This window comes from Frigoribacterium sp. Leaf415 (assembly GCF_001424645.1).
GTDB lineage: Bacteria > Actinomycetota > Actinomycetes > Actinomycetales > Microbacteriaceae > Frigoribacterium.
In genome coordinates this window covers 2,507,459-2,565,129 of the sequence record NZ_LMQR01000001.1, presented here as the reverse complement: position 1 = coordinate 2,565,129, position 57,671 = coordinate 2,507,459, and the positions used below count along the sequence as shown (strand labels likewise).

Genomic DNA, 57,671 nt, shown 5'->3' with positions numbered 1-57,671 from the left:
CTGCTCCCGTCCTCGGCAGCCAGCCCGCGCCTCCTTCTCGATGCACCCGGTTTCGATCGATGCACCCGGTTCCTTGTGGGTGCATCGTTCGGAACCGGGTTCATCGGCACCGACTGCGCCGACGTCACGAGCCTGAAACACGTGTGCCGTCGCGACGAAACCCGCGTTTCGTACGCTGACGACGACCACCCGGCATCCCCACGATCAGGAGTCCCGATGTCCCAGCCCTCGTCCGTCCCGGCTGCCGCCGGCGGCGCGCCCGTCGACACCGTCGAGAAGCACCCCGTCGACCGCGTCCCCCCGCTGCGGAGGCTCTTCCCGCTCGGCCTGCAGCACGTGCTCGCGATGTACGCCGGGGCGGTCGCCGTCCCGCTGATCGTCGGCGGAGCGCTGGTCGGCATGGGTCAGCTCGAGCCCGGCGACATCGCGTACCTGATCAGCGCCGACCTGTTCGTGGCCGGCATCGCGACGATCGTGCAGTCCGTGGGGTTCTGGCGCTTCGGGGTGCGGCTGCCGTTGATGCAGGGCTGCACCTTCGCCGCCGTCGGGCCGATGATCGTGATCGGCGGCGAGTACGGCATAACGGCGATCTACGGCTCCGTCATCGCGAGCGGCGTCTTCATGATGCTGCTGGCGCCGTTCTTCTCGAAGCTCGTGCGGTTCTTCCCGCCGATCGTCACCGGCACGGTCATCCTGATCATCGGCGTCTCGCTGATGGACGTCGCCGCCGGATGGGTCGGAGGAGGCACGGGTTCCGACGACTTCGGACGTCCCCTCGACATCGCCTTCGCCGCGGGCACCCTGCTGCTGATCATCCTGATCGAGCGGTTCGCGCCTCCTGCGCTCCGCCGCCTGTCGATCCTGCTGGGACTCGTCGTCGGCACCCTCGTCGCCTGGCCGTTCGGGCTGACCGACTGGAGCGGTGTGGGCGAGAGCGCTTGGTTCGGCCTCGCTCTGCCGTTCCACTTCGGACTGCCGACGTTCCCGGTGAGCGCGATCGTGTCGATGTGCATCGTCGGCCTGGTGATCATGACCGAGACCACGGGCGACATCATCGCGGTGGGTGAGATCGTCGACCGGCCGGTGACCCCGCGTCGCCTCGCCGACGGGCTGCGGGCCGACGGACTGTCGACCGTCATCGGCGGCGTCTTCAACACGTTCCCGTACACCGCCTTCGCGCAGAACGTGGGGCTGGTCAGCATCACGGGCGTGAAGTCGCGGTACGTGGCGACGCTGGCGGGCGGCATCCTCGTGGTGCTCGGGTTGGTGCCCGCGCTCGGGGCCGTCGTCGAGGGCGTGCCGGTGGCGGTGCTCGGCGGAGCCGGGGTCGCGCTGTTCGGCATGGTGGCGGCGAGCGGCATCCGGACGCTGTCGAAGGTGCGCTTCACGAACAGCAACATCCTGATCGTCGCGGTCGCCCTGGGCGTCAGCCTGCTGCCCACGGTCAGCCCCGAGATCTACGCGCAGTTCCCGACCTGGTTCACGATCGTCTTCGACTCGGGCATCAGCGCCGGGGCGATCGTCGCCGTGCTGCTCAACCTGCTGCTCAACTCGCCTCGGGTGCAGGCGCGCGACGAGGGCGCGGACCGCGACGTGTCGGCGCACGACGCCGTGCGCGGGCCCGCGGCACCGGCCGGGGTGACCGAGCGCGAGGTCTGAGTCGGGGCCCGGGTCATACGGATCCGCTCCCGCGTCGCACCGTCGACTGAACGTCGCACCGCGCATTTCGGCGGTGCGACGTTCAGTTCGTGGTGCGACTCGTGATCCGGTACGTACCGGATCAGGGTCGGAGGGAGTGCGGTCCGACGCGGCTCAGCCCAGCGCGGCGCTGCCTGGCGCGGTTCGGCCCGGCTCGGCTCGGCTCAACCCGGCTCGGCTCAACCCAGCTCGACCCGGCCCGGCCCCGCGCGGCTCAGCGCCCGCCGGCGAGGCGCCAGAGACGGTCGCGCGACATCGGCAGCTCGTGCGGCCGCACGCCGAGCGCATCGCGGATCGCGTTCGCCAGGGCCGGGGCCACCGGGTTGTACGGCGCCTCGCTCATCGACTTGGCGCCGAGCGGGCCGAGGTCGTCGTGCGTGGTCGCGAAGTGCACCTCGGTCTCGGGTACGTCGCCGAACTTGGGCATCCGGTAGTTGCGGAACGCCGTCGTCAGCACGCGCCCCTCGTCGTCGAGCATCATCTCTTCGTAGAGCGCGGTGCCGATCGCCTGCGCCGTTCCGCCCTCGACCTGACCGCGCAACTGCTCGGGGTTCAGCACGACTCCGGCGTCCGCCGCCTGCACCGAGCGCAGCAGGCGCACCTCGCCGCTCGCCCGGTCGACGGCGACCTCGAAGCCGTGCACGTTGAACGCCACCGAGCGCGGGGTGCCGTCGTGGGCCCCGTCGGCGGCGAGCGGACCGTCGGCCAGCAGCCGCTCGCCGGACACGAGCACGGTCGCGTCGACACCGGGGCCGACCCGCACCACGACGCCGCCCGCGACCACCTCGGGGGCGGCCGCGGTGTCGACGGCGTGACCCGCGCCTCCTGCGATCGCCAGGGCACGGTCGACCATGGCCGCGCGCAGCTTGTGGGCCGCGGCGAGCAGGGCCTTGCCCGCGACGACGACGCCGGCCGAACCGTAGGCCCCGGTGTCGTAGCGGGCCACGTCGGTGTCGGACTGACGGACGACGACTCGGTCGGGCGTGGTGCCGAGTGCCGAGGCGACGAGCTGGGTGTGCACCGTCGTGGTGCCGTTGCCGAACTCGGCCGTGCCGACGCCGATGTCGTAGCGGCCGTCGGGCAGCAGCTCGATCGAGGTGTCGGCGAAGTGACCGCGCGGCGGGATCGTCGCGATCATGGCGAGGGCCATGCCTCGCCCGGTCGACCAGGTCGGGCCGACGGGGGCAGGAGGCGCGCCCTCGGGGGCAGGAGACGCCAGCGCCTGCTCGACCAGGTCGAGGCACTGGTCGAGTCCGTAACTGCCGATGAGCAGGTCGCTCTCTTCGTCGGGGTCGGTGACCACCATCGGGTCGCCGGGGACGATCACGTTGCGGCGGCGCAGCTCGAACGGGTCGATGCCGAGCTCGCGGGCCAGTTCGTCCATCGCGGACTCGACGGCGAAGACGACCTGCCCGAGCCCGTACCCGCGGAACGCCCCCGAGGGCAGGTTGTTCGTGTAGACCGACTCGGCGTCGACGCGCTTGTTCGGGCAGCGGTAGACGCTGGTCGACTCGTGCACCGAGTGGTACATGACGCCGACGCCGTGGTTGCCGTAGGCGCCCGTGTCCATCAGCTGGTCGACGTGCAGCGCGGTCAGCACCCCGTCGCTCGTCGCGCCGACCCGCACGCGGACCCGCATCGGGTGGCGGGTCGGGGCGATCGTGAACTCGTCCTCGCGGGTGAACTCGTACTGGACGGGCTGACCGGTGCGCAGCACGGCGAGGGCGACGAGGTCCTCGGTGATCAGCTCTTGCTTGCCCCCGAAACCGCCGCCCACGCGGGCGGCGAAGACCCGGACCTGCTCCTGCGACAGCCCGAAGACGTGTGCCAGCTCGTCCCGCACGAGGAACGGCACCTGGCTCGCCGTGCGGATCACGAGGCGCCCGTCGTCGTCGAGCCAGCCGCGTGAGGCGTGCGTCTCGAGGGCTCCGTGCGAGACGCGCTGTGTGCGCCAGGTGCCCTCGACCACCGCGTCCGCAGCGGCCAGTCCGGCCTCGACGTCACCGGTCTCGTCGTGCATCGCGGCCACGGTGTTGCGCTCGGGGAACGCGATGCGCGACACCTCGCTGGTCTTCTCGCCGTGCAGCAGCGGGGCCCCGGGCGTGCGCGCCGTCTCGGGGTCGAACACGGCGGGCAGGGGCTCGTACTCGACCACGATCGCGGCCAGGGCGTTCGTCGCCGTGCGGACGTCGTCGGCGACGACCGCGGCGACGCGCTGCCCGCGGAACCGCAGCACGGGGTCGAGGACGAGTCCGTCGTCGGGGTCGTCCTCGCGGTCCTCGTGGCGACCGGTCGAGAACAAGGTCGCGGGGGAGTCACGGTGCGTCAACACCAGGTGCACCCCGGGCAGCGCCTCGGCGGCGCTCGTGTCGATCGACGTGATGCGGGCGTGGGCGTGCGGGCTGCCGAGCACGGCGAGGTGCAGCAGCTTCGTCGTGCTGCGGAAGTCGAGCGTGTAGGGCTCGCCGCCTGACACCACGCGCATCGCCGCCGGAGCCTTCACCGATCGTCCGGCCGCCTCGCCGTCGGCCGGGGACACCGTGTTCGAGACGCCGCAGATCGCGTCGCCGATCGCCCGGTACCCCGTGCACCGGCAGAGGTTTCCCTTCAGGAGGCGCGGGAGGTCGTCCGCGTCGGCCTCGGTGAACGTCGAGGCCGTCACCACCATGCCGGCGGTGCAGAAGCCGCACTGGAACCCGGCTGCGTCCGCGAACGCCTGCTGCACGGGGTGGGGGTGTTCGGGTGTGCCGAGACCGGCCGCCGTCGTCACGGCCCGGCCCTCGAGCCGGTGCGCGGGATAGATGCACGAGTGCACGGGCTCGCCGTCGACCAGCACCGAGCAGGCGCCGCAGTCGCCCGCGTCGCACCCCTTCTTGACCGAGTGGACGCCGTTCTCGCGCAGCACCGTGCGCAGCACCTGACCGGGTGCGAGGTCGGCGTCGAGAGGCAGGCCGTCGACCTCGAACGTGACGTGTCTCGGGGTCATCGCGCGCCTCCGGGGGTCGTGGTGGTGGGCGGGGTCGACCTCGCTCGCGCGGTCGCGCTGCGGGGGTCGTGGGTCGCCTCGCGGTGAGGTCGTGCCCGGCCCGCCGGGACGAACACGTCGGTGGCCGGCTGCCCGAGCTCGACGCGCAGTTCGTCGGCGAAGCGGGTGCTCATCGCACGACGCCAGTCGGGATCGCCGTGGGGGTCGGAGTACCAGCAGTCGACCCGGGCGAGGGCGTCCGCCAGGGCCCGTTCGCCGGGCACCTCGTCGAAGCGCAGCTGGACCGGACGCGTCGTCCCCGCCGTGACGGTGACGACGAACTCGCCGTCGAGACCGAGCCGGGCCGTGACGAGCGTGCCCGAGCGGCCCAGGGGGCTCAGCGAGATGCGCCGGAACCCGGTGCGCGAGCGCAGCGAGTCGACCGGCACCTCGAGGGCGCGCAGCACCTCACCGGGCTCGAGGGCGTTCTGCACCACTCCGGTGACGAAGGTGGACACGGGCTGGCGGCGCTCGCCGCCGTCGGTGGTCCACACGAGGGCCGTGGCGTCGAGGGTCGCCATGAGCGAGGTCATCGCCCCGGCCGGCAGCCCGAGGGCGACGTTGCCGCCGACCGTCGCGACGTTCCAGATCTTGAACGAGGCGAGCAGCGAGTTCGCGCACTGGTCGATCAGCGGGTGGGCGACCCAGTCGTCGTCGGCGGGCAGCCGCAACAGCTCGGCGATGGTGCAGGTGGCGGCGATGCTGACGACGTCGCGGCTATCGGCGGCGCTGCCTCGTTCGACGGGCGTCCACCCGAGCGAGGTCAGGTCGACCAAGCCGGTCAGCCCGGGTTGCCGTTCGGAGAACAGCCACGTGCCGCCGCCGAGGGGGCGCTCGCCGGGTGCGAAGACGATCTCGTCTCGGCGCGACGGGGTGCGGATCTCGCGAACGGTGGTCAGGTCCATGGGAGCACCCACTCTGCACGACCGGGGTTTCGAGCATGTGTCGGCTCGCTCGGCGTCGAACGACTCGTGCCGATCCCCGTGCCCCCGCTCGGAGCCCGGGAGGCGCGGGTCGGCCAGCCGCTCCCGTCGCGTCGGGGCACCGTCGCTAGGGTGTGCGTCATGATCGACCTCGACGACGCCACCCTGCGTTCGCATCTGCTGGCCGCCCTGAACGTCGAGCGGTGGGCCGACGACGTCGCCGCGCAGTCACCGTTCGCGGACGCCGACGCCTTGATCACGGTCGCGGCCGCCGCCGCGACGCCGCTCAGTGCCGCCGAGATCGACGAGGCGATGGCGCACCACCCGCGCATCGGTGAGAAGCCGGTCGGCGACGGGGCCGCCCAGGAGTTCAGCCGACGCGAGCAGGGCTCGGCGGCCGACGCCGACGACGAGACCCTCGCGCAGCTGCTGGCCGAGGGCAACGCCGCGTACGAGCAGCGCTTCGACCGGGTGTTCCTGATCCGCGCCGCCGGTCGGAGCCGGGCCGAGATCGTGGGCGAGCTGCACCGGCGACTCGGGCTCGACGACGACACCGAGCTGCGCATCGTCGGCGCGGAGCTGCGCGACATCGCACTGTTGCGGCTGCAGACGACCTTCGCCGAGCCGGCACCCGCCGAGCCGACATCGGCCGAGCCGGCGTCCGCCGAGCCGGCGTCCACCGGCCGCACGGACCAGGCCGGCGCATGAGCCACGTCACCACGCACGTCCTCGACGCCGCGCTGGGCCGCCCGGCGGCCGACGTCCCCGTCGCGCTCTTGGACGCCCAGGGCGTCGCGCTCGCCACCGGAGTCACGAACGCCGACGGGCGCGTGCCCGAGCTCGGCCCGGACGCCCTGCCCGCCGCCGACTACCGACTCGTCTTCGAGACCGCCGCCTACTTCGCGGCGTCGCGGCGTGACACGTTCTACCCGCGTGTGACGATCGACTTCACCCTCGCCGACGAATCGAGCCACTACCACGTGCCCGTGCTGCTCAGCCCGTTCGCGTACTCGACCTATCGCGGCAGCTGACCCCCCTCGCACGGCGGCTCAGTAGTCGGTGCGGTGGTCGTGGGTCAGCCACGCCTCGAACGGCGCCGGCGCATTCGTCGGGCGCACCTCGTCGACGGGGAGGTCCCAGGTGGACCGGTCGCGCGCGAACAGCTCGTAGAACTCGAGGTCGTCGAAGCCGCCACGCGCGGCGTCGTGCCGGTCGGCGGCGTACACGACCCGGTCGACCCTCGCCCAGAGCGACGCCGAGAGGCACAGCGGGCACGGTTCGCACGAGGTGTAGAGGGTCGTGCCGGCGAGGGAGAAGTCGCCGACCGCCTGGCAGGCCGCGCGGATCGCGGTGACCTCGGCGTGCGCGGTGGGGTCGAGGTTGGCCGTCACCCGGTTCTGCCCCTCGGCCACGAGCTCGTCGCCCCGGACGATGACGGCCCCGAACGGCCCGCCCCCGTTCGCCACGTTCTCGACGGCCAACTCGATCGTGCGCGCCAGCCAGCGGGCGTCGTCGGTTCCGGTCACGGTGTCTCCTCGGGGTGTGGCGGGTGTGGGGGCGGCGGACTCGACGACGCTCATGCGAGGCCCGCGGACGCACGCCAGGCGTCGTGGGCCGGCGGCGCGTCGTCACGCAGCACGGTGGCCTCGATCAGACCGTACGGACGATCGGCGGCCCAGAAGACCTCGCCCGGGTTCTCGAGGCCGAAGGGTGAGAGGTCGTAGGCGAAGTGGTGCTTGTTGGGTGCCTTGAGGCGCACCTCGACGATCGAGGGGATCGCCTCGAGGACGGCCGTGCCCATGTGCCACAGGGTCTGCTGGAGGGCGAGCGACTGCAGGGTGGCGAACTCGCGGACCATCAAGCGCTTGACCTCGGCGTACGTGGCCTCCCAGTCGACGTCGGTCGTGCCGAAGCGCCACTTCGCGTCGAGGGCCGTCGCCATGACACGGTCGTGCGTCTCGGGCAGGGTCGTGAACTCGTCCGTCAGGAACCCGGCGAACTCGGAGCCGGTCGACTTGAGCAGGACAAGGTCTTTCAGGCCGCCCACGACGTACTCGCCGGTGCCGTCGACCGTGACGGCGGCGGTCCGGACCTCTTGCCCCGAGCGCAGCCAGGTGTGGTCGTGCTCGGTGCCGTCGACCACGGCCCGCTGCCAGTCGTACTGCTCGATCTCGATGCGGGCACCCGTCACGGGCTCGACGTCGTGCACGAAGTGGCGGGCGAGCTCGAGCCCGAAGCGCTCGACGGCCTCGACGCCCTTCGACTTCGCGAAGGCGAACGCGGTGTTCTTCTGGGTGTCGGTCGGCAGGACGGCGCTCTGGTCGCCGCGGAGGTACGCCGCGTCGAAGGGGCCGCGCAACGCCGTCGTGACGTTGACGTCGCGGATCTCGTGTCGGGGCCCGTCGCGGTAGAAGCGCACGAGTCGCGATTCCGCTTTGCCGTACTGGTTGTCGCCGAGGATGATCGCCATGCGGCGATGATCACACAACCGTGTGAACGACTTGTTTCACGATCGACGAATTGTGAACAACTCGTTTCAGAAGGCTTATCGGGACGAGGCGTCCACTCGCTACTGTGCTGGGCATGGCGATCTCCGAGGCGACCCCAGCACCCCCGTCGGGCCCCGTTCCCACGACTCCGATCCTGCAACCCCTGTCGCCGGGCGACCGTGACGGGGCCGTCCCTTACGTGCCCGCGACACCCGCCACGACCCTGTGGGGGCGCTTGCCCTGCGCCTCCGACGAGCCCGTGCTCACGATCGACCCGGGCACGGCCGTCCTCATCGACACCCTCAGTCACGAGGGCGTGCTCGACGACCAAGGGCGTGACCCCCGGGCCTTCTTCGCCCGTCACGGGGTGCCCGCCGAGCACGTGCTCGACGACGCGGTCGCCCTGGCCGCCGCGGGCGACGAGCGGCACGGCCGAGACCCCGCCGCCGACGGCCCGCACGTCGTGACCGGGCCCATCGCGATCCGCGGGGCGCAGCCCGGCGACGTCGTCACGATGACCCTGCTCGACGCGACGCCGCGGGTGCCCTACGGCGTCATCTCGAACCGTCACGGTCGCGGCGCCCTCGCCGGCGAGTTCCCGCTCGAGGCCGGCCCGGTCAGCGTCTTCGCGGCCGTCGACCACGAACCCGACGGTTCACTCGTCGGCACGCTGCCGCTCGTGCCCGGCGCCGAGCGCACCGTGCGGTTCCCCCTGCACCCGTTCCTCGGCATCATGGGCGTCGCCGTCGCGGGCGACGAGCGACCGCACTCGGTGCCGCCGGGCTCGCACGGCGGCAACGTCGACATCGCCCTGCTGACCGAGGGCGCCTCCCTCCACCTGCCCGTCCAGGTGCCCGGGGCCCTCGCCTACGTCGGCGACCCGCACTTCGCCCAGGGCGACGGCGAGGTCGCACTCACCGCGATGGAGGCCAGCCTGCGCGTCACGGTCCGGTTCGACCTGGTGCCGCGGGCCCAGGCCCTGGCTCTGTTCGGCGAGATCGCCGGGCCGCTGGCCGAGACCGCCGAGTTGCTCGTGCCGACCGGTCTCGACGAAGACCTCGACGAGGCGGTCCGCGCCTGCGTCCGGGCGGCGATCGACTTGCTCGAGGCCCGCTACGGCATGGACCGCAGCCTCGCCTACGCCTACCTCTCGGCCGCGACCGACTTCGACATCTCGCAGGTCGTCGACCTGGTCAAGGGCGTCCACGCCCGCATCCGCAAGGCGGACTTCGGTGGCTGACGCGACGCCCACCGACCTGCCCCGGCACGAGGAGGCACGGGTCGGCTCGGGCACCGTCCCCACGACCCTCGAGGGTGACCTGCCCGACGGCCTGAGCGCCGCGTTCGACGCCTACGAGCGGGCGCTCGCGGCCGACGACCAGGCCGCTCTCGCCGCGGCTTTCGAGCCGACGGCCACGGTGATGCGTGCCGACGCCGGTGGCCTGTTGGTCGGGCACGACGCCATCACGGCCTTCCGGGGCAGGCGCGGGTCGGGTCCCGTTCGTCGTGTGGTCGAGTGCCACGTGCGGGTCCTCGACGCCGACACCGCCCTGGTCGTGTCGGTCAACGCCCCGGCCTCCGGTGGGCGCGGTGTCGTCACGCAGCTCTGGCGTCGCGAGTCGGGTTCGGGGTCGCAGGGTGCTCGCCCGTGGCGGATCGCGTCGGCGCAGGTGCAGGCGTCGCCTCCGGCGATCGACCGCCGGGTCTGGCGGGTCGTGGGCGAGCCGCTCGTCTCGGGGCGGCGCGACGACGGGGTGACCGGCAGCGCGCCTCCTCCGGGCTCTCGGGCGCTCGCGGGCGAGACCGTCGCCGTGAAGGACCTGTTCGCCGTCGCAGGTCACACGATCGGAGCCGGGGTGCCTGCGCGGCTCGCCGGTGCGACGCCCGAGACCGGGCATGCGGCCGCGGTGCAGCACCTGCTCGACGCCGGAGCCGACCTGCGGGGCATCGCCCAGACCGACGAGTTCGCGTACAGCATCGCGGGCCGCAACTCGGCCTACGGCACCCCACCGAACCCCGCCGTGCCGGGGGCGATCTCGGGTGGTTCGACCAGCGGCCCGGCGGCGGCCGTGGCCCTCGGGCAGGCGAGCATCGGCCTCGGCACCGACACGGGCGGGTCGCTCCGGGTGCCCGCGTCGTACCAGGGGCTCTGGGGCCTCCGCACGACGCACGGGGCCGTCGACCGCACCGGGCTGCTCCCGCTCGCGCCGAGCTTCGACACGGTCGGCTGGTTGACCCGAGACGTCGACACCCTCCGTCGGGCGGCCGAGGCGTCGTTGCCCTCGGCGGACCAGGTGTCGGTCGAGTCGTCGTACGTCGTCGATCCGGCCCTGCTCTCGTCGGTCACGCCCGAGGTGCGGGCCGAGTTCGGGCGCGCCCTCGACGAGGCGACCGCGGCAGGGCGCGTCCCGCGTCCCGAGCAGGTCCTTTTGGGCGACGTCGCACAGCTGTTCGAGCTGTTCCGCGTGCTGCAGGCCTTCGAGGCCTGGCAGTCCGACGGCGACTGGATCACCGCGCATCCGGGCGAACTCGCCGCCGACGTGGCGGCCCGCTTCGCGTTCGGCGCGACGATCTCGCCCCGGCAGGCCGAGGAGGCGCGGGTCGCCCTCGGCCACGAACGCCACCGTCTCGAGTCCCTCCTCGACGGGCGGGTGCTGCTCCTGCCGAGTGCGTCCTCGGCCGCGCCCTCGCTCGGCGCGAGCGCTGCCGAGGTGGACGCGGTGCGTTCGGCGACGCTCGGGTTGACCTGCGTCGCCGGCGTGCTCGGTGCCCCCGCCGTCTCGGTTCCGGTCCTCGAGGTGCCGCTCGCCTCCGGGCGGCGGGCACCCGTCGGGCTGTGCCTCGTGGGGCCGCGCGGGTCAGACCTGTCTCTGCTCGACCTCGCGGCGACCTGGGCGACCTGATGCTCGCCGCTGACGAGAGCCGACGAGTTCACCTGCATGAAACACGGGTTGCGTAGGGTGGGCCGGGTGAAACGAGTCTTCCAGCCGATCGACCCGCCCGCCCGCCTGCTGATGGGCCCCGGCCCGATCAACGCCGACCCCCGGGTGCTCCGGGCCATGTCGGCGCAGCTCATCGGGCAGTACGACCCCGCCATGACCGCCTACATGGACGAGACCCAGGCGCTCTACCGTGAGGTGTTCCAGACCTCGAACGAACAGACCCTGCTCGTCGACGGCACCTCGCGCGCCGGCATCGAGGCCTCGCTCGTCTCGCTGATCGAGCCGGGCGACAAGGTGCTCGTGCCCGTCTTCGGCCGCTTCGGGCACCTGCTGCGCGAGATCGCCGAGCGCTGCGGGGCCGAGGTCCACGTCATCGAGGTGCCCTGGGGGCAGGTGTTCGCCCTCGAGACCATCGTCGAGGCGATCGAGCGCGTCCAGCCGAAACTGCTCGCGGTCGTGCACGGCGACACCTCGACGACCGTCGCCCAGCCGCTCGAGGGGCTCGGCGAGGTCTGCGCCCGCCACGGCGTGCTGTTCTACACCGACGTCACGGCGTCGATCGTCGGCAACACCTTCCGCACCGACGAGCTCGGCCTCGACGCCGTCAGCGCCGGCCTGCAGAAGTGCCTCGGCGGCCCCTCGGGGTCCTCGCCCGTCACCTACAGCGAGCGGGCCGTCGAGGTCATCCGGGCCCGCACGTCGATCGAGGCCGGCATCCGCACCGAAGGTGACACGACGAGCGCCCACCGGATCGCCTCGAACTACTTCGACCTCGCCATGATCTTCGACTACTGGGGCCCTCAGCGCCTCAACCACCACACCGAGGCGACCACGATGCTCTGGGGCGCCCGCGAGTGCGCCCGCCTCGTCGTCGACGAGGGCGTGGACGCCATGGTGGCGCGACACGAGCTGCACGGCCGCGCCATGCTCGCCGGCGTGAAGGGGCTCGGCCTCGAGACCTTCGGCGACCTCGCGCACAAGATGAACAACGTGGTCGCCGTGGTGATCCCCGACGGGGTCGACGGCGACCGGGTGCGTGGCGCCTTGCTCGCCGACTTCGGCATCGAGATCGGCACCTCGTTCGGCCCGCTGCACGGCAAGGTCTGGCGCATCGGCACGATGGGCTACAACGCACGTCGCGACACCGTGCTCACGACCCTCGCGGCGCTCGAGGCCGTGCTCCGTCGCGAGGGCGCGCCGATCGCGAGCGGCGGCGGCGTCGGGGCCGCGTACGACGTCTACCTCGACGTGGACCGCTCGTCGTCGGCCGCGACGTCCGAGGCGACCCGCGCCTCCTCGGTCGTCCCCGACCAGCAGTCGCCCGACCTCGATGCCGCGACCGCCGGAGGCGCGGCCCCGGAAGGAGGCGCGGCGTGAGTCCCGAGGCCACCACCGCCCCCGAGGGCGGTCCCCTCGACGAGGCCCGTCATGTCCTCGAACGCTGCGACGCCCTGGCCGCGGTCTCGAGCAGCCCGACCGGCATCGAGCGCGTGTACCTCTCGCCCGAGCACGCCCGGGTCAACGCGATGGCCGGCGGGTGGATGCGACAGGCCGGCATGACGACGTGGCAGGACGCGGCCGGCAACCAGCGCGGCCGCTACGAGGGCACCGAGCCCGGCCTGCCCGCCCTGCTGCTCGGCTCGCACCTCGACACGGTGCCCGACGCCGGTCGGTACGACGGCATCCTCGGCGTGCTGCTCGGCATCGCCCTGGTCGAACGGCTGTCGGCCCGGGGCAGCCGCCTGCCGTTCGCGATCGAGGTCCTCGCCTTCGGCGACGAAGAGGGCACCCGCTTCGGCACCGCCCTGCTCGGTTCCCGTGCGGTCGCCGGCACCTGGGTGCCCGAGTGGTGGTCCCTGGCCGACGCGTCCGGCACGACGCTGCGTGAGGCGTTCCTGGCCTTCGGTCTCGACCCCGACCGGGTCACCGACGCCGCCTACGAACCGACCGACGTGATCGGCTACCTCGAGACCCACATCGAGCAGGGCCCCTACCTCGAGGAAGCCGATCGGGCGCTCGCCGTCGTCTCGTCGATCGCCGGGGCGCGACGTTTCGAGCTGACCCTGACCGGCGTCGCCGGACATGCGGGCGGCGTTCCGTTCCACCGTCGGCACGACGCGCTCGCCGGGGCCAGCGAGGTCGTGCTGGCGGTCGAGCGCCTGGCCCGCGAGGCCGACTGCATCGCCACCGTCGGCCGGCTGCAGGCCTTCCCCGGCGGCGTGAACGTCATCCCGGGGCTCGTCGAGTTCAGCCTCGACCTCCGCGGCGAGCACGACGACCGACGCGATCAGGTCTGGGCCGACATCCAGGCCGTCGCCGCCGAGGTCGGCCAGCGTCGCGGCCTGACCTTCTCGGTGGACGAGACCCACCGTGCGCCGGCCGTCGTGGCCTCACCGCGCCTCCGGGGGTTCGTCCGCGAGGGCATCGCCGCCACCGGCGACGCCGACCCGATGGTGCTGTTCTCGAAGGCCGGGCACGACGCCATGGCCGTCGCCGAGCTGACCGAGTGGGCCATGCTCTTCGTCCGCTGCGGCAACGCCGGCATCAGCCACCACCCCGACGAGATCGTCACGATCGACGACGTGGCCGTCGCGCTCGACGCCTTCGAGGCCGCCGTGCACGCGGTCGCCGCGGCGCACCCGGTCGCGGCGCGGGCGTCCGCGTGAGCGGCCCCCGCGGAGACGGTGCTCACGGCGACGACACGCACGGCGATGTCGCCGCTGCCACCGCTGCCGCCGGCGCGGACGCGGCCGAGGGTGAAGGAGGCGCGGGCCCGGTCGAGGGGGCGGGCATCCGTGACCGCATCGACTCGGGCTACGGCCGCCTCTCGCCGCAGGAACAGCGAGCCGCCGACTTCATCCTCGACCACCTGGACGACCTCGCCGTCTACACCGCCACCGAGATCGCCGAGCAGAGCGGCGTCTCGAAGGCGACGGTGTCGCGGCTGTTCCGGCGGCTCGGCTTCACCGACGCGCAAGAGGTGCGCGACCAGGCGAGGGCGTCGCGCAGCCGTGGCGTCCCGGTCGGGCCGACCCGCGCCTCCGGTGGGCTCGCCGAGCACGCCGAGGCCGAACGTCACAACCTCGACGTGATGCTCTCGGGGCTCTCCGACGGCCGACTCGAGCGTGCCGCGGCGTTGGTCGCCGGGGCCGAGCGGGTCGTCGTGGCCGGGTTCCGCAACAGCTACCCGGTGGCGCTCCACCTGCGGCAGCAGCTGGTCCAGGCGCGGGACGACGTGCGCGTGGCGCCGCAGCCGGGCCAGTCCATCGGCGAAGAGCTGGTCGGGCTCGGGGCGCGCGACGTCGTCGTCCTGGTGGGGTTCCGTCGTCGGCCGGCCGGGTTCGCCGGCGTGCTGTCGTCCCTGGCTGCGCGCGGCGTGCCCGTGGTGCTCGTGGCCGATCCGTCGCTGCGTGGCGTCGACGTGACGGTGAGGCTCGACTGCCCGGTCGAGACCCCTGCCCCGTTCGACAGCTACGCGAGCGCGATGAGCCTGGCCGCCCTGCTGGCCGGGGCGGTGCTGACCGAGACCGTGCGCGCCGGCCGGCCCGAGGGTGGCCGCAGCCGCGTCGCCGAGATCACCGAGCTGTACGCCGAGCTGTCCGAGCTCGAATGAGCCTGACGTCAGCTCACGGGGCTGACCTCACGACCTCGGCTCGCGTCCAGAGTGGCCTGGGCCGGGTGGGTGGCACGCCGGGCGGCCGGGCGGCGGGGCGGCCTGCTCGGTGCCTCGCGGGTTCGCCCCGGCGCTATGTTGTCGGACGGAAACACCGGTCTCGGCTCGAGCGGTGGGGGTGACGAGAGGCGACGAGATGAACGAGATCGTGACGACGCGGCGGACGATGGGGGCATTGGTGGCCACGGCGGCGCTGACCGCCGTGTTCTGCACGTCGATCCCCGTATCCGCCCGGGCTGCGGAAAGCGACGCGGTCGTCGTCCGTGTCGCCGGCGACGACCGTTTCTCGACGGCCGTCCGCATCAGTCAGAGCGTCTTCTCGGACGACGAGACGCCCGTCGAGCCCGTCGGGCCTGCGATCGACAGGACCCGGGAGGCGCGGGTCGTCTACCTCGCCTCGGGACGCGGTTTCGCGGACGCCCTGAGTGCCGCCCCCGCGGCAGCACACCTCGGCGGGCCGTTGCTCTTGTCCGACACGACTGAGGTGCCGGCGGTCGTCCTCGCCGAGATCGCGCGGCTCGACCCCGAACGCGTCGTCGTGGTCGGTGGCGAGACGTCGCTCTCGCCCCGGGTCGTCGACCAGGTCGAGCGCGTCGTTCCCGGCGCCACCGTCGACCGTGTGTTCGGAGTGGACCGCTTCGCCACGTCGCGCGCCATCTCGATCGACGCGTTCGTGGACGACACCTGGCAGGCGCCGGCCGTCGGGAGGCCGCGAGACGTCATCTCCCTCTACGACCCCGCCGACCACACCGGCTACGACGTCAGCTTCGACGACGGAGCGCTCTTCGTCGCCACGGGTCGATCGTTCCCCGACGCCCTCGCGGCCTCGGCCGCTGCCGGCGCCCACGACATGCCACTCATCCTCGTACCCGGAGAAGCACCGTCACTCGACGAGCCGACCCGAGACCTCATCGCCGCCGTCGATCCGGGCTACCTGTATCCGGTCGGCGGTCCCGCGGTCATGAGCCAGGGCATCGTCGACGACCTGAGACGCGTCGCGCCCGTCGACGGCACGGCCCATGAAGTGGAGAGGCTGTCGGGTGGCGACCGCTACGAGACCTCGCACTGGACAGGGTCGACCGCTTTCTCGACGCACTGGGGACTGCCCTACGGCGTCGACCACTTCACCGAGACGAGCGTCTTCGTGGCGAACGGGGAGAACTTCCCCGACGCCCTGGCCGGTGCTGCCGCTGCGGGGTACCTGCGCCAACCCCTCTTCACGTCGCGCGCCGCGTGCATGCCCAGCGCGACGTACCATGCCGTGGACTTCCAGCAACCCGACGAGGTCGTGCTGCTCGGCGGTCCGTCCGCCCTCGCAGACCGGGTCGCGGACCTCAGCCGGCTCTGCTGACCGGGATCGCACGCGTCGCCATGACCGGGGCCGGCGGCCGGCACGAGCCGGACGGCCCCGTGCTGTGTCGTCAGCGGCGCAGCACCGGCCCGTGACCCGGCAGCACGACCCGCGCCCCGCGGTCGACCAGGCGGCCGTAGGTGCGGCCCGCCTCGGCGAGGTCGGAGTGGAAGATCGGGTGCAGCATCTGCACGCCGTCGAGCCGTGAGGTCGGGTGGCCGGTGACAAGGGCGTCGCCCGTGATCAGGACGTCGTCGTCGGGCAGCGCGAAGACGGTGTGACCGGGGGTGTGACCGACCGCGGCCGTCGGCATGACACGGTGACCGCTGAACGTGCGTGACGCCCCGAGGTCCAGCGGCACGACGTCGGTCACGGCCACGTCGCCCAGGCCTCCGGCGCGCACCGCGTGCAGCACCCAGCGGGCGAACCGCGGCTTGTACAGGTGCGGAAGGACGTCGCCGACGGTGACCTGGTGCAGCTGCTCGCGGGTCACGTTCGGCACCTCGGCGGGCGCCGCGAAGACCTCGAAGCCGTGCCGCCGACGCAGGGCCGAGACGGTGCCGATGTGGTCGCTGTGCCCGTGCGTCACGAGCACCGACGTGAGCCGGGCGTCACCGGCGCCCGTCGCCGACGCCACGGCCCGGAGCGACGACTCCACCAGCTCGAGGTCGGCCGGGTAGCCGGCGTCGACCAGCGTCAGGGTGCCGTCGCCAGCGAGGATCGTCCAGTTCGACGCGGGACCCTCGACGAAGTGCACGCCCGGTGCGACCTCGACGGGAGCCGCCGCCTTCGTCGGACTCACGCCGCGACCTCGGCGAAGGCGCTGGGGCTGCCCCTCACGAGGCGACCCCGGTGTCGGGACGGACGAGCAACCGCGCAGGAGGCGCGCTCGGCCCCGCCAGCCGGCCCCCCACCCACGTCGCCGCGACCTCGCCGAACAGGCGTGCGTCGTCGTACGCGGTCACGGGGTTGCGGTGCGAGAGGTCGTCGACGTCGATCGTCACGGGCGTCTCGGGGGCGAACGCGACGAGGTCGGCGTCGGCGCCGACGGAGATCCGCCCCTTCGCGGGCAGGCCGACGAGGGCCGCCGTGCCCCGGGACATCCAGCCGACGACGGCCTCGAGCGGGATGCCGCGCTGCCGGGCCCCGGTCCACACGGCACGGAAGCTCAACTCGAGACCCGAGATGCCGCCCCACGCCACGTCGAAGTCGCCGTGCGCGGCGTCGGGGCCACCGGCGAACTTGAGCTCGCGGGTCGAGGGGGAGTGGTCGCTCGCGACGACGTCGATCGTGCCGTCGACGAGCGCCTGCCAGAGCAGCTCTCGGTTGGCCTCGCCACGGATCGGCGGGCAGCACTTGAACTGCGTCGCGCCGTCACCGATGTGCTCGGCGTCGAAGGTGAGGTAGTGCGGGCAGGTCTCGACCGTGAGCCGCAGGCCCTCGGCCTTGGCGGCGCGGATGGTGTCGAGCGCCGTCGCGGACGAGAGGTGCAGGACGTGGGCACGACCACCCGTGGCGCGGAGGGCGTCGACCACGTGTTCGATCGCCGTGCGCTCGACCACGTCGGGACGCGAGCGGACGAACGCGTCGTACGCCGCGCCTCCTGCGGGTGTTTCGGCGGACGAGGCACCGGCGCCGGCACCGCCTCCGGCCTCGGCGCCGCCGGCCGCGTCATCGGCGCCGGTCGGCGAGGCCGCGGCGGCGTCGAGCCCGTCGGGGTCTTCCGCGTGCACGATCAGCAGGCCGTCGAAGTCGGCCAGCTCGGCCATCGCCCGGTGCAGCTGCTCGGTCGACAGGTGGGGGAACTCGTCGACGCCCGACGGCGACAGGAACGCCTTGAACCCGAAGACGCCGGCCTCGTGCAGCGCCCGCAGGTCGCCCGTGCCGAGGTTCGCCGGCATCGCTCCGCCCCAGAACCCGACGTCGACGACCGACTGGGGCCCGGCGGCGGCCCGCTTCTGTTCGAGCGCGTCGACCGTCGTCGTCGGCGGGATGCTGTTGAGGGGCATGTCGACGATCGTCGTGACACCCCCGGCGGCGGCGGCCCGGGTCGCGGTCGCGAAGCCCTCCCACTCGGTGCGGCCGGGCTCGTTGACGTGGACGTGGCTGTCGACGATGCCGGGCAGCAGCACCTGGTCGTCGGTCAGCGTGACCTCGACGGTGGCGTCGACCTCGTCGGTGAGGCCGGCGATGGCGACGACGCGGCCGTCACGGACGACGACGCTCGCCTCGCGCCAGTCGCCGTCGACCAACGCACGACGGGCCCGGACGACGAGGTCGTGGCGCACAGCGTCAGCCACGAGCGTCACCGTTCGCTCCGCTCGTCGCCGAGCGCGCCTCCTGGACTCCGGACGTCGCGGAGGCAGTCGGAGTCGCCGACGCCGTCGCTGCGGCCGCCTCGGCCTCGCGCGCTTCGACCTCTTTCCGCCGCTCGCGCAGCAGGTGTCCGGTCAGGGCGACGAGCAGCGTCAGCCCGCCCGCGACGCCCATGCCGACGCCGATGTGCACCTGCAGCAGCAGGGCCCCGACGCCTGCCCCGGCGAGGATGAGAACCACGGCGAGCACCCGCCGGGGGAAGTTCTTGCCCGTGCCGCCGGCGAGCTTCGACTCGGACGCGAGCCCGACGATCGTCGACGTGACCACCACGGTCGTGACGTCGGCCACGGCGATCTTGCGGGCGGCGGCGGCCTGCAGGCCCATGGCGGCGCCGAGCAGGCCGGTGATCGTGAAGGCCCACGGCGTGTTCTCTTCGGGCACGACGAAGAAGGTCGAGATGCCGAGCCCGAGCAGCACGCCGCCGGTCACCCCGAACGAGATCGTGCTGCGGCCCGACCAGCCGGCACGGCCGCCTCGCAATACACGGCCGCCGATAGCGGCTCCGAGCAGGAACGCGGCGAGGGCCACGATCGGACCGACGATCGGCAGACCGTCGGCCTGCGCGATGGCCATGCCGAGGATGACCACGTTGCCGGTCATGTTCGCGGTGAACACCCGGTCGAGGCCGAGGTAGCCGACGGCGTCGATGATGCCGGTGGTGAACGTCAGCGTCAGCATCATGACGAGGTGCATGCGCGCCTGGTTGCGGCGGAACTTCTTCACGGGGGTCCTCAGGTGCTCGGCGCCGCGGGGCACGGCGGGGCGGGCGACTACGGCGACGTCGGCGCATCGGGTCTGCCGTCGATCGTATTGTCGGGGCACCGTCGCGCGCGAACCCCGGACCGTGCCTGTGGACGGAAGGAGGCGCAGTGCGGTTGGGGAGGAGCCGTCTGACCGGCTCGTGGCCGGGAAAGCCTGCCGGACCGGCACCCGCACCCGCACCCGCACCCGGACCCGCACCCAGGCCCCGACCCGGACCCCGACCCGCACCCGGAACGCGCGTGGCGGCGGGCCGAACCCGACCTCCTCCAGGCGTCGCGGAGGGCCGAACCCGACAACGCCGCAAGGACACGCCGTCGACGGACGGATGTGAGCGGCGTGTCGCCGGCCCGGTGTCGCGATTTGCACAGAGTGCGAGGTGGGGCGAGGTGGGGCGGGGGCGGGGGGAGGAGGGGGACCGAGATGTCAGGACTTGCCGCTCACGTTCGAAGGTGAGCGGCATGTCGTGACATCTCGGCGGGGCGGGGCAGGGCAGGGCGGGCCGGTCAGCGGCGGCGGACGACGAGCGTGTCGGCGAGGCCGGCCGTGGCGTCGGCGGCGACCGTGCCGGTGCGGGCGAAGTCGGCCCAGACCTGGCGCACCTTGCGGCCGCGGCGCTCGACGTCGTCCCAGTCGGTGGTGCCGATCAGGCGGGTGTGCGCCCAGGCCTCGCGGCCGCCGAGCAGCAGCGGGAGCTCGGTGATGTGGGCCGCGCCGAAGGCCGTGCCCTCGGGCTCCCAGGTGAACTCGAACGTCGAGACGCGCCCGCCCGCGGCCCGGTGCCGGTCGGCGAAGGCCCGACCGGCCCGGTGGTAGACCGCCTTCGTCGTGGCGTCGATCATCACGCGCCGGATCGCCCGGCCGACCACGGGCAGCCCGAACAACCGTTGCAAGAAGGGGGAGAACTCGGCGAACACCGCGGTCTCGTCGGCCGTGGCACCGATCAGCAGGTCGATCTCGGGCGCGACCTCGCGCCAGGCGTCGTCGGCGGCGGACTCGGCCGGCAGCGGTGCCCTCCCGTACTGGACGCCGAAGGCCATCCCGCCGCGTAGGCCGAAGCGCTTCGCCGCCCGCTCGGCCACGGACTGCCCGGCGAGCAGCTCGTCGAGCGGGGCGTCCTTGCGGGGCGTGCCCACCGCCTCCGTCATCGCCTTCACCATGCGGCTGCGGCCGCGCGCGATGCCGAGCGGGGCGCTCTGCACGATGGCCCGGGCGAAGAGCCCCCGGGCGCCCTCGCTGATCATCAGGTGCGCGATCGCGTCGCCGCCGGCCGACTGGCCGAACAGGGTGATGCGAGACGAGTCGCCACCGAACGCCTCGATCGTGTCGTGCACCCAGCGGACCGCCGCGAGCTGGTCGAGCAGCCCGAGGTTCGCGGGCACCTCGTCGCCGACGCCGAAGAAGCCGAGCATGCCCAGCCGGTAGGTCACGGTGACGACGATCACGCGCTGCTCGGCGACGAGGGCGCGCGGGTCGTAGACGCGCAGGTCACCCGCCCCCGACACGTACGAGCCGCCGTGGATCCACACCATGACCGGCACGCGCTCGTCGGCGAGCAGGTCGGCGGGCAGGGTGATCGAGAGGCGTTGGCAGTGCTCGTCGTCGACCATGCCGACGCCGGCACCCTCGATCAGGGCGTCGAGCCCGGGTGCCGCGACCTGCGGCGAGGCAGGAGCACGGTCGAAGGCGAGCAGCGGGGACGACCAGGGCGCGACCGGACGCGGCGGCTCGAAGCGGTCGGCCTCGGCGTAGGGCACCCCGAGCACCCGCACGACCGCACCGTCGACGCGGCCCACGACGCGGCCCGAGGGGGTGTCGAACTCGCGGCGCGCAGCCCGGTCGTCGGTGTCTACGACGGGTTCGCCCGGCGTGGTCGGCGTGCTGGCGGTCGAGCGGGGAGCGTCCTGGGTCACCCGACCATCGTGCCCCTCACCGCCCGTCTAGGCTCGCGGGATGACCGCCGACACCCCGCCCGCACCCGGCTTCTACCGCCACTTCAAGGGCGGCCGTTACGAGGTGCTCGGCACCGCCCGGCACAGCGAGACCGACGAGCCGCTCGTCGTCTACCGCGCGCTCTACGGCGAGCAGGGACTCTGGGTTCGGCCGCTCGCCGCCTGGTCCGAACACGTGCGACGCGACGGGTACGACGGCCCGAGGTTCGCGCCCGAGGGCTGATCGGCCCGATCGCGGCCCGTGCCCCCGCCACGCGGCGGTCGACGACGAGCCGACGAGCCGAGGAGGCGCGGGCCGGGTCAGCGAAGTCACAGCCGCTTGATAGCCGCGCGGCCGGACACTCGGCTCATGAAGTTCTCACGTCGCTCCCAGCGCTCCCAGAGTGCAGCCACAGACGGGGGCGCCACGGACGACGCGACCCGCACCGCCGACCCCGCCGCGGCCGCCACCGTCCCGGACGACCCGGCCCGCGCCTCCTCACCCGGAGCCGCACTGCCCGCAGCCGTGCCGCCCGCAGCCGCACCGCCCGCCGCAGCACTGCCCGGCGGCGCACCGCCCACAGCCGCACTGCCCCCGGGCATGCTCGTCGCGGGCGCCTGGGCCTGGCGCCTGCTCGCGGTCGCCGCCGCGCTGGCCGTGCTCTTCTGGCTGATCGCGACGCTCGAGGAGATCGTCGTGCCGTTGCTCATCGCGATCCTCGTGTCGGCGTTCCTCGTGCCGGTCGCGGGGTTCCTGCGTCGGCACCGGTGGCCGCGCTGGCTCGCCATCGTGGCGGCGCTGCTGGCCGGGGTGGTCGTCGTGGGCGGGCTCGTGCTGCTCGCCGTGACGCAGATCCGGGCCGGATTACCGCAGATCGAGAAGCAGTCCGTGGCGCAGTACGACCAGCTGACGACCCTGCTGCAGGGGCCGCCGTTCCAGCTGACGAACGCCGACGTCGACGGCTACCTGAAGGACGCGCAGAACGCGCTGCAGACCGAGAGCAAGGCGATCCTCAGCGGCGTGCTCTCGATCGGCACCGCCGCCGGGCACCTGCTGGCCGGAGGCCTGCTGACCCTCTTCGCGACGATCTTCCTGATGATCGACGGCCGTGGGGTCTGGGCCTGGACCGTCCGCCTCTTCCCGAAGGCGGCCCGACCGGCCGTCGACGGGGCCGGCCAGGCGGGCTGGCACACGCTGACCTCGTTCGTCCGAGTGCAGATCGTCGTCGCCGCGGTCAACGCCGTCGGCATCGGCCTCATCGCCTTCGTCCTCGGGCTGCCGCTCGCCGTGCCGATCGCGATCCTGGTCTTCCTGGCGTCGTTCATCCCGGTCGTCGGTGCCATCGTGACCGGTGCCCTCGCCGTGGTCGTCGCCCTGGTCTTCGCGGGGCCGGTGCAGGCCGTCGTCATGCTGGCCGGAGTGCTCGTCGTGCACCTGCTCGAGGCCCACGTGCTGCAGCCGCTGGTCATGGGTTCGGCCGTGCGGGTGCACCCGCTCGCGGTCGTCTTCGCCGTGGCGGGCGGGTCGTACGTGGCGGGCATCCCGGGCGCGCTCTTCGCCGTGCCGACGGTGGCCGTGCTCAACGTGATGGTCAAGTACGTGGCGACGGGGTCCTGGCGTCGGTCCCGCGTCGCGGACGACGTCGTGGCGGCGCCCGGGGCGTCGTGATCGGGGGGCGCTGACCTGCCCGACCCGCGCCTCCTTCGCTCGGATGAGGAGGGCGCGGGTCGATGTCATCCGCTGGGCTGATGCGCCGGACTGCACGGTTCGACAGTGCATTGTGTGGTTCTACTCAGGAAGTCTCTGCATACTCGTCACTTCGCCCGGGCGCGTGCGCCCCTCTCGACCGAGTCCCCTCTCGACCGAGCAGCCGTGGCGGACGAGTCGAGGCCCCACGGCCTCGCGAGACCGACACCGACCTGTCACGGCCCCTCGCCCCGTCGCGTGGACACCGGCCACCCGTGAGCGCCCCGAGCGCCCGGCGTGGCTGTGCCGTGTGCGCCCCCGCCCGACCGGAGGCGCGGGTCGGCCGAGCACGAGGACCACATGACCACCGAGAACACCCCTGCCCCCGGCGAGGACTCCGTCACCGCCGGGTCGACCCCGACCGCCGAGGCTCCCGCCACGCGCCGCTCGCTCTCCGCCGGCCGCCGTCGCAGCGCTCGTCGCCGCCTGTCGCTGATCGGAGGCGTCGCCGCGGTCGCCCTCGTGGCGGGGACCGGCTTCGCGGTCACCTCGATGTCGGCCGCCGGTGCCGACACCATCTCGGCCGAGCAGCACGCCGCCGACGTCAAGCAGCAGAAGGCCGACATCGCCACCTCGCTGGCGCAGGCCAAGGCGCGCTCGACCATCCAGATCGCGAACCAGGTCGTCGCCTCGACCTCGGGCCGGACCGACGCCAGCGAGCTGCAGACCCAGGTCGCCTCGCTCGCCGACTACGAGAAGCTCGACGCCTCGACGCTGAACGACCGCGTCGAGAAGACCGCGCTCTCGGCTCAGACCGTGCAGTCCGCCGCCGCCGAGGCCGACCGCCAGGCCGCCGCTGCGGCTGCCGCCGCGCAGGCCGCAGCCGAGGCACAGGCCGCCGCCGAGGCGAAGGCCGCCGCAGAGGCCGCCGCCGCCGCCGAGGCCGCCCGCGCCGCGTCCGACAACTCGGTGGCCGGGGCCAAGGCCACGGCCCAGTCGCTCGCGTCCTCGCAGTACGGCTGGGGCAGCGACCAGTTCTCGTGCCTCGTCTCGCTCTGGACCAAGGAGTCGGGCTGGAACTACAAGGCCTACAACGCCAGCGGCGCGACCGGCATCCCGCAGGCACTGCCCGGCAGCAAGATGGCCTCGGCCGGCAGCGACTGGGCGACGAGCGCCAAGACGCAGATCACCTGGGGCCTCGGTTACATCAAGTCGGTCTACGGCACTCCGTGCGGCGCCTGGTCGCACTCGCAGTCCGTCAACTGGTACTGAGCCGGCCCTCCCGGGGCTCGGGTCGCACCGCCTTCTGAACGTCGCACCGCGCACACGCGCGGTGCGACGTTCAGTTCGTGGTGCGATGCCCGATCGACGGGGGCAGGCCGCTAGTTCTGCGGGGGGATCGTCTGCCGGTCGGTGGGCTTGTCGGTCGTGACCGGGGTGGGGCGCGCGCTGGGGCTGGTCGGGCTCGGCGACGGCGTCGGGGTGCCATCGGTGGGAGACGCGGGTGCCGGAGTCGGGCTCTCGGGAGTCGACGACGGGCTCACGCTCGGGCTGACGGTCACCACGGGGTCGTCGTCGTCACCCCCGCAGGCCGTCAGCACCCCGAGGGCGAGCGCCGCCGTCGCCACCGCGGCCCCCACACGAGCGGTCGTCGTCAGCAGCGTTCGCGTCGGTGTCGTCCCCATGTCGGGAGCCTACGCGCGGTCTGACGAAGGCCGTCGCCCCGTCGAGTTCGACCACCTGATCGCTCGCGGCGAGCACCCGCGCGTCGTGCGTTGCCACGATGACGACGGCGCCGTCGTCGGCGAGTTCGCGAAGCAGTTCGCGGACCATCTCGGCGTTCGCGTCATCGAGCGCCGCGGTGGGTTCGTCAGCGAGGACGACCCGGGGCTCGTGCAGGATGAGGCGGGCGAGAGCGACTCTCTGTTGCTCACCCCCACTCAACCGGGACACCTTCGTCGTGTCGACCCCCTCCAGGTGAACTCGTCGCAGGGCTGCGGATCGTCGCCCAGCGCGCTCCCGTGACGCGACCCTCTGGGCCATCAGGGCGACGTCGAGGTTCTTGGCGACGGTCCAGCTGTCGACGAGACCGTAGTCCTGGAAGAGGAACCCGAAGACGTCGCGATGCAGACGTCGCAGTGTCCGACCTCGCGCGCGGCGGAGTTCGGCGCCCTCGTAAGCGATCGAGCCCGATGTCGATGTGCCGAGCAGCCCCAGGCAATGGAGCAAGGTGGACTTCCCCACCCCGTTAGGGCCCACGATCGACGTCGTGGTCCCCGCGCCGAACGTCACGGTGACGTCCTTCCAGAGTTCTCGCCCTGAATGGACCTTCGACAGATCCGTGACGACCAGAGACGGGCGGGGACTGCCGGGTGACGCCGGGCGATGGGTCGTGGACAGGGCATCAGGACGCACCATGCATGTCTCCTTCGGTTGGGCGATGAGCGGTTCTCTTGTTGGTGGACGAGGCCGTCCCGCGGGGCCGACCCTCGCACCAGAGAGCCGTCGGCCAGGCCAGAAGGACGAAGGCGGCGGCGAGTGCCAGGCCGGCGGTGATCAGTCGTCCTAGGGGGATCTCTGGCATGGTCCCTGGCTGGGGGGTCACGAAGGAGGCGAACGGCGCAGCACAACCGAGTACACCGATGAGGATCGTCTTCCGGCCGTGGCGACGGAACGGACCGAGGCCGTGGACGCGCCGGACGGACAGAGAGCGGGCACGCGAGCGGACTGACGCCCAGACGAGGAGGAGGACCATCGCAGCAGCCAAGAGGGACGAGAGCCACAGCGTGACGAGGGACTGGTTCTTCCAGGCGCGCCACTGCGGCACGAGCGAACCGGTCTCGTCCCGGACCTCCGCATGGGCGAAGACGAGATCGCGGATGCCGTGCTCCTGAAGCGCTGTCTCGAGCTCGTCGTACGAACCGGTGTACAACTCGTCGCCCGTGCTCATGGCCGCCAGGTGGTAGTCCATGCTGAGGACTCGCTGGGTCGGGGGGACGACGACCACGACGGGATCGACGAGTACGTCCTCGCCCGTATCCGTGCGCGGATAGGCCGTCAACAGAGGGAGCTCGAGGGGGGAGCGATATGTCTGGACGGTGACGGCTGCGACGGGGACCTCGGCGAAGCAGTCGGCGTCGGGGCAGGTGAATCGCGTCTCGACCTCGCGTTGGAATGCTACGAACTCTCTTACACGTGACTCGAGAGCCCCGGCCTCGGGCTCCAGACCGAGGGGCACGAGGACCCGCACCCGGTCATCGGTGTCGTCGATGAACTCGTCGACCCCGCTCGTTCCCCGCGATGCCGCCTGCTGAAGGTAGGTGCGGTTGACCACCACGCAGTCGACGATCAACGAGAGACCCTGACATCCGGGGTCCAGGTAGTTCAGCAGGAGGTGGCCTGTCGCCTCCTCGCTGGCGATGAAGCGGGACCAGTCGGGTGCCTCACGCTCCACGACGGACTCCTCCGTCGCCCGCAAAGCGATGATCCGAGCCGATCGGTCGCGCCAGGACTCGTGCTTCGCCGTGGCGGCGCGGAGACCGGCGTCGGCTTCCGCGAGTGCCTCCGTCGCGGCCAGCATGGACGCCCCGATGCTCAGGAGGGTGGTGCCCGCGGCCACCCCGAGGATCGTCGTCGCTCGGCGCTCGCGAGGCCGCAGCCCCGGACGCGACCCGCCGTGGGCCGCGAGGGCCGCGAGCGCGGTGATAACGATCATGGCCCCGCCGCACAGAGCCGTGATCTGCGCCACGAGGAGACCGGTCGGGCCGATGCTCGGACTGGAGTCCCACAGGAGGGTGGCCGTCGCCAGCCAGCCGAGCCAGGTCGTCGCCCACAGGGCCCCGACGAAAGTCGCCGTCTTCACGAGGTCGCCGCCGGATACCCCGGAGCGGGAAAAGCCGTGGACGCGACGAGCCCGTCGTGAGCCGGCGGTCAGGGTCCAGGCCGCCGCCGACGTCGCGAACAGGAAGGTGGCGACGGCGAACACGAGGAGGGGCGGGATCACCGTGACGGCTTGCGCGGCAGTTGCTGCTGCATCGTTCCACACGACCTCCGCCGTGAATCCGTCGCGGCGGAGGTCGTCAGCGGAGCGTTCGATGTCGCCGTCGGAACCGAAGACGGTCCACTGGCCGTAGACCGTGTCGACGCCGGTCTCGAGGACGCGGGTCTGCGTCGACGCGAGACGAGTGCCGAAGTCGGGAACCTGCCTGCCCGGTGCCAGGGCGCCGGGCGCCCCGGGCTGGCCTGTGAATCCAGGAGAGAGGACGAGGATGCGTCGGACGCCCTCCCGGGTCGCGTCGAAGGTCACGAGAGCTGCGGCCAGGTCGTTGCCCTCGAAGTCCGCGACCACGGTCGCAGGTTCGTTCTGGCCTCCTGGGCCCGACGTGATGTGGATCTGGGCGGGAGCCGACAGGGGGAACAGTTCTTCGGTCCTCTCGGCGACGAGGTGCGCGGCAACGGCCGAGACCATCGAGACGAGGACGATGGAGGTCCGGAGGATCACGTGCATCGAGGCTTCCTGACGGGGAGGTCGGGGCGGAGGCGAGAGCGGTGGCGCGTCACGCCGGGGCAGGACGCGCCACGCAGCTCAACTCGTGATGCGGTAGTACGCGTAGTCCACTCGATTCGGGGTGGCGGTGCCGTAGGCGTACGACCACTGGCCCGGGCTCGTGTTCGCACTCTGCGTGATGCGGCCAGCGGCCGTCTTCACCGACGACCCGTGCCACCTGCTGCGGTGGAAATAGTTCGAGTACAGGCGGGGCTTCGTGCCGTAGGTCCAGGACGACTCGACCACGAAGCCTCTGCTGTGGTCGCTCGTGGTCGTCCCTGCTGTACCGGGCTGGACCGCCACTGAGCCGGACTCGACGACTGTTGATTCAGGCGCGGGCAGTGTTTCTGCGTTCGCCGCCGTCGTGCCGGTCGCCATCAGGGCCAATGCGAGAGTGCCGGTGGCGAGACGGGAGAGGATCTTCATGCGGTGCCTTTCTGGAGGGGTGAGCAGGTGCTCGACCCATCCAGAAAAGCATTAATATTTGGTCTTCTCAATGAAAAATGTCGGCCTGTGGATAACCGGGTTCGTGACGTCCGTTTCGCGCGAGTGCGGTGCGTTGTGCTCCGAGGCGGCGCGGCCGTGATGCCGGCCGGAGACTGCGAACGGCCTCGACCTCGAGGTGAACGCGTCAGACCGCGCCGACCAGCGTCCACGCCCCGCCGTCGCGACGCGTCACCCGGCCCTGCACGACGTCGGCGAGCTCGCCGACGGTGGCCTCGACGACGGCCCCGATGCGGTGCGCGGGCTCGTCGGCGGCGCACTCGTAGCGCACGACCAGCCGCGGCTCGCCTCGCACCAGCGTGACGTCGCTCGCCTCGACCGTGGTCAGCCCCGCCGCACTCGCGGCGGCCGCGGGCAGCACGGAGTCGGGCCGCACCCCGGGTCGCAGGGTGCCGACGGTGAGCGTGACGCGGTACGAGGGCATGCGTTCATCCAACCCGGCACCACCGACATCGAGCGGCGGTCCCAGCAGGGTCGCAGCCGCTTCACGGCACACCCCGAAACACGCCCGACTCACGGACGTGCCACCCTCTCGTCATGAAGCGCACCGCGTCCGCCCGGCTCGAGTTCGACGTCGACGGCCCCGCCGAGTTCGTCCTGTCGATCGCCGCCTCCCGCGCCTACGCCCCGACCGGCACAGGACCGGCGACCGGCACGGGACCGGCGGCCGGCACGGCCGACACCGCCCGCATCACCGAGGAGGCGCTGGCCGTCACCCAGCACGGCGCGCCCCTCGAGGTCCGCGAGCTGCACGACCACCACGGCACCCTCCTCCACCTGTGCGAGGTCGGGGCCGGGCGGGTCACCGTGGACTACCGGGTCGTCGTCGACGGACGCCTCGACGAACCCGCCGTCGACGACTTGGACCTCGTGCGCTACCGCCGCCCGAGCCGCTACTGCGAGTCCGACACGCTCAGCCCCACCGCCCGCGCCGAGTTCGGCGGGCTCGAAGGGCGCGAACTGCTCGCCGCGGTCGCGACGTGGGTCGGTTCGCACCTCGCCTACGTGCCCGGGGCCAGCGCACCGACCGACGGCGCCGTGCAGACCCTGCTCGACCGGCAGGGCGTCTGCCGCGACTACGCCCACCTCGTGATCGCCCTGTTGCGCGGGCTCGACGTGCCCGCGCGGCTGGTCAGCGTCTACGCCCCGGGTCTGTCGCCGATGGACTTCCACGCCGTGGCCGAGGCCTTCGTCGACGGTGCCTGGCACGTGGTCGACGCCACCGGGCTGGCCCCTCGGCAGACGTTGCTGCGCATCGCGACCGGTCGGGACGCCTCCGACACGGCGTTCCTCTCGAGCCACGGCGGACGGGTCACGGTCGCGGGGATGCAGGTCGGGGCCGTCGCCGACGTCCTGCCGCGCGACGACGTGAGCACCTTCGTCAGCCTCGGCTGACCGCCCGCCGGCACCGCGCCTCCTGCGCTCGCGCCGGCCCTGCCGGCCCTGGGTCAGCCCCACCCCGCCACGAAGTGAACAAACCGCCACACGATTGCGTGGCGCGTTGTTTACTTCGTGGCGGGTGGCGGGTGGCGGGTGGCGGGTGGCGGGTGGCGGGTGGCGGGTGGCGGGGCAGCGGGGCGGCCCGGCGGCGAGCGCCCTCCCGGCGCCGCGCCTCAGTCCTCGCGGTGCGCCAGCTTCGCACCCTCGCGGGCCCGGACGGCGGGCTCGTTCTGGTGCACGCCCGCGGGCCAGGACTCCGGCCCGGCCGACCCCGCCGGGTACTCGTCGATGGCGACCTCGCCGGACGTCCAGGCCTCGACGACGGGGGCGACGATGCGCCAGCCCTCTTCCGCCGAGTCGCCGCGCACCGAGAGCGTCGGGTCGTCGTCGAGGATGCCCTCGAGCACCTCGCCGTAAGCCGTCAGGTCGGCCGCGCCGAAGTCGGCGTGCAAGGAGGCGCGGGACAGGTCGTACGAGTCGCCCGGCCCGTTGACGTTCAGTTCGAGCGACATCTCGTCGGGCGATATCGCGATGCGGAGGCGGTCGGGGGTGCCGCCGCCGACGAACTCCTTCGGCACGTGGGTCGGCGGGCGGAAGGTGATGACGATCTCGCGGCGACGCGACGCCAGGGCCTTGCCCGACCGCAGCAGGATCGGCACGCCGGCCCAGCGCCAGTTCGCCACCTCGACGACGACCTCGGCCAGCGTCTCGGTCTCGAGCGACGGATCGACGCCGTCCTCGTCGACGTAGGCGGGCAGGGTGCGGCCGTCGACCTCGCCCTTGCCGTAACGGGCGCGGCGGGTGTTCGCGACCGCGTCGTCGTCCCAGACGTGGGTGGCGCGCAGCACCAACTCCTTCTCGTCGCGCAGGTCGGCGGGGCCGAGCGTCGCGGGGGCGTTCATCGTCAGCACGGCCATGACCTGCAGCAGGTGGCTCTGGATCATGTCGACCATGGCGCCGGCGTGGTCGTAGTAGCGGGCGCGGTTCTCGAGGCCGAGCTCTTCGTCGTAGACGATCTCGATGCTCTCGACGTGTTGGTTGTTGAGCATGGGCTCGATCAGGCGGTTCGCGAAGCGCAGACCGAGCAGGTTGAGCACGGTCGAACGGCCCAGGAAGTGGTCGACGCGGTGCACCTGGTCCTCGGGCACGAGCTTCAACACCTCCCGGTTCAACTTCTTCGCGCTGGCGAGGTCGGTGCCGAACGGCTTCTCGAGGGCGAGGGACGTGCCCTCGGGCAGGTCGACCTTACGCAGGGCCGTGCAGGCCTTCTCGGTGATGGCGGGCGGCAGGGCGAAATAGATGGACGGAGGCGCGTCGCACGCCTCGACGAGGCTGCGGAGCCCGTCGACCCCGGTCACGTCGGCCGTGATGTACCTGGTCGACTCGAGCAGCGCGTCGACCGCGGGGCCGCTCGCCTGGACGCTGTCGAACGACGTCTTCACGCGCGCCTTCCACTCGGCGTCGGTGTACTCCTCGACGCCGGCGCCGATCAGCTGCACGCGGCGCGGCGGCTCGAGTGACAAGAGGCCGCCCAGGCCGGGGATCAGGAGGCGCGCGGCGAGGTCCCCGCTCGCCCCCAGCATCAACAGGGTCGCCGGTTCGGGGGCCTTCTTCTCGCTCATGCCGTGCACGGTAGTGGGTCGGTCGCGGCCGTGCCCGGAGCAGGGCGGCGTAGCGTGCGGGCATGAGCGACCAGACCTACACCGCCCGCTTCGTCGGCCACGACGAGACCACCACCGAAGAACTCACCCTCATCGACGGCCTGCCGCAGAAGAGCGTCACCCGCCCCGGGGCCTCCGACGGCGAAGACCTCATGTGGGAGCTCGACGACGACGCCAGCGAAGGCGGCGAGTACGTCTACCGCTCCCTCGGCGTCTCGGGCCACGACTACAGCTGACCCGCCCACCCGGGTCGCCGAGATGTCACGACGTGCCGCTCACCTTCGAAGATGAGCGGCGAGTCGTGACATCTCGGTAAGGCGGGGGAGGCGCGGGTCGCCTCCCTGCCCCTAGCCTCGTCAACATGTGGTTGCTGTTGTGGCTCGTGGTGCTCGTCTTCGGTGTCGCCCTGTCGACCAACGCGACGGCGCGAGAGCTCGCCGCCGCCGGTGACCACCGGTTCCCGTGGTGGCGGCAGTCCCCGCACACCCCTGTCGGCCCCCGGTGGGGTCGCGGACTCGGCACGGGGGTGACGCTGCTCGGTGTCTTCGGCATCCGCGAGACCACCGACCTCGGCTTCTCCACCGTCGTCGTCTTCCTGGCCGTGGCCGCTGCCCAGTGCGGGCAGATCGCATGGCACAACCGCCGGGTCGCCCGACTGGCCGTCACCGGGCCAGGCGCGGCCGAGGCCCCGAGCCGCGCCTCCTGACCCGACCCGCGCCTCCTGACCCGACCCGCGCCTCCTGACCCGACCCGCGCGTCCATCGGCGTGCAATTCGCGACCACGACGCGGCGACACGCCGACATCTCGTGGCGGGGTGGCTCGTCAGGCCGCTCGAGGTCGGGTTCGGCACGAAGATCGGGCCCGGCGGCGGCCGCCGAGGTCGGGTTCGGCACGGCGCCACTGTTGCGCAACGGCTGACGAGATCCCTGGCAGGTCGCGCCCGGCAGGTCAGGCGCGGCGGGTGGGGCGCACCGAGACGACCTCGGCGGTGGCCCCGTGCGGCAGGTCGACCACGAGCCGCACGGCGTCGGCGACGGACTGCGGCTCGAGGTAGAGCGACGTGTCGTACGTGCCGCCCTCGGCCGTGACCAGCTCTCGCTGCATGTCGGTGTCGACGCGGCCCGGGTGCACCGAGCTGACCCGGACGCCGTGTGGGCGTTCCTCCTCGCGCAGGGCGTCGGTCAGCGCCCGCAGCGCGAACTTGCTCGCCGCGTAGGTGCTGCCGTTCGGCCCGGCCGTGAACCCCGAGCCGCTGTTGATCGAGACGACCGTGCCCTGCGCCGCCCGCAGTGCCGGCAGCAGCTGCCGGGTCACCTCGGCCACGGCGAACACGTTGACCTCGAACACACGACGCCAGTCGTCACGCCCGGTGTCGGCGAGGGCCCGGCCGCCGATCACGCCGGCCGCGTGGACCAGCACGTCGAGCTCGTCGAGCGACGGCGCCGTGAGCGCCGGGCCCGAGAGGTCGGCGGCCCACGCCGTCGCGGACGGGAGGTCGGCGGTGATCGCCCGCAGCGCCTCCTCGTCCCGGCCGTGGACGATCACATGGTGGGTGCGGGCGAGGTCGCGGACGACGGCGAGGCCGATGCCCCGCGAGCCCCCGGTGACGAGTGCGGTCTTCATGGGCCCAGTCTGCCGGTCGGTCCGTCCGCGCGTCAGGTCGCTGCCGGTCGGGCCTCTGCCGGTCAGGCCAGCGGGTCGTGCCCCCAGTTCATCAGCGACCAGCGCCACTTCGTGTCGGTGACGTCGCCCGAGGGCCGCTGCTTCGAGTGGCGGGCGACATAGCCGTGCACCTTCTCCATGTGCTGCCAGTCGGCGTCGGTCAGGTCGGCCTTCTTCTTCTCGAGGATGCGCACGATGTGCCGACCGCTCTCGTGCCCGACGGACTCGCCGCCGTCCTTCTGCCCCACCTCGCGCGACTCGTCCGTGTCGAGCCAGTCGCGCAGCGTCGAGGCCGTCATGTTCACGTCGTCGTGGAACTCGTCCCAGGTCTGCTGTCGGTCGTCGTCTGCCATGCGACGAGCCAAGCACGCCCCGCATCGCCGTGCCGGATCGGCGATGATGGCACGGTGCGCACCCTGACCACCGGCACCGCCGCCCTCCTGCTCGCCGCCTCGCTCGCGGTCACGCTGACCTCGTGCTCGGCGGACGGGAACAACCCGACGGTCGCGCCGCAGGCGAAGATCCCGGCAGGGCTCGCGGTCGAGGGGTACGCCATCGCCTCGCCCGACGCGACGACGGCCGCGGTCGAGGCGTTCGACCGCAGCGAGGCCGCCGTCGACACGGTGGGCGTCTCGGGCGTCGCCATCACGACCGGCGGGGCCGGCGTCGCCCCGAGCGACGAGTCCGCGAACACGCTGCGCGAGGCCGCCCAGTCGGCGGGCAAGAAGGCCGAGCTGCTGGTCGTCAACGCCGGCCAGGACGGCTTCAGCGGCGAGCTCGCGACACAGCTGTTGTCGAGCCGGGCCAACCGGGAGTTCGTCGTGTCGGGCCTCACCGGAGAAGTCGTCAACGGCGGCTGGGACGGCGTCCAGATCGACTTCGAGTCGCTCTCGGCCGCGGACGCCCCGGGGCTGGTCGACTTCGCCGCCGAGCTGCGCGACGCCCTGCCCGACGACGCCACGATCTCGATGGCCGTGCAGCCCAGCACCGACCCGGCGGGGTACGAAGACCTCGGCTACGACCTCGCCGCCCTGTCCGACTCGGTCGACCGGTTCGTGCTCATGGCCTACGACCAGCACGGCACCGGCTTCAGCGAACCCGGGCCCGTCGGAGGCCTGCCCTGGGTCGGCGAGGTGCTCGACGCCGCGCTCGAGTTCGTCCCGGCCGACCGCCTCGACCTCGGCGTGGCGGGGTACGGCTACCGCTGGACGGGCGAGGGCACCGCAGGAGGCGCGGTGTCGGTCGCCGAGGCCCGCACCGGAGCGCAGTCCACCGGTTCGTGGGACGCCGAGCAGGCCGAGTACACGGCGTCGCCCGGTGACGGCTCGACCCTCTGGTGGTCGGACGGACGCTCGATCACCGCCCGCGCCGACCTGGCCGAGACGAAGGGGCTGCACGGAGTCGCGATCTGGCAGCTGACGACGGGCGACCCGATCCGCCGCGGCTGACGCCGGTGCCGCCGGCTACGGCGTGACGATGCCGATCGGGCCGGTCAGCTCGGGGATCTCGCGGTCGCTGAGCAACCAGCGGTCGCCCCTGCCGGTGACCAGGAAGGCCAGCGGGCCGGGACGGCAGACGACGAGCGCGCCGCCCTCTTGCTGCAGCACGCCGTCGAGCGCGCCACCGAGGTCGCGGTCGTCCTCGGAGCCCGAGGCCGACAGGACGGCGCAGCGACCCTCGGCGCCCATCGCCTGGAGCAGACGACGCATGCCCTCGGGGTCGCTGCGGTCGGGGCCCAGCGGGTGCGCGACGGCCATGTCGACCCACTCGACCGAGCCGGTCAGGTCGGCGAGGGCCTGCTCTTCGGGGCCGGCCGGGTCGACGGCGAGGTCGTGCACGGACTGCTTGCGATCGGGCGCGGCGAAAGCCTCGAGTGCGGTGATGACGGAAAGGGGGAGCGACGCCACGGGTGTTCTCCTGTCGAGGGGTTCCGACCATCCTCCCACCCGGGGTGCCCTCACAGGTCCGTCCACAGGTGGAAACCCGAGCCGGCGTCGAGTCGAGCCCCCGCACTACGCTGCCGGAGAGCGGCCCGACGCGCGACGACGACCCGACCTGCCCACCCACGACGACGACGGAGACACCGTGAGCGACGCCCCCGGCCAGCAGCCCTGGCAGAACCCCCAGCACCCGCAGAACCCCCAGCACTCGCAGCACCCGGCGCAGTACCAGGGCCAGCACCCGCAGCAGCCCCAGCAACAGCCCTACCCCGGCCCCGGCGGGTACTCCGACCCGCTCAAGGGCACCAACCCCGGTGTCAACACCTCGACCCCGTTCATCTGGGTGCTCGTCGTCCTGCCCCTCGTGCAGCTGATCGGCCTGGCCCTCTGGGACATCCCCGACTACCTCGAGCGCACCGCCACGTTCACCCCGGGCGTCTACCAGTCGCCCTTCACGCCGGGCTACCTGGCCTACATGGGCATCGGCATCCTCGCCTACGCGCTGACGGTCGTCCTCGCCTGGCTCGACCACCGAGCCCTCGTGGCCCGGGGCGTCGTCAAGCCGTTCCCGTGGCCGTGGGCGTTCTTGACGGTCGTCTACGTCATCGGCCGCTCGGTCGTCGTCAAGCGCCGCACCGGTGGCGGCCTCGCCCCGCTCTGGCTCTACATCGTGGTGTACGTCGTCACGCTCGTGGTCGTGTTCTCGGTCTTCCTCTCGGCTCTCGTCGAGTTCGCCCAGACCGTGCCGTCGCTGCCGACCTCCCCGTAGTCGACGACGCGAGGCGCAGCAGGCGCGGGTCGACCGAGCGGGCCGGCCCGCGCCTCCTGCGTCCCCCTGCTGCGAGGATGGTCCGGTGACCTCCTCCACCGCACCCCGCCTCGGCCTGCTCCTCGACGTCGACGGCCCGATCGCCAGCCCCGTGACCCGCAGCATCGCGCTGCCCGAGATCACACGCGACCTCGTGGCGCTCGCCGCCCTCGGCGTCCCGATCGTCTTCAACACCGGGCGCTCGGACGCCTTCATCCGCGACGAGGTCGTCGGTCCGTTGCTCGCGGCCGGCCTGCCCGAGGGGTCCCGTGTGCACGGCGTCTGCGAGAAGGGTGCCGTCTGGTTCACGATCGGCCCCGAGCACGGTGCCGACGGCATCGGCCCGATCGAGGTCGACTCGTCGCTCGCCATGCCCGCCGACTTCGGTGCCGAGATGCAGGCGCTCGTCGCCGACGAGTTCGCCGACCTGGTCTTCTACGACACGACCAAGCACGCGATGGTCTCGATCGAGCAGCTCACGAGCGTCGAGTCGTCGACCTACCTGGCCCGGCAACGCGACCTCGACGAGAAGGCGATGCAGGCGCTGGTCCGCCGCGGGTTCGGCGTGCGCCGACTCGACGACGTGCGGCCGGACGCGTCCGGCGCCGTGCAGTGGCGCGTCGACCCGACGATCATCTCGACCGACATCGAGTCGGTGCGGCTCGGGAAGGACCTCGGTGCCGAGCGGGCGCTCGAGCTGCTGGCGGCCGACGGCGAGCCCCCGCTCGCCTGGCGCACGGTCGGCGACTCGCGCAGCGACTACGCCATGGCCGATTGGCTGCACGCGCAGGGTCACGCGGTCGCCCACGTCGACGTCCGGCCCGCCGACGGCGTCCCCGCGACGCCCTACCCCGTGTTGACGAGCGCCACGGGCGCGATCCACGACGAGGCCGGCGCCGAGTTCCTCGCCGGCTGGCTGGCCGACCTGACCGCCTGAGCCCGGGACACGCCCGACGCACCCCCCGGACGGGGTGAGACGGGTGAGCGTGCGCGCACAACGGGTGTCACCTCCCCGCTGTCCAGGCGGGCTGTGACCCGTTCGAGGGGGCGTACCCCCCGAACGGGTGTCGCGAAGGGCCTCGAACGACCCTGTACTGTTTCGACACGTCCCCGGAACGGTCCCCCGAAAGGCCCACACCGGAGGCGAGCCCGTCGATCGAGTGGCCCGAACCACTCGCAGTCGACGGACCCGAAACGGGAGCCCCTGGCTCCCACCCGACCGCCGCCCACCCCGGCGCGTCACCTCGAGTCGCCGCTGTCGCCGACGCCCCTCCGGACGTCCGACGGCGGTTCCCCACCGCCGCCGGCGTCCGGTCGTCTCTCAGACCCGAACCCGGAGAGAACACGCATGTCCCGAACCATGCGCGTCCGCGACAGCGACGCCGAAAACCGACCCGACACCGCTGCACCCGACACCACGGCACCCGACACCGGCTCCGCCCTGACGCCTCGCTCGCGCAGCGAACTGAGGCGCCTGGCACACCACGACGAGGTGCGCGGGTCGCGTGCACGCCCCTCCACCCGCATCACGAGCGACCACCACGCGTCGGTCGTCTCGCGCACCGAGGGACGTGCCCACTCGCCCTTCATGGTGCTGCTCGTCCTCGCCTGCACCATGGGCATCCTGCTGTACGGGCAGTTCCTGTTGAACCCCGCGAACCGGGGCGACCTGCTGCCCTACGTCGCCGTCATCATCGCCGAGGCCGTCCTGGTCCTGCAGGCGCTGCTCGCGATGTGGACGATCCTCTCGGGGGGTCAGAACCCCCGCGACTTCGACTTCCACTCGACGCAGGACACGCTCTACGACGAGGACGCCATCGACCGGCTCGGCGTCCGCGACCAGCCGCACCTGTGGCCGATCGTCGTCGACGGGAAGACCGTGGTCGTGGACGTCTTCGTGACGGTCTACGGCGAGGAGCTCTCGAAGATCGCGATGACCGTCCAGGCCGCCGTCGCGATGCAGGGCGCGCACCGCACCTGGGTGCTGGACGACGGTCGCAGCGACGAGGTCAAGGACCTCGCCGCGACGCTCGGTGCCCGCTACATCCGCCGGCTGACCAGCCACGGCGCGAAGGCGGGCAACGTCAACTACGCCCTCTCGGTGGCGAAGGGCGACTACTTCGCCATCTTCGACGCGGACTTCGTGCCCAAGCCGATGTTCCTGCACGAGACCGTGCCCTTCTTCATCGACGAGAAGGTGGCCTTCGTCCAGACCCCGCAGTCGTACGGCAACCTCGTCAGCATCGTCAGCCGCGGCGCGGGCTACATGCAGGCCGTCTTCTACCGGTACATCCAGCCCGGCCGCAACCGCTTCAACGCGGCGTTCTGCGTGGGCACCAACGTCATCTTCCGCCGTGCGGCGATCGACGAGGTCGGCGGCATCGACACCGACTCGAAGTCCGAGGACGTCTGGACGAGCCTGTTCCTGCACGAGGCCGGGTGGCGGTCGATCTACATCCCGATGACGCTGGCGATCGGCGACGCCCCCGAGACCATCGAGGCCTACAGCAAGCAGCAGCTGCGCTGGGCGACCGGTGGCTTCGAGATCCTCTTCCGGCACAACCCGCTGAGCCCGCGCCGCACCCTGACGATGGACCAGCGCTTCCAGTACACGCTGACGGCGACCCACTACCTGACGGGCATCGCCCCGCTGCTGCTGATCATGGTGCCGCCGATGGAGATCTTCTTCGACCTGCGGCCGATGAACCTGCACATCTCGGTGCTGCAGTGGTTGCTCTTCTACTCGGGTTTCTACCTGCTGCAGATCGCGCTGGCGTTCTTCACGCTCGGATCGTTCCGCTGGGAGGTCCTGATGCTCGCCTCCGTCTCGTTCCCGATCTACGTCAAGGCGTTGTGGAACGTGCTGAGCGGCAAGGACACCGCCTGGCACGTTACCGGCGGAGGCAAGGCGTCGAGTCCGTTCAACGTGCTCGTCCCCCAGGTGCTGTTCTGGCTCTTCCTGTCGCTCACGTCCCTCGTGGCGATCTGGCGCGACTGGGACAACCGGGTGCTCACCCTGGCCACGGTGTGGAACCTGATCAACACCGCCGTGCTCTCGGCGTTCCTGCTGGCGGCCCTGCGTGAGGCCGGGTCGATCAAGCGGGCGGCCCGCTCGGGATCGAGCGCTCGCACGACCGTCGCCGGTCCCGTCACCACCGGCCCCGTGGCCGTGCAGACCCTCCGCACCCAGGTGGCCCGACCGCTGCCCCGCAGCCACGACGAGTTCCTCGAACTGTCGGCCGAGCAGCGACTCGAGCAACGGCGGCGCGACGACGAACGCCGTCACCTGCTCGAGGCCCGGCTGGCCGTCGCCGACGAGCAGCACGCCGACGAGCACCGCGCCGACGAGCACCGCGCCGACGAGGCGCAGCACGCCGGAACGGCGACCGGACCCGACCGACACGACACGAACGACCGAGAGAAGGTGGTCTCATGACCTGGGGAAACAGGATCAAGATGACCGTGGGCATCCTCGTGGTGATCGCCCTCGTGGCCGTCTTCACCGTCATCTTCACGCAACGGCAGGCGCAGGTCATCAGCACCAGTGCGGCCATCGCGAGCCAGGACTTCTCCGTCGGCACCGACTACAGCGGCACGGTCACCTCGACCGACGCCGAGGTCGGCGACCGGGTCTCGAAGGGCGACGTCCTCTTCTCGCTCCAGAGCCCCTCGCTGCAGAAGGACCTCGCCGACGACGTGGTCGTCCCCGACACGGACGCCTACACGGTGGCCGACGACGGCACGATCACCTTCATGGCCACCGTCGACGGCACGCTGTCGCAGCTCGACGTCCGCGAGGGCGGGTTCCTCGGCTCGGGGACGTCCGTCGCGACGATCGAGAAGGCCGGCACGCTCTTCGTGGACGCCGACTTCACGCTCACGCCCCGCGACTACGAGCGCATCCAGGACGGCGCGACCGTCGACGTCATGCTGCCGAACCAGCAGGTCGTCGAGGGCAGCGTCGACCTGGTCAGCGTGCAGACCAAGGACGGCGCGGCCGCGGCCACCGTCCGCGTGGTCAGCGACCAGCTGAGCGAGGGGGCCTACAACGGCCTCGTCGCGAGCGGCACGCCGGTCGAGGCGACCATGCACCTCCGCGACGACGGCATCCTCGCGGGTCCGGTGGACACCATGCAGGACTTCCTGCGCCAGATCGGGGTCTGACGATCCCCGGCGCACGGAGCAAGACGACGGGTCGGTCCGACCGACGGGATCGTTCGGGATCACCGATCGGTTCCGGGCCGGCCCGTCACCTTCAGGAGGCGCGGGGCGAGACCCGACGCGACCCGCGCCTCCCGACCCTCCGCCGCGTGGTCGCGGGCGTCGCCCTCGGCACGGCCGGCGTGCTCGTGCTGGCCGGGTGCACCGACGGCTCGGGCACGGACGGCGACACCACGGGTCGGCCCGACGCCGGAGGCGACGTGTTCCCCGCCTCGCAGGTCGACCCCCTCGTGGCCGCCCTGCCGCATGAGTCGGTCGGTGACGTGCCGACCATGCGCCTCGCCGACGGGCTCGTCCCGCCGACCAACACCTGGTTCTCGGGGCTCGTGTTCGGCGACGAGCCGACGCCCGTGTTCCCCTTCCCGATCTCGTTCCAGCTGACGGAGGCCGGCTTCGCGACGGGTCTGCCGGTGCCGGTGGCCTCCGAGAAGGCGATCGTGTCGCCCGCCCTGCCCGACGTCACCCTCGACGTCGGGGCCTCGTCGACCGAGGTCAGCGGCTACGACGACGTCTCGGTGACGATCGCGCACCTCGACGGCGACACGGTGCTCGGTCACACGACCGTCGCCGAGGGCTCGCCGCTCGTCTCGTATACCGCCGCGACCGCGCAGACCGACACCCTCGGCACGGCCGTGACCACCGTCGGCGAGGGCCGCGGCACGCTGACGGTCGGCAACACGACGTGGGGCGTGGCCGTCACGGGCGGCAGCCTCGACGGCACGGCGGTCCGGCTCGACGAGGGCGGCTCGGTCGTGCTCGTGCCGCTGCCCGACGGAGCCACCGACGACCAGGTGCGGACGGTGCTCGACGCGGCCGCCTCGCCGCTGGAGTCGGTGACCACCGCGCACCGCGCCTCCGGGTCCGGGTCGTCGACCGTGTCGACCACCGAGCTCGGCTACGAGACCGCCGCCGGGGGAGACACCCTGCTCGTGTCGGCCCCGCACATGGGCGACGCGGCGACGGGCGACGGCACCGGGCTGAGCTACGACACGATCTACGGCACCGTCCCGTTGTCGATCGGTTCGACGCTGTCGTTCGACGCCCCGGTCACGACGGCCTCGACCGAGCTCGACCTCGCGGGGCTGAGCGACGACCAGAGGCGACAGCTCGAGGACCAGGTCGAGGCCGACGTCGCGGCGACGGAGGCCCCCGCGGCGGACACCTACTTCGGTGGCAAGGCGCTGTACCGGTCGGCGATGCTGTTGCAGCTCGCCCGGCAGCTCGGCGACGACGCGTCGGCCGACACCCTCCGCACCTCCCTCGTCGACCGCCTCGACACCTGGACCGACCCCTCGGGCTGCGAGACCCGCGAGCAGGAGTGCTTCGTCTACGACCCCGCGGTGAAGGGCGTCGTCGGCAAGGTGGCCTCGTTCGGCTCGGACGAGTTCAACGACCACTACTTCCACTACGGCTACTTCCTCTACGCCGCCGGCGTCGTCGCGGCCGACGACCCCGAGCTGGCCGAGCGGTGGAGCCCCGTGATGAACCTGCTCGCGGCCGACATCGCCTCGGGCGCCGACAACGGGTCGTTCCCCGACCGGCGGGCGTTCGACCCCTACTGGTCGCACAGCTGGGCCTCGGGCTACTCTCCGTTCGCCGACGGCAACAACCAGGAGTCGTCGTCCGAGGCGGTCACCGCCTACGCCGGCCTGTCGCTCTGGGCCGCGGCCACGGGCGACGACGCGCTCGGCGACGAGGCGTCCTGGATGCTCAGCGCCGAGGCCTCGTCGGCGCTGGCCTACTGGCTGAACCCCGACCTGACCGGCCCGACGTCCACCGGCTACGACCACGAGATCGTGTCGCTCACCTGGGGCGGCAAGCGCGACTACGGCACGTGGTTCTCGGCGGAGCCGTCGGCGATCGCCGGCATCCAGCTGATCCCGCTCAGCCCGTCCTCGGTGTCGTACCTGACGTCGTCGGCGGCGGGCGGGACCGAGCAGATCGCCGCCGTCGTCGCCGAGGCGAGCGCGTCCGGCTTCGCCACGCCCCTGGGCGACTACGTGCTGATGTACTCGGCGCTGCAGGGGCCCGACCAGGCCGCAGCGGCTCTGACGGCGCTCGCCGACCTGCCCGAGACGGGCATCGACGACGGCAACTCGCGGGCCTACGCGATGGCGTACGTCATGAGCGCCGGGGCGCGGTAGGGCCGAGCGAAGGAGGCGCGGGTCGGTTCAGGCGAGAGCCTAGGGTCCGCGTGTGGTTTTTCGAAAGTTTTCACTTACCCTGGTATTTCACTCACGTGAAAACTGGAGGTAAATGATGGAGATTGCGATCCAAGCTCTCGACAAGGTCGCGGACGGTGCAGTCGCCAACAGCGTCGAGAACCAACACGTGGATTTCAAGGTGCAGGGACGATCGCTCTCGGACACACTCGACAATCTGGCTGAAGCTGCTGCATGTTTTGCAAACGCTGAGGGGGGCTACGTCCTGGTAGGGGTCAGAGACGACGGGGCTGGCCCAGAGGCGTTCGTGGGTCACGACCTCGACCCGGTGAAGACCCGGTCCCGCATCTACGAGATCACGACCCCCGCCCTGATGGTCGACGTCTTCGAGCTGCAACACGCGGCCGGCTCTGTCCTGGTCATCCGGGTTCCGCAAGGCGTGGCCGTCCATTCGGTGAAGAGCAAACTGCCGACCGAGAGGGTCGGGGAGTCATGTTGGCCCATGGACACGCGGCGGATCGCCGCGATAGTCGACGAACGTAGTGGAGTGGACTGGTCAGCGGTGGGCACGAGCGTCGCGCCCTCAGCCGCCGACCCGCAGGCCATCGCTGTGGCGCGTCGCATGGCCTCGCGTGCAGTGGACCCTTCCAAGAGGCGACTGGCTGACCTCGACGAGCTCGCCCTGCTCAGGCGCCTTGGGGTCGTCGATTCCAAGGGGTACCTGACGAATGCCGGGGTCTTGCTGTTCGTCGGCCCGCCCGGTGGAGCAGCACTCATGTCGTACTCATTCCGGAGGACGCCTGCCGGTCGACTCTCTGCGAACGAGCAGCTCGATGGCCCCCTCGTGGTCGCCGTGGAGCGAGCATTCGACCTCATCTCAGCTCGTCTCGAGACCACGCCTGTCTCCGTCGGAAAAGGTCAGCAGCTTCACCTGGCGGACTTGCCGGAGGCCGCCGTTCGAGAAGCCATCGTGAATGCAGCCATGCACAGGGACTATCGAGTTCAGGATCGCGTGACGATCGAGCATGCCCAGACGCAGCTCTCCGTGACCTCGCCGGGCGCACTGGTCAGCGGCGTCACACCGACGAACATCCTCACGACTTCGTCGCGGTCACGGAATCCGCAGCTTGCACAGGCTCTGAGGATGTTGGACCTGGCCGAGACGGCTGGTTCCGGTGTGGATCGCATGTATGCGGAGATGACACGCTTGGGCCACCAACCGCCCGTGTTCCTGGCGACGACCCACAACGTCCAAGTCTCTCTCGTCGGTGGTGCCCCCAACACCAACATGGCCAGTTTCGTCGCGACCCTCCCCAGCCATGAAGCTGACGACGCGGACACCATGCTCGTTCTTCTGCACCTTCTGACCAAGCGCACGCTCTCTGCCGCCGAGATGCAGCCGATCATGCAGAAGGCGAGCTCGGCAGAGGCTCAATCCGTCCTGGCCAGGCTTGCGCGGGACGATGTCGGCATTCTCGAGCCCACCCGCGAGACGGCAAGCAATCGAGAACCCAACTACCGACTTCGGGAACGCCCCTTGGTGCTTCTCGGTCCCGCCGTCGTCTACAAGAGGCGGACGCTGGATCAGACGGATCGAAAGGTCATCGATCTCGTTCGAGAGACGTCGACGATCAATGCCCGGATGTTGAAGATCATGTTCGATCTGGACAATCGACAGGTATCGCGGGTGCTCGCGGATCTGATCGCGAGGGGTGTCCTGGTCAAAACGTCGAGCGCCTCACGCGGTCCGGGCGTCACATACGGCGCGGGGCCGGCCTTCCCAAGGCGACGTGGTGCGACCGCGTAAGTTTTCACGAAGTTTTACCCTCCCCTGGCGGAATCGCCTGGTGGACTTCGTCGGGCGGTATCAGTCGGTTGGTCGGGCCGGGGCGCGGTAGGGCCGAGGGCAGGAGGCGCGGGTCGTCAGCCGACGACGCGCACCGGGTCGACGAGGCGCTGCACGCTGCCGTCGGGGTGGTTCGTGACGAGCGCGCCGCCCCAGAAGCCGAGCTGGTCGCGCTCGGTGTCGAGCTGCCAGAGGCGGTGGCCGTCGGACAGGTCGAAGGCGGTGACCGTCGACGTGCGGCCGCTCGAGGCGGTCGTGGCGTAGCCGGTCGTGCGGCCGACCAGTGCGATCTGGGACTCGCCCGGCACCACCGCCCGGGCCAGCTCGTGGCCGGACGCCGCGTCGAGCAGGCGGACGGTGCGCTCGGCCGCCTCGTCCGACGTGAGGTCGCCCGAGACCGCCGCCGCGCCTCCCGGTTCGAAGGTCTGCGCGAAGACGAGCGACCCCCGGTCGCCGGCGGGATCGGTGGTCACGCGGGCGAGCCCGTGGCGGCGGTCGCGGGGCGGGGTGGTCCAGAGCTCGGCGCCCGTGCGCCGATCGACGCAGACCACCCCGGGCGTGGTCGAGAAGACGACGCAGTCGCCGGTCGTCTGGACGCCGCGGTCCTGACGGAAGCCGTGCCGCCAGAGCTCGCGCCCGTCGAGCGACAGCGCCACCACGGTGCCGTCGGTGTCGCCGGTCGAGGTGGGGATCGCCGGGTCGAGGCCCACCACGACGAGGTCGCCGTCGACGACGAGGGTCGTGGCGGTCGGCAGGTCGGGCCCCCAGGCGTGTGTGTCGCCGGTGCGTCCGTCGACCGCGGTGATGGTGCCGCCGTCGAGGACGAGCAGGCCGTCGGGGGTCAGGGCCTCGTCCTGGCTGCCGGTGGTCTCGCCCGTCCACACGGGGGCGTCGAGGTCGTCGGCGGCGTAGAGCGAGAACTCGCCCGTGCCGGGCTCGGAGTCGTAGTAGACGCGGGAGTCCTGGTACGAGAACTGCGGGTCGCTCGAGACGAGGGCCCAGGAGGCGGTGGCGTCGGTCAGGCGGGCGCGCCCGTTCGGCGAGGTGGTGACGTCGGTCAGCTCGCCGGTGCCGAGGTCGAGGCGGGCGTACGACGAGGCGAACCCGTCTCCGCCGAAGCCCAGCGTCGAGACGAGGGTCGTGTCGCCGGCGTCGTCGGTCGGCCAGACCTGGACGAAGCCGCTGCCGGCGTCGAGCTCGGCGCCGAGGTCGACCCACCAGCGGACGGTGCCGTCGACGGGGTCGACGCGGGCGAGACGGCTGACGGTCTGCGCGGTGCTGCCGAAGCCGCCGTCGAACCGGCAGTCGGTGTCGCCGGCGTCACCCGTGCCGGTGCCGTCGTCGCCCGCGGCGCCGCCCGCGCTGACGAGGACGTCGCCACCGAGCCGGTCGGGGCCCACCGCCGGCTCGGCCTGCCAGAGGAGGCAGCGGCCCTGATCCGCCGGCACGCCGACGTCGGCGGGCGTGAGCGTCCACGACTCCGGCACGGGCTCGTGCCGCAGGTCGTCGCCGACGACGCCGTCGAGCGCGGCGGCCGACGAGTAGCGCGGAGCCTCGACCAGGCCGACGGTCGTGACGAGCGCCGCCGCGACGAGGACCGCGGCGGTCGCGAGGGCGAGCCGACGAGGGCGGGAGGCGCGGTGCCAGACGGCGGCTCCGCGGCGGCGGGCGCGCGCGAGCGGCTGGTCGCTCGGTCGGGCGTCGTCCGTCACCCGGCCATGCTACGAGTCGGGTGCGTGGGCGGGCCGTGAGCGGTCCCGGGGTCGCGACCCGCGCCTCCTGGGCTCCCGGGGTCGGCCGTTAGGCTGGTGCGGGCCGTCCGGTCCCGCCCGCCGGTGCCCCGCCGGTGCCCGACCGGCGCCGCCCGTCCGCCCTCTTGTCGCCCGCCCCTCGAAGGAGCCGTGCCATCGAAGCCGTCGTCATCTCGATCCTCGCCCTGGCGATCGTCGTGCTCGTGGTGATCCAGGTGATCTACCGTCGCCGCGTGCTGCAGCGCCGTGAGGCCTCCGGTCAGCGAGTCGTCGGTCGGGGCACCTACGTCGTGTTCGGCGTCATGGCGGCGTTCTTCCTCTTCGCGGTGTTCGTGTTCCCGTTGCTGGTGCGGGGGTAGCTCGTGTCGCCCGAGATCCGCCCCACCGGCACAGCCGATCTCGAGGCGTGCCTGGCGATCTGGGTCGCTGCGTGCGCCGCGCGCGACGGGCAGGCGTTCGCCGGGGTCGCCGAGCGGGCCCGACCGAAGTTCGACGCGGGCGTCGTCTGGCTGGTCGCGGACGGCGTCGACGGGGTCGACGGCTTCGTGCTCGCGACGCGCCCGGGCAGCGGCTTGCCCGCGGACCCGCCCGACGCCCCGGTGCTGGGCCTGCTGGCGACCAGGCCCGGTGCCCAGGCGCGGGGGCTGGGGCGTGCCCTGCTGAGGGAGGCGACCGCCCGGCTGAGCTCGCTGGGGCACGAGCGTGCCGTGTTGCACGCGCTCCTCGACAACGTCGCCGCGGTCGGGCTGTACGAGAGCGAGGGGTGGGTGGCCGCCGGTGAACCGTACGAGCACTCATTGCTGAAGCGGCCGTCGCAGCGGTTCGAGCGGGTGCTCTGACGGGACGGCTCAGCCGCCCTCGGGGCGGGCGAAGCCCGAGCGGAACGCGAAGACGGCCGCCTGCACGCGAGTGCGGCTGTCGGTCTTGGCCAGCAGGCTCGAGATGTGGCTCTTCACGGTGGCCGTGCTGACGAAGAGTTCTCGGGCGATGTCGACGTTGCTGAGGCCGCGTGCGACGGCGTCGAGCACGTCCCGCTCGCGGTCGCTCAACGAGTCGAGGGCCGCCCGGTGGCGCACGGCGTCCCGCGACGCGGGGGCCGGGGCGACGCGCTGCTCGATGAGGGCCCGCGTCATGGCCGGGTCGATCAGGGAGTCGCCACGAGCCGCCGACCGCACCGCGGCGGCGATCAGGTCGGGCCCGGAGTCCTTGAGCAGGAATCCCGAGGCGCCGGCCGCGATGCCGTCGAACAGGTGCTCGTCGTCGTCGAAGGTCGTGATGAGGACCACGGCGCAGCCGATGGCCGGCACGATTCGCCGGGTGGCCGAGATGCCGTCGAGCCGGGGCATGCGGATGTCCATCACGACGACGTCGGGTCTCAGGGCGAGGGCGTCGGCCACGGCGTCCTCGCCGTCGGCGCTCTGCCCGACGACGTCGACGTCCGGTTCGGCGTCGAGCATCGTCGCGAGCCCGGCCCGGGCGATCGCCTGGTCGTCGACCACCAGCACGCGCAGCGTCATGCCGCCCGCCCTGCCGTCGACACGGAAGCCGGTGCCGGTGTCGACGCGGAAGCCGTCGTGGCCGGAGCTGCCGGTGCCGGTGCCGGTAGTTCGGCCCGGACCTGCCAGCCGGCCCCCTCGGGCCCCGGCCCCGCGGCCAGCGAGCCGCCGAGGGCGCCGACCCGATCGCGCAGCGAGGGGATGCCGGCTCCGCCTCGGGGCACGTCGGGGAACCGTTCGCGGGCGGGGCCCGGGTCGCTCACCGTGACGACCGTCCCGCCGGACGTGTCGTCGACCGTGACGTGCACCCGGTGCGCCGACGATTGCAGCATCGCGTTCGTCAGCCCCTCGCGCACCACGGCGAGGACCGCGGCGCGACGCTCGGTCGGCAGGTCGTCGCCGTCGAGGTGCACCGTGCTGCCGACCTCGTAGCCGAGTGACGTCAGGCGGTCCGTCATCTGCGCCAGTTCGTCGACGACCGACGTCGACCCGGTGGCGCCTCCGGGTGCCGCCCGGAGCACGCGCAGCACCCCGCGGATGCGTCCCAGGACGTCCTGCCCGCCCGCGGCGATGTCCCGCATGGCCGGGGCCAGCTGCTCGGGGTGCTCGTCGGCGACCCGGAGGGCGGCCTGCGCCCGGATGACCAGGGCGGCGACGTGGTGACCGACCTCGTCGTGGACGTCCCGGGCGATGCGGGTGCGTTCGTGCTCCGCGATGCGGGCGACCTCGCCCGCCCGCAGCACGAGCAGCTCACGGTTCGTCCTCGCGAGCTCGGTCGTGGCCTGGCGCTGCCGCCGGAGCAGGAGGGCGACCACCACGACGAGGCCGCACGCCATGAGCCGACCGAGCACGACCGAACGGTCCTGCCCCACGTCCGACAGCAGCACCTGCGACAGGGGCACGCCCTGCACGCCGGCCGCGGCGACGTCGCGCCAGGGCAGCAGGACGAGCACGGCGAGGGTGGCGAAGGTCGCCGCGCTGGCGAACACCGGCCCGCGACCCGAGATGGTCAGGAAGACCACGACCGCGAGCGGCAGGAGTGCCACGGGCGGCCCGAGGTAGAGGCCGTACAGCGCCGGGGGGAGGGGCGCGAGGGTCGTGAAGGCCGTGAAGCCGGTGACGACGGCCAGCGTCTCGACGGGCCACCGGTCGAGGGTCGCGCACGCGACCAGCGCCACGACGCCGAGGTAGAGGTACCCGGGGAGCGCCTGCGGGTACCACTCGAGTCGCAGGGCGAGGGCGAGCCCGCCGAAGTAGGCGGCCCCCACCAGCGCCAGCACCACGAGTCGGGTGCGTCCCCACCCGGTCGTCGTGGTCCCGTTCGTCTGCACGGCCTCCACGCTAACGCCGACCCCGTGCCGTGGCCTCGGCCGAAAGGACCAATCCGGCGGGGTCGGCCGCGCGGGCGAGGTCGAGCAGCTCGACTGCGGCCTCGCGCGCGTCGGTGCTCGTCGGGCGAGGCACGGGCTCAGCCTCGAGGCAGCGGGCCAGCAGCCGCTCGACCAGGCCCGCACGGCGGGTGAGGCCCGCGGCGTCGAGGGTGCCCGGCAGGATGCGGACCTCGACGGTGTCCCGCACGGGCCGGTCGGTCACCAGCGCGGTCAGGTTGACGTCGGCGTACTTCGTCAGCCCGGTGCCCGCGGCGGCCGTCTGCAGCCGCGACCAGACGTCGGCCCGCCCGGCGCCTCGCGGGTCGGTCCGACCGACGAGCTCGACCAGGGCGGAGGGCAGCGGTGCCAGGCGCGTGCACGCGGGGTTCGTCCCCAGCGCGGCCCGCAGGGGCTCGTGCCACCACGAGAAGAGGCGCACCAGGTTGGAGAAGGCGGCGACCGATCGGAACGGAGCGCCGTCGAGGTGCAGGTGCACGGCCGCCTCGACGGGCACCGTGAAGCCGAGCTCGCGGGCCGGCCCGAGCAGGCGCTCGAGGGCGGCCTCGTGGTCGGCGACGAGCGGCGGCGTGACGATCTCGCACGGTCGTTCGCGTCCCGCCGCCAGCGCCGAGGCCAGGGCGATGCTCGAGCCCGCGCCGTCGCGCAGGCGACGCACCGCGCCGATGGTCTCGACCGAGCTGCCGAAGAGCACGGCCGCGTCGTCGAGGGCGCGGTCGAAGGGCGTGTCGGGGGACGAGTGCCGGGCCACGAGACGCAGGAGGCGCGGGTCGTCGGACAGCACACGGTACGACCGGTCGTCGGGCGGGACCGCGTCGGCGGGGCGCGCGTCCGTCGACGACCCGACCCGCGCCTCCTCGTGGTCACGGCGGAGGTCGTCGACGAGCGTGACGTCGTCGACGAGCTCGGCGACGGGGCCGCCGCGGGCGTCGGAGACGACGTAGCCCGGCGTCAGGTGCCAGAAGTGGCCCATGCCCGGCACGAGCGACGGCTCGGAGTCGGTGTGGAAGATGCGGGTGACCTGGCCGTCGTGGTCGCTCGCGAGACGGTCGGCGAGGGTCCGCCGGCTCGACCCGGGCGGGGCCAACAGTTCGATCTCGAAGCCGATGCGGGAGTGGAGGGTCGTCATGGGGCTTCCGGGTCGAGGGCGGGTGCGGTGCGGGTGCTGCTGGTCGTGCGGACCGGGCGGCGGCGCCACCGCCCGGTCGTGCCGCCGGATCGGGCGGCCCGGTCGGGTCGCCCGTCGGGCGGGGGCGGGCTCAGAGGGGCAGGTCGTCCCCGGCCAGGAGGGCAGCACCGGCGCGCACCACGGCCGACCGGGTGTCGCTCTGCCACAGGCCCGCCAGCTGGGCCGCCTCGGCGTCGCCGTAGCCGACGAGGGTGAAGGCCCGGGCGTCCTGGTCGTCGGTGTACGAGGTCGGCGCGGCGGGCACCTGCTCGTGGGCGAGCAGCAGGCCGCCGACCTTCGCCTTGGCCGTCGCGACGTCGTCGCTGCCCCAGGCGACGGCGAGCCCGAGGGCCTGGGTGAAGTCGTCCTGGAACGTCGTGTCGGTGCCCGCGGCGAAGAAGGCGGCTTCGCGCTGCTCGTCGGTGTAGGCCGTCGTCGTGGCCGTGCCCGCCGCGAAGGGCAGTGCCGTGCCGGCCGTGAGTGCGGCTCCGGCCTTGCCCTTCGCCGTGGTCGTGTCGAGCCCCCAGACGACCGCGAGGTTGAGGGCGTCGTCGGCGTAGGGCGAGGCGGCGAAGGCGGCCAGGTCGGCCGCGGTGTACGTGACCTTCGGCACGGTCGCCGTCGTGGGCTCCGACGCCGCCTGGGCTGCGGGGGAGCTGCCCGGCGCCGCGAGGGCGCCGAGTGCCCCGAGCCCGGCGATCGAGCCCGCGAGGGCGCAGGCGACGGCCGCGGTCGCGCCCACCCGGCGGAACGCGGAACCGGCCGTGCGGCGCGGGGTGCCGGAGCGGTCGGTGCCGAGGCTCCGGGTCGTCGCGGTGGTGGCCTGGACGTCGTTCGTGTCGTTCGTGTCGTTCATGTCGCTCTCCTCGGTCGTTCGTCAGGTCGGTCGGTCGGGGTGACGGGGTCCGTCACTCCGCGACCACGGCCGACGCTAGGAGGCGCCGACACCGGGCGACAAGGGTTCGGCGTGGGGTCTGGCCGGTCGGCGGCGGACGATGGCCGTCGGGACGAACCCGACGCGTCCCGGCCTCCTCCGAAGGGATGGTCCCGGGACGATTCTCCCGGGTGCTCACCGGCCGCGCCGCCGTCGCTTCCACCACGCCAGAAGGTGGGCACAGCGCCAGGCTTTGTGCTGGCGCTGTGCCCATCTCGTGGCGCTGTGCCCTCTCAGGGTGCCGACCGGCCTGCTGTGATGCGCCGCGTCAGCTGCCGTCGACGACCGCCGTGCGGTCTCCGAGCCGGCGGATGACGCCGTCCTGGGTCGTCATGACGAGGTGTGCCCCCCAGAACTCGAACGAGACCGCGTCGTTCCGAGAGATCCGCCACAGTTCGCGTCGGCTGTCCCGGTCGGCGGCCACCATCGCCACCCGCGCGTCGACGCCGTAGGACAGGAGGTAGACGGTCGTCCGACCCCAGGCCACCGGGATCGAGAAGCCCGGGGCGGTGGTCCGCGAGACGACGTGACCGTCGGCGGTGTCGAACGTCGTGGTGGTCGTGGTCTCGTCGCCGAAGCTGCTCGTCGGCGACACGGTCACCTGCAGCTCGTCGAACGGAGGCTCCGGTGCGGGTCCCCAGCCGGCCTGCGCCGTCTGGCCACTCGGGACGGGCACCGTCGTCTCCCACACCGTCTCACCCGTCGAGGGCGAGACGCACGTGACCGACTCCCGTCCGCGATCGCCCTCCGCGCCTCCTTCGTCGTCGTCGTCCGGACGGTCGGACCCCCGCGGCCCCGAGACGATCGGGTCGCCGCTCTCGACGGTCGTGGTCACGACGAGGCATCGGTCGGACACGGTCGTCGTGGCTTCGGCCGGCAGGTCGATCGACCAGTCCTCGACCCCGGGGTCGTCCCGGGAGAACGCGACGAGGTGCTGGCCGGTGGGTGTCACGAACGACACGAAGACGTGGTCGTGCCCCGCCTGCGGCCAACCGTAGACGTCGGAGTCCACGGGCAGGCGGTGTTCGTCTCCGGTGGCGGCGTCGACCACCCGCGGCCCGTCGCCGAGTGTCGTGAGCACGAACAGCTGGTCGTCGACCAGCGACACCGTCGCCTGGGACAGGACGTCGGACCGCCAGATGACCGTGTCGAGGTCGCGCAGCGGGCGCAGCTCGAACAGGGTCCGATCACCCTCCACGGTCGTCGCTCCCATGCCGTCGGCCCCGAAACGGTCGCGTGGTTGATGCGACACCAGGACCGTCGTCGCCGAGACCCCCTCGACCCGCGACACCTGCGACGGGTCGTTCGACTCGACCGAGGGCGACCCGTCGGTCACGTCACCGGTGCGAAGGTCGATCCGGGCGAGGGTCGAACCGGGGGCGTCGTCGACCACGAGGGTCGCCGCTCGTCCGTCGGCGTCCACGGTCACGGACAGTCCCCGCACCGCGCGGCCCAGGGCGGTGGCCACGTTGGCGTTCCACACGAGTGCGCCCGTCTCGCCGTCCACCCGGGCGAGACGTCCTCCGGCGCCACCGCACCGGTCCGACAACTCGGTCGACTGGGCCGCGAGCAGCGCGTCGTCGCCGACCATGCCGATGCGCCCCCAGGCCACGCAATTCTTCGGCGTGCCGGGCGTCGAGGCGCCCGCCAGGTCGGTCTGCCAAACGGTCGTCGTGGGCTCGCCGCGCAGGTCGTCGACCAGCATCGCCGGGCGCACCGGCTCGTCGTACCGCGGCTGCATCGCGAGGCCGGCGCCGGCGACGAGGGCGGTCACCACGGCGACGGCGCCGACCGTCAGCCCCAGGCGGCGACCCCGGGAGGCGCGGGTCCAGACCCGGCGCAGCGCACGACCCGCCCGACGGCCGGCCGCCTGCAGCGGTGGCGGCTGCGCGCGCCTCCCTGCTCCGGCCGGCTCGACCCCGTCGGCCTCGTCGCTAGCAACGGCGTCGAAGCGAACGTCGGCGCGGGCGTCGGCGTCGGCGTCGGTGCGGGCATAGCGGTCGCGGAGGCGTTCGGCAGCCGAGGCGGGCGCCGCCGGGGAGCCGGCCCGCGCCTCCCACGCTGCCGCCGGGCGCTCAGGGCGCTCGGGCTGCCACGACCGTCCGCTCACACTGCCCCCTCCCACCGGCCATGCTACGAGACGCGGCCGGTCCGCCGGTATGCTGGCGCGTCGTCCCCCGAGACGGGGCCACCCCATCGCCCGCACCACCCCAGGAGGCAGCATGAGCACCGTCCCCAAGGCCCGGGGGCTCAGCACCCTGTGGCGCACCAAGTCGGTCGAGTCGTCGCTCGCCGACTCGACGGGGCCCGAGAACGGGCTGAAGCGCTCGCTCGGCGTCACCGACCTGACCCTCATGGGCATCGCCGTCGCGGTCGGGGCCGGCATCTTCTCGGTGGGCGCCAACGCCGCCGCGAACTTCGCGGGCCCGGGCGTCACGCTGTCGTTCATCCTCGCGGCCGTCACCTGCGGCCTCGCGATCATGTGTTACGCCGAGTTCGCCTCGACCATCCCCGTCGCCGGCAGCGCGTACACCTTCACCTACGCCACCCTCGGCGAGTTCCTGGCCTGGATCATCGGGTGGGACCTCATCCTCGAGACCCTCACCGGCGCGGCCGTCCTGGCCAAGTACTGGGGCATCTACCTCAGCACCGTGTTCTCCGGCTTCGGCCTCGACGTGCCCGACACCCTGCCGCTCGGGCCGCTCGAGCTGAGCTGGGCGCCGTTCGTCATCGTCGCGTTCTTCACCGTGCTGCTCGTCCTGGGCACGCAACTCAGCTCGCGCGTCGGCAGCGTCTTCACGGTGATCAAGGTCGCGATCGTGCTGTTCGTCATCGTGGTCGGCTTCTTCTTCGTCAAGGCGTCGAACTACACGCCGTTCGTCCCCGCGTCGCAGCCCCGCCCGGCCGGTGAGGGAGACGTCTGGACGCAGTCCCTCTTCTCGTTCGTCTCGGGCGCCGAGCCCGCGCAGTACGGCGTCTTCGGCCTCCTCGCCGGCGCCTCGCTCGTCTTCTTCGCCTTCATCGGGTTCGACGTCGTCGCGACCAGCGCCGAAGAGGTCAAGAACCCGCAGAAGACCATGCCCCGAGGCATCTTCCTGGGCCTCGCCATCGTCACCGTGCTCTACGTGATGGTCTCCATCGTGCTCACCGGCATGGTCTCGTACCGCGACCTCGCCGCCGTCGAGGCCCCGACCCTGGCCACGGCCTTCGACCTCGTCGGAGTCGGCTGGGCGGCCCAGGTCATCGCGATCGGAGCCCTGATCGGCCTGACCACGGTCATCATGGTGCTGCTGCTCGGCCTCGCCCGCATCGTCTTCTCGATGGCGCGCGACGGCCTGCTGCCCCGCTGGCTCGCGAAGACCTCGGCCGTCCGCAAGACGCCCGTGCGCGTCCAGGTCATCGCCGGCGTCATCGTCGCCCTGATCGCCGGCTTCACCGACGTCGGCGTCCTGGAAGAGATGATCAACATCGGCACGCTGTCGGCCTTCGTGCTGGTCAGCATCGGCGTCATCGTGCTGCGGCGCACCCGGCCCGACCTGCCCCGCGCGTTCCGGGTGCCGCTGTCGCCCGTGCTGCCGATCCTGTCGGCGGTGCTCTGCGTGTGGCTGATGTTCAACCTGACCACCCTTACCTGGGCACGGTTCGCCGTGTGGCTCGTGATCGGCGTCGTCGTGTACTTCGCCTACGGGCGTCGGCACTCCCGGGTCGGCCTCGGCGAGGACGCCGCCGCCCCGGCACCCGCCGTCGACGCTGGTGGCCAGCGGCACTGAGCGGCACCGCCGATCGACGAAGAACCCCGTTCCGGACGGTGAACCCCCAATCTTCGGGGTTCACCGTCCGGAACGGGGTTCTTCGCGGTGTGCCAGGGGTGACCGGCGCAGGAGGGTGACCGGCGCGGCCGGGCCGAGCGCGCCTCCTCGGGGTCGGGAGGCGCGGTGCCGGTCACGAGGCGCGGTGCCGGTCAGGAGGCGGGGGGCGTGTCGAGCGCGTCGACGGCGGCGACGACCTCGTCGACCTCGGTGCGGGTCGTGTAGTCGACGTGGACGTCGGCGAAGACGACCTTGCCGTCACGGTCGACGACGAGGACGGTCGGGAACGGCACGTCGGCGGTCGCGTCGGCGTTGCTGTCGGCCACGTCGAAGCCGAGGTCGGAGTGCACCGCGCGGGCGGCCGCGACCGGCTCGGTCTGGATGCCCAGCGCCCGGACGAGCACGTTGCCCGGGTCGGACAGCACGGGGAACTCGAGGCCGCCGTTCGCGACGGACTGCTCACTGCCCTCGGGGGTCTGCGGGCTGATCGCGACCAGGGCGACGCCGCGCTCGCGCAGCTCGGGCAGGAGGTCGGCCTGGTAGGTCTTGAGCGTCAGGTTGCAGTACGGGCACCAGGCTCCGCGGTAGAAGACCAGGACGGCCGGGCCCTCGCCGACGGTCTCCGACAGCGAGACCTCGTCACCGGCGGTCGTCACGAGCGTCGCGTCCACGATGGTGTCGCCCACCCGGACGGCGGCCGCGGGGACGCCCGAGTCGCGCAGTCCCGACTGCTCGTCGTCGAAGACCCTCGTGGCGTCCGCGCCGATCTGGGCGTTGAAGCCCTCGTTGAACTCGGTCACCTGGTCGGCGATGCGGGTGGGTGCGCTGGAGTCGGCGTTCGACATGGAGGTCCTCTCGACCGGGGCGGTGCTGACCGAGTCGTTGCGGACCACGGCAGGGCCGACCGGGTTCGGGCCGGCCGCCTCGATCGAGGGTAGGCGGATCGGCGCCCCGTCGTCCGCACCCGGCACGTTCTCGTTCGCAAACGTCCTGCCGGGCGCGGAGGCGCTCGTCGATCAGGCCGCGGGCTGCTCGAGCAGGTCGAGGGCGGCCACGATCTCGTCCACCTCGGTGCGCGTCGTGTAGTCGGTGTGGACGTCGGCGAAGACGACGACCCCGTCGTGGTCGACGACGAGCACGGTCGGGAACGGGATGTCGCCCGTCCCGTCGGCGTTGCTGTCGGCGACGTCGAACCCGAGCCGGGTGTGGACGGCGCGGGCGTCGGCACTCGGTTCGGTGCGGATGCCGAGGGCGCCGCTGAGCACGTTGCCCGGGTCGGACAGCACGGGGAACTCGAGGCTGCCGTTCGTCACCGACGCCTCGGAGCCCTCGGGGGTCTGGGGGCTGATCGCGACGAGGGCGACGCCGCGCTCACGGAGGCGCGGCAGCAACTCGGCCTGGTACGTCTTGAGCGTCAGGTTGCAGTACGGGCACCAGGCGCCGCGGTAGAAGACGAGCACGGCCGGCCCCTCGCCGACGGTCTCGGCGAGTGAGACCTCGGTGCCCTGGGGTGTCAGCAGCGTCGCCTCGACGACGGTGTCGCCGGGCTTCACGGCGTCGTCGGGCACGCCGGCCTCGCGCAGGGCGCTCTGTTCGTCGTCGAAGACCTTCGTGAAGTCGGGGCCGATCTGCGCGGTGAAGCCTTGGTTGAAGTCGGCCACCTGGTCGGCGATGGTGGTGGCGGGGCCGGGGGTGCCGGTGGTGTCGACGGTGCTGGTGGTGTCGGGGGTGCTGGTGTTCGACATGGTCGTCCTCTCGCGCTGACGGGCTCGCCGGGTACGGCCGTCGGGTGCCGCTGATCGTAGGCACGTCGCCTCGGACCGACGCTGAGCCGCGTCACGGGACGTCACACGCGACCGGACGTCCGGGAGCTCGGGCGCTCGGGTGTTCGGGCGCTGCCCTGCCGATCGACCCTGCATCGCGGCACTGCTCGGCCGCCGACCCATGCCGCCACGATGTGAACATCCCGCCACACGATTGCGCGGCGGGATGTTGACATCGTGGCGGCGTGGCGGCGTGGCGGCGTGGCGGCGTGGCGGCGTGGCGGCCTGCCGGTCGGGCAGGCGACCTCAGCTCTGGCAGTGCGGGCACCAGTAGGTGTCGCGCAGCTCGAGTTCGCTCTCGCCGAGTTCGCCCCGCAGGATCTTCGTGCCGCAGCGCAGGCACGGCTTGCCCGCCCGGCCGTAGACCCAGTCCGTCGTGCCGCGGAGGTTGCCGGTCGTGGTGCGGTCGACCCGGTCTTTGTTGGCCTGGATCAGCCGGTGCGCGAGGTCGATCATCTTGGGTCGGTTCTCGACCTCGCCGACGGGACGCGTCGGCAGCACGCCCCGGAGGAAGCAGAGCTCGTTGCGGTACACGTTGCCCACCCCGGCGAGCACCCGCTGGTCGAGCAGCGCGAGGCCGACCTCACGGGCCGGGTCGGACTCGAGGTTGGCGAGGGCACGCGCGGCGTCCCAGTCGGGGCCGAGCAGGTCGGGGCCGAGGTACGAGACCACACTGTCGTCGTCGTCGCGGGCCACGAGCTCGACGATGCCGAGGTCGAACCCGACGGCGACCCAGTCGGCGGTCTCGAGCACGACGCGCGCCTGGTAGGCGGGGCGCTTCCACTTCGTGCCGTGTCGGTAGACGTGCCACGAGCCCTCCATCTTGAGGTGCGTGTGCAGCGTCAGGTCGCCGATGTGGTGCAGCAGGTGCTTGCCGCGCGCGATGACGTCGTCGATCACCTCACCGCTGAGGTCGACGGTGGCGAACGCCGGAACCCGGAAGTCGCTGGCGGTGAGCGTCTGGCCGTGCAGCACCGCGTCGAGGTTCTTGGCGGCGCGGTAGACGGTGTCTCCTTCGGGCATCGGTCAGGCCCTCAACCGGATGCCGCTCGGCGTCGGTGCGAATCCCGCGTCGCGCAGGGCGTCACCGAGGGCGGTGCCCAGCACGAATTCGCCGTCGACCCGTTCGACCGCGAGCTTGCCGATGCGGTTGCGCACGGTGGCGGCCAGCGAGCCCGCGGCCAGGGCGAGCTCGCGTTCGTCGGGCTCGCCGAAGGTCAGCACGGTCTTGCCGCCGCGTTCGACGTAGACGACGAGTCGTCCGTCGACGAGCACCACGAGCGAACCGGCCTTGCGCCCCGGGCGGTGACCCGACTTCTTCTTGCCGCCCGCGCCTCCGGACGGGTCGTTCGTCGCGCGGCCGGAAGCCCCCGAGGAGGCGCGGGTCGCGTCACCGGCGGAGTCCGCCTCGGCGCGCGTCCCGGCTCCCGTCGCCGTGGTCGCCGCCGCGGCGGTGGCGGCTCGTGCCGCCGCGCTCGCGACGGCTGCGGCCTCGTCGGCGGAGACCCCGTCGAGGGTCTGCCCGGGCCACGGCAGGGCGGCGCCGTAGGGGTTCGCCGGGTCGGTGGCGGCCAGGGTCACCACGGGCACGTCGCGCTGACGACCCGCGGCGACGAGGGTGTCGTCGTCGCGGCGGTCGCCCTCGTCGCGGACGAAC

Annotated in this window: 51 protein-coding genes (1 of these 51 cut by a window edge); 25 read left to right on the top strand and 26 right to left on the bottom strand. The window is 72.5% G+C overall.

The genetic code is table 11. The features are described 5' to 3' along the window. The first annotated feature begins 216 nt into the window (after positions 1-216). Entirely contained in the window at positions 217-1,659 is a 1,443-nt protein-coding gene (locus ASG28_RS11845) for a nucleobase:cation symporter-2 family protein (RefSeq protein ID WP_082454614.1), read from the top strand. Between the two features lie 253 nt (positions 1,660-1,912). Here ASG28_RS11845 and ASG28_RS11840 read toward each other — a convergent pair whose 3' ends face one another. Next, the gene (locus ASG28_RS11840) at positions 1,913-4,684 is read right to left on the bottom strand and encodes a molybdopterin-dependent oxidoreductase (protein WP_055975341.1); all 2,772 of its coding nucleotides are present in this window, start codon (positions 4,682-4,684) and stop codon (positions 1,913-1,915) included. Continuing rightward, positions 4,681-5,628, bottom strand: coding sequence for an FAD binding domain-containing protein (locus ASG28_RS11835; RefSeq protein ID WP_082454613.1), 948 nt, complete (start codon positions 5,626-5,628; stop codon positions 4,681-4,683). Before ASG28_RS11835 ends, ASG28_RS11840 begins: the two co-directional genes overlap by 4 nt. A gap of 159 nt (positions 5,629-5,787) precedes the next feature. On the opposite strand from ASG28_RS11835, the gene uraD reads away from it, so the two are divergent. Continuing rightward, on the top strand, positions 5,788-6,354 hold the full coding sequence (uraD, locus tag ASG28_RS11830; RefSeq protein WP_082454612.1) for a 2-oxo-4-hydroxy-4-carboxy-5-ureidoimidazoline decarboxylase: 567 nt from the start codon (positions 5,788-5,790) through the stop codon (positions 6,352-6,354). Continuing rightward, positions 6,351-6,677, top strand: coding sequence for a hydroxyisourate hydrolase (gene uraH / locus ASG28_RS11825; protein ID WP_055975338.1), 327 nt, complete (start codon positions 6,351-6,353; stop codon positions 6,675-6,677). The genes uraD and uraH overlap by 4 nt, the downstream gene beginning before the upstream one ends. An 18-nt stretch (positions 6,678-6,695) precedes the next feature. Here the strand turns inward: uraH and ASG28_RS11820 are convergent, their stop codons facing one another. Together ASG28_RS11820 and pucL are read right to left on the bottom strand one after the other, a co-directional pair. After that, positions 6,696-7,172: a nucleoside deaminase gene (locus ASG28_RS11820; protein ID WP_055977554.1), complete on the bottom strand. Its 477-nt coding sequence runs from the start codon at positions 7,170-7,172 to the stop codon at positions 6,696-6,698. 50 nt (positions 7,173-7,222) lie between these two features. Then, positions 7,223-8,116: a factor-independent urate hydroxylase gene (gene pucL, locus ASG28_RS11815; RefSeq protein WP_055975335.1), complete on the bottom strand. Its 894-nt coding sequence runs from the start codon at positions 8,114-8,116 to the stop codon at positions 7,223-7,225. A gap of 113 nt (positions 8,117-8,229) precedes the next feature. Here pucL and ASG28_RS11810 point away from each other — a divergent pair, with 113 nt between their 5' ends. The 6 genes from ASG28_RS11810 to ASG28_RS11785 all read left to right on the top strand — a co-directional run bounded on the left by ASG28_RS11810 (position 8,230) and on the right by ASG28_RS11785 (position 16,101). Further along, positions 8,230-9,375, top strand: a complete 1,146-nt coding sequence (locus ASG28_RS11810; RefSeq protein WP_055977551.1) for an acetamidase/formamidase family protein — start codon at positions 8,230-8,232, stop codon at positions 9,373-9,375. After that, positions 9,368-11,038: an AtzH-like domain-containing protein gene (locus tag ASG28_RS11805; protein WP_235477770.1), complete on the top strand. Its 1,671-nt coding sequence runs from the start codon at positions 9,368-9,370 to the stop codon at positions 11,036-11,038. Before ASG28_RS11810 ends, ASG28_RS11805 begins: the two co-directional genes overlap by 8 nt. Before the next feature lie 66 nt (positions 11,039-11,104). Then, entirely contained in the window at positions 11,105-12,454 is a 1,350-nt protein-coding gene (locus ASG28_RS11800) for a pyridoxal-phosphate-dependent aminotransferase family protein (RefSeq protein WP_304437828.1), read from the top strand. Continuing rightward, positions 12,451-13,743, top strand: a complete 1,293-nt coding sequence (locus ASG28_RS11795) for an allantoate amidohydrolase (RefSeq protein ID WP_055975331.1) — start codon at positions 12,451-12,453, stop codon at positions 13,741-13,743. Before ASG28_RS11800 ends, ASG28_RS11795 begins: the two co-directional genes overlap by 4 nt. Next, a complete protein-coding gene (locus tag ASG28_RS11790; protein WP_235477768.1) occupies positions 13,740-14,690 on the top strand; it encodes a MurR/RpiR family transcriptional regulator in 951 nt (316 codons plus the stop codon). The genes ASG28_RS11795 and ASG28_RS11790 overlap by 4 nt, the downstream gene beginning before the upstream one ends. Before the next feature lie 196 nt (positions 14,691-14,886). Continuing rightward, entirely contained in the window at positions 14,887-16,101 is a 1,215-nt protein-coding gene (locus tag ASG28_RS11785; RefSeq protein ID WP_157485710.1) for a cell wall-binding repeat-containing protein, read from the top strand. 70 nt (positions 16,102-16,171) lie between these two features. Here the strand turns inward: ASG28_RS11785 and ASG28_RS11780 are convergent, their stop codons facing one another. The 4 genes from ASG28_RS11780 to ASG28_RS11765 form a co-directional block, all read right to left on the bottom strand. Continuing rightward, complete coding sequence (locus tag ASG28_RS11780) at positions 16,172-16,903, bottom strand: MBL fold metallo-hydrolase (RefSeq protein WP_055975325.1); 732 nt, start codon at positions 16,901-16,903, stop codon at positions 16,172-16,174. Between the two features lie 34 nt (positions 16,904-16,937). Next, on the bottom strand, positions 16,938-18,401 hold the full coding sequence (locus ASG28_RS11775) for an amidohydrolase family protein (RefSeq protein WP_167599054.1): 1,464 nt from the start codon (positions 18,399-18,401) through the stop codon (positions 16,938-16,940). Next, entirely contained in the window at positions 18,394-19,200 is an 807-nt protein-coding gene (locus tag ASG28_RS11770; protein ID WP_235477766.1) for a DUF1275 family protein, read from the bottom strand. The genes ASG28_RS11775 and ASG28_RS11770 overlap by 8 nt, the downstream gene beginning before the upstream one ends. 542 nt (positions 19,201-19,742) lie before the next feature. After that, the gene (locus ASG28_RS11765) at positions 19,743-21,149 is read right to left on the bottom strand and encodes a carboxylesterase family protein (RefSeq protein WP_082454609.1); all 1,407 of its coding nucleotides are present in this window, start codon (positions 21,147-21,149) and stop codon (positions 19,743-19,745) included. Positions 21,150-21,189: 40 nt separating this feature from the next. Between ASG28_RS11765 and ASG28_RS11760 the strand changes: the two genes are divergently transcribed. From ASG28_RS11760 to ASG28_RS11750, 3 genes are all read left to right on the top strand, one after another. Further along, positions 21,190-21,411 (top strand): DUF1653 domain-containing protein, encoded by a 222-nt coding sequence (locus ASG28_RS11760; protein ID WP_055975322.1) that lies wholly within the window; start codon positions 21,190-21,192, stop codon positions 21,409-21,411. Positions 21,412-21,537: 126 nt separating this feature from the next. After that, the gene (locus ASG28_RS11755) at positions 21,538-22,836 is read left to right on the top strand and encodes an AI-2E family transporter (RefSeq protein WP_082454608.1); all 1,299 of its coding nucleotides are present in this window, start codon (positions 21,538-21,540) and stop codon (positions 22,834-22,836) included. Between the two features lie 378 nt (positions 22,837-23,214). Further along, positions 23,215-24,126 carry a hypothetical protein gene (locus ASG28_RS11750; protein ID WP_055975320.1) on the top strand — a complete coding sequence of 304 codons (912 nt, stop codon included), beginning with the start codon at positions 23,215-23,217 and terminating at the stop codon, positions 24,124-24,126. 306 nt (positions 24,127-24,432) lie between these two features. Here ASG28_RS11750 and ASG28_RS16120 read toward each other — a convergent pair whose 3' ends face one another. From ASG28_RS16120 to ASG28_RS11730, 4 genes are all read right to left on the bottom strand, one after another. Beyond that, positions 24,433-25,272, bottom strand: a complete 840-nt coding sequence (locus tag ASG28_RS16120) for an ABC transporter ATP-binding protein (protein ID WP_082454606.1) — start codon at positions 25,270-25,272, stop codon at positions 24,433-24,435. Continuing rightward, positions 25,259-27,355, bottom strand: a complete 2,097-nt coding sequence (locus ASG28_RS11740; RefSeq protein WP_157485709.1) for a hypothetical protein — start codon at positions 27,353-27,355, stop codon at positions 25,259-25,261. Before ASG28_RS11740 ends, ASG28_RS16120 begins: the two co-directional genes overlap by 14 nt. 84 nt (positions 27,356-27,439) lie before the next feature. Beyond that, entirely contained in the window at positions 27,440-27,826 is a 387-nt protein-coding gene (locus ASG28_RS16115; protein ID WP_082454605.1) for a lactococcin 972 family bacteriocin, read from the bottom strand. A 205-nt stretch (positions 27,827-28,031) separates the two neighbouring features. Beyond that, a complete protein-coding gene (locus ASG28_RS11730) occupies positions 28,032-28,328 on the bottom strand; it encodes a hypothetical protein (RefSeq protein ID WP_043596776.1) in 297 nt (98 codons plus the stop codon). Between the two features lie 113 nt (positions 28,329-28,441). Here ASG28_RS11730 and ASG28_RS11725 point away from each other — a divergent pair, with 113 nt between their 5' ends. Next, a complete protein-coding gene (locus ASG28_RS11725) occupies positions 28,442-29,299 on the top strand; it encodes a transglutaminase-like domain-containing protein (protein WP_055975306.1) in 858 nt (285 codons plus the stop codon). 218 nt (positions 29,300-29,517) lie between these two features. Here ASG28_RS11725 and ASG28_RS11720 read toward each other — a convergent pair whose 3' ends face one another. Further along, positions 29,518-30,966, bottom strand: coding sequence for a glucose-6-phosphate dehydrogenase (locus tag ASG28_RS11720; RefSeq protein ID WP_157485708.1), 1,449 nt, complete (start codon positions 30,964-30,966; stop codon positions 29,518-29,520). Positions 30,967-31,028: 62 nt separating this feature from the next. On the opposite strand from ASG28_RS11720, the gene ASG28_RS11715 reads away from it, so the two are divergent. Next, complete coding sequence (locus ASG28_RS11715; RefSeq protein ID WP_043596779.1) at positions 31,029-31,241, top strand: hypothetical protein; 213 nt, start codon at positions 31,029-31,031, stop codon at positions 31,239-31,241. Between the two features lie 125 nt (positions 31,242-31,366). Then, the gene (locus ASG28_RS11710; protein ID WP_055975303.1) at positions 31,367-31,711 is read left to right on the top strand and encodes a hypothetical protein; all 345 of its coding nucleotides are present in this window, start codon (positions 31,367-31,369) and stop codon (positions 31,709-31,711) included. A gap of 243 nt (positions 31,712-31,954) precedes the next feature. Here ASG28_RS11710 and ASG28_RS11705 read toward each other — a convergent pair whose 3' ends face one another. Together ASG28_RS11705 and ASG28_RS11700 are read right to left on the bottom strand one after the other, a co-directional pair. Further along, complete coding sequence (locus tag ASG28_RS11705) at positions 31,955-32,629, bottom strand: SDR family oxidoreductase (protein ID WP_055975301.1); 675 nt, start codon at positions 32,627-32,629, stop codon at positions 31,955-31,957. A 62-nt stretch (positions 32,630-32,691) separates the two neighbouring features. After that, complete coding sequence (locus ASG28_RS11700) at positions 32,692-33,021, bottom strand: DUF3140 domain-containing protein (RefSeq protein WP_055975298.1); 330 nt, start codon at positions 33,019-33,021, stop codon at positions 32,692-32,694. Between the two features lie 54 nt (positions 33,022-33,075). Between ASG28_RS11700 and ASG28_RS11695 the strand changes: the two genes are divergently transcribed. After that, positions 33,076-34,116, top strand: coding sequence for a glycosyl hydrolase family 18 protein (locus ASG28_RS11695; RefSeq protein WP_055975294.1), 1,041 nt, complete (start codon positions 33,076-33,078; stop codon positions 34,114-34,116). A gap of 15 nt (positions 34,117-34,131) precedes the next feature. Here ASG28_RS11695 and ASG28_RS11690 read toward each other — a convergent pair whose 3' ends face one another. Continuing rightward, positions 34,132-34,575: a hypothetical protein gene (locus ASG28_RS11690; RefSeq protein ID WP_055975291.1), complete on the bottom strand. Its 444-nt coding sequence runs from the start codon at positions 34,573-34,575 to the stop codon at positions 34,132-34,134. A 178-nt stretch (positions 34,576-34,753) separates the two neighbouring features. On the opposite strand from ASG28_RS11690, the gene ASG28_RS11685 reads away from it, so the two are divergent. From ASG28_RS11685 to ASG28_RS11660, 6 genes are all read left to right on the top strand, one after another. Beyond that, positions 34,754-35,377: a hypothetical protein gene (locus ASG28_RS11685; RefSeq protein ID WP_055975288.1), complete on the top strand. Its 624-nt coding sequence runs from the start codon at positions 34,754-34,756 to the stop codon at positions 35,375-35,377. An 85-nt stretch (positions 35,378-35,462) separates the two neighbouring features. Beyond that, positions 35,463-36,353 carry a hypothetical protein gene (locus ASG28_RS11680; protein ID WP_055975285.1) on the top strand — a complete coding sequence of 297 codons (891 nt, stop codon included), beginning with the start codon at positions 35,463-35,465 and terminating at the stop codon, positions 36,351-36,353. 411 nt (positions 36,354-36,764) lie between these two features. Next, positions 36,765-38,852 carry a glycosyltransferase family 2 protein gene (locus tag ASG28_RS11675; RefSeq protein WP_055975282.1) on the top strand — a complete coding sequence of 696 codons (2,088 nt, stop codon included), beginning with the start codon at positions 36,765-36,767 and terminating at the stop codon, positions 38,850-38,852. Next, entirely contained in the window at positions 38,849-39,580 is a 732-nt protein-coding gene (locus ASG28_RS11670) for an efflux RND transporter periplasmic adaptor subunit (RefSeq protein WP_054145227.1), read from the top strand. Before ASG28_RS11675 ends, ASG28_RS11670 begins: the two co-directional genes overlap by 4 nt. 146 nt (positions 39,581-39,726) lie before the next feature. After that, on the top strand, positions 39,727-41,781 hold the full coding sequence (locus tag ASG28_RS11665) for a glycosyl hydrolase (RefSeq protein ID WP_055975278.1): 2,055 nt from the start codon (positions 39,727-39,729) through the stop codon (positions 41,779-41,781). 112 nt (positions 41,782-41,893) lie between these two features. Further along, positions 41,894-43,606, top strand: a complete 1,713-nt coding sequence (locus tag ASG28_RS11660) for an ATP-binding protein (RefSeq protein WP_055975274.1) — start codon at positions 41,894-41,896, stop codon at positions 43,604-43,606. A 116-nt stretch (positions 43,607-43,722) separates the two neighbouring features. On the opposite strand, the gene ASG28_RS11655 is transcribed toward ASG28_RS11660, so the two are convergent. After that, on the bottom strand, positions 43,723-45,357 hold the full coding sequence (locus ASG28_RS11655) for an outer membrane protein assembly factor BamB family protein (protein ID WP_055975271.1): 1,635 nt from the start codon (positions 45,355-45,357) through the stop codon (positions 43,723-43,725). Positions 45,358-45,521: 164 nt separating this feature from the next. On the opposite strand from ASG28_RS11655, the gene ASG28_RS11650 reads away from it, so the two are divergent. Next, positions 45,522-45,755 carry a hypothetical protein gene (locus ASG28_RS11650; protein WP_157485706.1) on the top strand — a complete coding sequence of 78 codons (234 nt, stop codon included), beginning with the start codon at positions 45,522-45,524 and terminating at the stop codon, positions 45,753-45,755. 3 nt (positions 45,756-45,758) lie between these two features. Beyond that, complete coding sequence (locus tag ASG28_RS11645) at positions 45,759-46,235, top strand: GNAT family N-acetyltransferase (protein WP_055975265.1); 477 nt, start codon at positions 45,759-45,761, stop codon at positions 46,233-46,235. Positions 46,236-46,244: 9 nt separating this feature from the next. On the opposite strand, the gene ASG28_RS11640 is transcribed toward ASG28_RS11645, so the two are convergent. The 5 genes from ASG28_RS11640 to ASG28_RS11620 form a co-directional block, all read right to left on the bottom strand. Then, a complete protein-coding gene (locus ASG28_RS11640) occupies positions 46,245-46,913 on the bottom strand; it encodes a response regulator (protein WP_055975263.1) in 669 nt (222 codons plus the stop codon). Then, complete coding sequence (locus ASG28_RS11635; RefSeq protein WP_157485705.1) at positions 46,910-48,223, bottom strand: sensor histidine kinase; 1,314 nt, start codon at positions 48,221-48,223, stop codon at positions 46,910-46,912. The genes ASG28_RS11640 and ASG28_RS11635 overlap by 4 nt, the downstream gene beginning before the upstream one ends. A gap of 10 nt (positions 48,224-48,233) precedes the next feature. Then, positions 48,234-49,409, bottom strand: a complete 1,176-nt coding sequence (locus ASG28_RS11630; RefSeq protein WP_055975256.1) for an amidoligase family protein — start codon at positions 49,407-49,409, stop codon at positions 48,234-48,236. A gap of 130 nt (positions 49,410-49,539) precedes the next feature. Beyond that, a complete protein-coding gene (locus tag ASG28_RS11625) occupies positions 49,540-50,304 on the bottom strand; it encodes a hypothetical protein (protein WP_055975254.1) in 765 nt (254 codons plus the stop codon). 346 nt (positions 50,305-50,650) lie between these two features. Continuing rightward, positions 50,651-52,492: an outer membrane protein assembly factor BamB family protein gene (locus ASG28_RS11620; RefSeq protein ID WP_055975251.1), complete on the bottom strand. Its 1,842-nt coding sequence runs from the start codon at positions 52,490-52,492 to the stop codon at positions 50,651-50,653. Positions 52,493-52,604: 112 nt separating this feature from the next. Here ASG28_RS11620 and ASG28_RS11615 point away from each other — a divergent pair, with 112 nt between their 5' ends. After that, a complete protein-coding gene (locus tag ASG28_RS11615) occupies positions 52,605-54,152 on the top strand; it encodes an APC family permease (protein ID WP_055975248.1) in 1,548 nt (515 codons plus the stop codon). Positions 54,153-54,343: 191 nt separating this feature from the next. Here the strand turns inward: ASG28_RS11615 and ASG28_RS11610 are convergent, their stop codons facing one another. From ASG28_RS11610 to ASG28_RS11595, 4 genes are all read right to left on the bottom strand, one after another. Then, positions 54,344-55,036, bottom strand: coding sequence for a peroxiredoxin-like family protein (locus tag ASG28_RS11610; RefSeq protein ID WP_055977536.1), 693 nt, complete (start codon positions 55,034-55,036; stop codon positions 54,344-54,346). A 171-nt stretch (positions 55,037-55,207) separates the two neighbouring features. After that, positions 55,208-55,936 (bottom strand): peroxiredoxin-like family protein, encoded by a 729-nt coding sequence (locus ASG28_RS11605; protein WP_082454600.1) that lies wholly within the window; start codon positions 55,934-55,936, stop codon positions 55,208-55,210. Positions 55,937-56,260: 324 nt separating this feature from the next. Further along, a complete protein-coding gene (locus ASG28_RS11600) occupies positions 56,261-57,037 on the bottom strand; it encodes a DNA-formamidopyrimidine glycosylase family protein (RefSeq protein ID WP_055975245.1) in 777 nt (258 codons plus the stop codon). 3 nt (positions 57,038-57,040) lie between these two features. Beyond that, positions 57,041-57,671: the 3' end of an Lhr family ATP-dependent helicase gene (locus ASG28_RS11595; protein ID WP_055977529.1), read on the bottom strand. Its footprint extends 4,301 nt past the window's final position; the window shows 631 of its 4,932 coding nt (coding positions 4,302-4,932); its start codon lies beyond the right edge, outside the window; the stop codon is at positions 57,041-57,043.

Coding starts and splice junctions, on each gene's coding strand:
- ASG28_RS11845 (WP_082454614.1), top strand. CDS start 217: ATGTCCCAGCCCTCGTCCGTCCCGGCTGCCGCCGGCGGCGCGCCCGTC.
- ASG28_RS11840 (WP_055975341.1), bottom strand. CDS start 4,684: ATGACCCCGAGACACGTCACGTTCGAGGTCGACGGCCTGCCTCTCGAC.
- ASG28_RS11835 (WP_082454613.1), bottom strand. CDS start 5,628: ATGGACCTGACCACCGTTCGCGAGATCCGCACCCCGTCGCGCCGAGAC.
- uraD (WP_082454612.1), top strand. CDS start 5,788: ATGATCGACCTCGACGACGCCACCCTGCGTTCGCATCTGCTGGCCGCC.
- uraH (WP_055975338.1), top strand. CDS start 6,351: ATGAGCCACGTCACCACGCACGTCCTCGACGCCGCGCTGGGCCGCCCG.
- pucL (WP_055975335.1), bottom strand. CDS start 8,116: ATGGCGATCATCCTCGGCGACAACCAGTACGGCAAAGCGGAATCGCGA.
- ASG28_RS11810 (WP_055977551.1), top strand. CDS start 8,230: ATGGCGATCTCCGAGGCGACCCCAGCACCCCCGTCGGGCCCCGTTCCC.
- ASG28_RS11785 (WP_157485710.1), top strand. CDS start 14,887: ATGAACGAGATCGTGACGACGCGGCGGACGATGGGGGCATTGGTGGCC.
- ASG28_RS11760 (WP_055975322.1), top strand. CDS start 21,190: ATGACCGCCGACACCCCGCCCGCACCCGGCTTCTACCGCCACTTCAAG.
- ASG28_RS11755 (WP_082454608.1), top strand. CDS start 21,538: ATGAAGTTCTCACGTCGCTCCCAGCGCTCCCAGAGTGCAGCCACAGAC.
- ASG28_RS11750 (WP_055975320.1), top strand. CDS start 23,215: ATGACCACCGAGAACACCCCTGCCCCCGGCGAGGACTCCGTCACCGCC.
- ASG28_RS16120 (WP_082454606.1), bottom strand. CDS start 25,272: ATGGTGCGTCCTGATGCCCTGTCCACGACCCATCGCCCGGCGTCACCC.
- ASG28_RS16115 (WP_082454605.1), bottom strand. CDS start 27,826: ATGAAGATCCTCTCCCGTCTCGCCACCGGCACTCTCGCATTGGCCCTG.
- ASG28_RS11730 (WP_043596776.1), bottom strand. CDS start 28,328: ATGCCCTCGTACCGCGTCACGCTCACCGTCGGCACCCTGCGACCCGGG.
- ASG28_RS11725 (WP_055975306.1), top strand. CDS start 28,442: ATGAAGCGCACCGCGTCCGCCCGGCTCGAGTTCGACGTCGACGGCCCC.
- ASG28_RS11720 (WP_157485708.1), bottom strand. CDS start 30,966: ATGAGCGAGAAGAAGGCCCCCGAACCGGCGACCCTGTTGATGCTGGGG.
- ASG28_RS11715 (WP_043596779.1), top strand. CDS start 31,029: ATGAGCGACCAGACCTACACCGCCCGCTTCGTCGGCCACGACGAGACC.
- ASG28_RS11710 (WP_055975303.1), top strand. CDS start 31,367: ATGTGGTTGCTGTTGTGGCTCGTGGTGCTCGTCTTCGGTGTCGCCCTG.
- ASG28_RS11705 (WP_055975301.1), bottom strand. CDS start 32,629: ATGAAGACCGCACTCGTCACCGGGGGCTCGCGGGGCATCGGCCTCGCC.
- ASG28_RS11700 (WP_055975298.1), bottom strand. CDS start 33,021: ATGGCAGACGACGACCGACAGCAGACCTGGGACGAGTTCCACGACGAC.
- ASG28_RS11675 (WP_055975282.1), top strand. CDS start 36,765: ATGTCCCGAACCATGCGCGTCCGCGACAGCGACGCCGAAAACCGACCC.
- ASG28_RS11670 (WP_054145227.1), top strand. CDS start 38,849: ATGACCTGGGGAAACAGGATCAAGATGACCGTGGGCATCCTCGTGGTG.
- ASG28_RS11660 (WP_055975274.1), top strand. CDS start 41,894: ATGATGGAGATTGCGATCCAAGCTCTCGACAAGGTCGCGGACGGTGCA.
- ASG28_RS11640 (WP_055975263.1), bottom strand. CDS start 46,913: ATGACGCTGCGCGTGCTGGTGGTCGACGACCAGGCGATCGCCCGGGCC.
- ASG28_RS11630 (WP_055975256.1), bottom strand. CDS start 49,409: ATGACGACCCTCCACTCCCGCATCGGCTTCGAGATCGAACTGTTGGCC.
- ASG28_RS11625 (WP_055975254.1), bottom strand. CDS start 50,304: ATGAACGACACGAACGACACGAACGACGTCCAGGCCACCACCGCGACG.
- ASG28_RS11615 (WP_055975248.1), top strand. CDS start 52,605: ATGAGCACCGTCCCCAAGGCCCGGGGGCTCAGCACCCTGTGGCGCACC.
- ASG28_RS11610 (WP_055977536.1), bottom strand. CDS start 55,036: ATGTCGAACGCCGACTCCAGCGCACCCACCCGCATCGCCGACCAGGTG.
- ASG28_RS11605 (WP_082454600.1), bottom strand. CDS start 55,936: ATGTCGAACACCAGCACCCCCGACACCACCAGCACCGTCGACACCACC.
- ASG28_RS11600 (WP_055975245.1), bottom strand. CDS start 57,037: ATGCCCGAAGGAGACACCGTCTACCGCGCCGCCAAGAACCTCGACGCG.